The sequence below is a fragment of the Arcobacter caeni genome (assembly GCF_003063245.1).
Lineage (GTDB): Bacteria > Campylobacterota > Campylobacteria > Campylobacterales > Arcobacteraceae > Aliarcobacter > Aliarcobacter caeni.
Genome location: NZ_MUXE01000016.1, coordinates 1 through 43,949, shown reverse-complemented (window position 1 = coordinate 43,949; position 43,949 = coordinate 1). Strand labels below are relative to the sequence as shown.

Below are 43,949 nucleotides of genomic sequence, written 5' to 3'. Positions count from 1 at the left end.
AGTTTGTATAACTTCTTTGAGTATATTTTTAAACTCATTTGTTATCTCATCTAGAGAAGTTAATTCTCCAGATTTTAATTGTCTTATTAGCTCTTCGTGGTTTATTAAACTCATGTAAATCCTTTACAATTATTTACTTGATTATATATCAAATAAATCTATTTTTTTAGGTTTACACAGTTATTTTTACACTCTCATATATAAGAATATTTTAGGGCTTTAAATAAAAATTTAAAGCCCTATTCTGATTGTTAAAAGATTTTCTAGTTCAATTGATATTGAACAATATAATCTCTCATTAAAGGTGGTGTATCAAAATAATTTTCACTATCAGCTAAAATAGTATTATTTTGATTACTATTTTCTTCATTTCCTTCTGAAATTTCTTCCAGTTCATCATTTTTTGATTCAAATCCAGTTGCAACAATAGTGATTTTTACTTCATCTTTTTCTAAAGTACTATCAGATGTAGTTCCAAAGATAATCTCAGCATTAGAATCCATTCTATCATTAATAGTTCCCATTACATCATTAATTGCAAATAACGAAACTTGTGGATGAATATTAAAGTGAATCAAAATACCTTTTGCACCATTTAATGAAACTTTATCAAGTAATGGAGAATCAATAGCATCTTCTAAGGCTCTTTGTGCTGCATTTTCACCTTTTGCCCGACCAATTCCCATTAATGCCATACCTTTATGTTGCATAATTGTTTTAACATCTGCAAAGTCTGTATTAATATCTGAATTTCCTGGATTTAAAATAACTTCACTCATACCATTTACAGCTTGGTATAAAATATTGTCAATTATTTTAAATGCATCTTTCATACCAACATTTTCATCTATTATTTCTAATAATCTATCATTTGGAACGATGATAATTGAATCACTTACTTTTTTAAGTTCTTCAAGTCCAAGATTTGCTAATCCTGCTCTTTTTTTACCTTCCCAAGTAAATGGTTTTGTAACAACAGAAACTGTTAAAGCTCCTATTTCTTTTGCAGCTTTTGCTATTATTGCAGCGGCTCCCGTTCCAGTTCCACCACCCAAACCAGCAGCAATAAATATAATATCAGCACCTTTTAAAGTAGCTTTTATCTCTTCATAACTTTCAACCGCTGAATCTCGTCCAACTTCTGGTTTCATACCAGCACCTAAACCTTTTGTAAGTTTAAGTCCTAGTTGTATCTTTTTTGGAGCTTTTGAGATATGTAATACTTGTAAATCTGTATTAGCTGCAATTAAATCAATTTTATGAGAACCTTCATTTATCATGTGATTGATCATATTACAACCACCACCACCAACTCCAATAACAGCAATTTTTGCTACATTATCAGATAAAACTTTGCTTGGCATATCCACTTTTATATCGTCTACTCTAAATAAATTTTCCATTAAAACCACTCCGATACTTTATTCCAGAATTTTGACACACCTTTTTTCTTATCTCTTATTAGTGGTGTTAAAATTGTAGAGTTATCTTTTATTTGAACTTCTTCTTTTCTATTTTGCATAACTTGTTTTTCAGAAGTATTTTCAACAACTGAAATTTTTGGTTCCATTATTCTATCTTTCTTTAATGGTTTAACAAGTTTTTTACTTGAATCTAATTGATAACTTTTATTTGCACCCAAAGAGTAAAATAATAATCCAACTATTGTAGCCATATTAGCTTCATCAAAACTCATAAAACCATTTTTAATATTCTTTGGATTAGAAACACTAATTGGAATACCTTCATAAATTTTTTCAGCAAGTTTTTTAATACCATCAAGATAACTCATTCCACCTGTAATTACAATACCTGAACCTGTATTATCTAAATGACCACTTTTTTTAAGTTTATTTTTTACTAAACCTAAAACTTCTTCAACTCTTGCATGAATTATAGTTTGGATATAATCAAGAGCAACTTCTGAAATACTTTCCTCATCACCAATTCTAGGAATTTTAACTTTTGTAACACCTAATTCATTGTTTGGAGAGTAATTTCTTAAAAGTGAACCATATTCTAGTTTTATTTTTTCAGCAGCAGTTGGAGGAGTGTGTAGCATTACAGATAAATCATTTGTTATATGATTAGAACCCACAGGAATAAAACCATTAAAAATAATAGAATTTCCTTTAAAATACACAAACTCCGTAGTTGTTGAACCTAAATTTATAACAACTGCACCAAATTTCTTTTGTTGATCATCTAATACAGCTAAAGCAGATGCATAAGAATCTAAAACAAATTTAACAACTTCTATTCCTGATGTTTTAAGAGCTGATTTTATATTTGTTAAAGCTGTTCTTTTTGCAGTTACTATATAAACAGAAACTTCAAGTCTTGAACCATTCATATTTAAAGGATTATCAACTTCAACTGAATCATCAACTTTAAAAAATATTGGCACGACATGTACAACTTCATATTCTGGAACAATAGTCGCATTATATAAAGCCATTTGCATAACTTGATTTATTTCTGTTTCTGTAATAAGTCCATTTGGAACATTTACAGAACCTGAACTTCTAATGCTTTTAGAATAACTTCCAGAAATAGATACAACAGTTGTATCTATAAGCTCTGTTGTTGTTCTTTTTGCCACTGAAACTGCATCTTTTATAGCTTTTGATGCCTCTTCGATATTTATTATAAGTCCCTTATTAATACCACTACTTCTTTGAATACCTGTACCTAAAATATTTATATTATTTTCTAAATCATGTTTTGCAATAACTGCCGTAATGTTAGATGAACCAATATCAATTGCTAAAAAAGTATTATTCAATTATTACTCCTTTTCTTTAATTAAAGATTTTATTTCAAAACTATTTTCTAATTTTTTCATTAAATTTGTCATTAACTCTTCCTCTTGAAGTTGAACTAAAGTTCCTTTTACCAATTCATCTTTCGTTTTATTATAATCACTAAATTTTGAATCTTTTATTCTAAATAATACAACTTTATCTTCTAATTTAACTATTCCTTCTTTTGAAGTTGCTGCAAATAACTCATTTAAAAATTTACCAGCTTCTTTTTGTTCTAAACCTACAATTTTATTTGCTGATTCTCTTGTAACATTTGAAATATCAACACCTTTAAAATCTTTTAGTTGTGAAGTTGCAAGTTCATTAAGTTTTTTACTTTTCATAACTTTTTCATAATCTTTTGTAACCAAAGAAGATGCAAGTTCAAAACTTAAAGCTTGTGATATATTCTTTTTATTTAGTTTTACAATAAAATATTTATCTTTTTCAAAGAATGGTTTTACAATTTCACCCTCTTTTGATTCTAATATTTTTGTATTATTTTCTTCTATGAAAGGTAATGTTGATTCAGTGTAAGTAACTTTATTTTCAAACTTATCTTCATCTTTTTTAATTTTTAAATATATTTTTAAAGCTTCTGTTTTAGTGAATTTCTCATCTAAATCTTTTACTATTTGACTTTTTGCTTCATCAATAGATTTAATTTTTCCATCTTCATGTTTATAATCAATTTTAAATTTTTCATAATGGGCTTTAATATCTTCATCAGTTGAATTTGCTGTTAATAAAGGAATTTCTTTTACTTCTAAATCATAAGAAACTTCTGACATATAAGTATTTTTATTCTCTTCCCAATATTTTTTTAATTCATCTTCTTTAATATCAACTTTAACATCATTCGAACTTAAGATTTTAATTGAGATATCATCTTCAATAAAAAGTAATTTACTTAAGTTTTCGATTTCTACACCACTTGGATTTAAATCAAAAAACATTTGAACTTTTTGTAATAATAAGTTTCTTTTTAAAGACTCTTCAAAATTCTTTGGAGTCATTCTATTTTGAGCTAAAATTTTTACATAAGTTTCTTTATCAAATTTTCCATCTTTTAAGAAAGCATTATATTTTACTAACTCTTTTGCGATATCTTCATTTGTAATATCAAGTCCTAAAGAATCAGCGTATGATAAAATTAGGTTTTTTTGTAAAACTTGTCTGTAAGCAACATCTTTTAATTTTAATTGTTCAGCTAATTCTTTACTAAACATAGCACCAAACATTTTAGAATATTGTTCATAAAGATTCGAATACTCTAGGTTGTATTCTTCAACTGATACTTCTCTATCGCCTACTACTGCTACAACTCCACCTTGTTTTCCATATTCATAAGAACCCCAACCAACAAAGCCAGCGCCGACAAATGCAATCGTACTAATCCAAATAGTAATCACTAGCCATCTTTTATGTCTTTGCATCCATGTTATCATAAAATATTATCCTCTTAAAAATTTTCTATATAATACAAAAGAGTTGCTTTTATGTTCGTTAAACTATGATTATTTCTCTATCTTGAACTATTTTTTTACTAAGTAAATCATTTATTACAGATTCTCGAATTGTTATTTCTAGCTTTTTACAAGCACTTTTAAAAGCTTCTTCCTCTCCAACAATAAAACACATACTTTTTGCTCTTGTAATTGCTGTGTATAAAAGTTTGGTATTGTGCATAATATAATGTGAAAAACTCATAGGAATTAAGGCATTTTCATACTCCATTCCTTGGGTTTTATGAATAGTTAAACAATATGCTAAACTAAGTAATGTATACACATTTTCAAAGTCATAAAATACAACCATATCATCATTTGGATATAAAACTATACATTTTTCTTCTTCAAAATCAAGTTTTATAATAAGTCCTAATTGGCCATTATAAACTCTTCTTTCAAGAAAATCTGATGAGCCACTTTTGTACATACTCATAGTTTGAGCTTTCATATTTTCATTTTTAATATGAATTACTTTATCAGTTAATTTGTATTCATAAACTTTTGAAACAAAAGCTTTTCCTTTTGAATGATTAAAAAGTTTTTGTAATTGAATATTTAGGTTATCAACTCCTAAAATTCCAGCTTTCATAGGCGTAATCACTTGAAAAAGTGTTAAAGCTTTTGAAATCTTTTTTTTCTTTATAAAATCATAATATTGTTCTATATAACCTGCTGAAATGTTTAAAATATTATTCAGAATATACTCAGAATTTTCACCTCTTAAATCAGCAAAATCATTTGAAGAAACAGAGTTTTTTTGTGAATAATAGTTTGAAATAGAAACATCAACAAATTTGAAATCTTCATATTCTTCTTTGTAAGCTGGAACTTCGCCTTTTCTAATATCATTTGCAATTACTGCAATTGCTTGATTTTCATTTTGTCTATAAATTTTTGTAAGTTTACAAATTGGTGCAAGTTCATATTTTATAGCATCTGCAAGTACATTTCCAGCTCCAATAGCTGGTAATTGCCCATCATCTCCCACAATTATAAAAATAGTATCATCATCTATTTTTGAAACTATTTGATTAAAAGTAACAGAGTTTACCATTGAAGCTTCATCTAAAAGAATGGCTTTATAGGGGAAAAAATCTTTTTCTTTATGTTTCATAAGAAGTGATTGAATTGTTGAAGAGTTATAACCTGTTGTATCTGAAATTCTCTGTGAAGCAATTCCACTTAAAGCAATTGTCATAATATCATCATAAGACATTGTCTCCTCAAGAAGCTCCAAAATTGCCCTACTTGAAGTAGATTTTCCTGTTCCTGCATAACCTATTAAAAATAGAGTTTTATCTCCATTATTTATAAGTTCAACCGCTTTTTTTTGCTCAATACTTAATTCAAAACCTAAAGTTTCTTGTTTTTTTATCAAATATTCATCAAAAGAAGCAATAATCTTTCGGTTTTTTTCATTTTTTCTTCTTGTGAAAAACTCCAAAATTCTTTTTTCTGCATAATAAAGCATTGACAAAGCATATCTATTTTCACTTGTTACAAAAATATCTTCATCAACCAACATTTTAGAAATTGCTGATTCATATAAAATCTCTTCATTAAAAAATCTTAAACTATCATCTAAAAGTTTATATAAATGAAACTTTTCTATGGAAGAATTTCCATTATTATCGCAATATTCTCTTAATGTATAATTTAAACAAGCCATAATTCTAAACTCTGATTTTGGGTCAATTCCTAAAGACTTAGCTATTTCGTCGGCTCTTTTAAAACCAATTCCTTTTATATTTATTAAAATATATGGATTCTCTTTGATTTTTTCTATTAGATTCTCAACTTCACCTAAACTTGAATATATTTTTGTAATAAGATTTGAAGTAACACCAAATTTTGCCAAAAAAGAACCGAGTTCTCTTAAGTGCTGAAATTTTTGCCAAGAACTTACAATCATTTGAAGTTTTTTCTCTTTTATTCCTTTAAAATCCAATAACTCTTGTGGTCGATTGTTTAATATTTCAATTAACTCTAGTTCATCATATTTTTCTAATAATTCATGGGCAAATTTTTTACCAACACCTTTTACTATTTTTGTAAGAAAAAAGAATATTTCTGCTTCTTTTAGCTGCAAAGTATCAAATTCAAATTGAACACCATATTTTTTATGGGTTATCCAATTTCCTTTTAAAATTACTTCTTCTCCAACTATTTTTTCAATATCTGTATCAAAGTATGCGCCACAAATTTTTTGGTTGTTTTCTAAAACTGCAATTATGTATTTAGTTTCTTCATTTTTGTATAAAACTTTTTTTATAACTCCTGATAATTTGAAACTTTTATACTCTTCTTGACTCATTAATATCCATCATTGAATTTTTCATTTTTGTGTTTATCTTTTTTATAATTACTACTATTTTTTTCTTTTTGAATAAGGTTTGCTTCTTTTAAAAGATTTGCTCGTTCTTCTTCAAAAGATTTAGAATGTTCTTGTAAATAGAACATTGTTTTATTTATAAAAACTTTTAAACTCTCGTAATAATCTGAATATAATTCAATTTCTTTAGTTTTTATCATCTCTTCATAATTTTTTTTAGTTCTTTGTTTGAATAAATCTTTATCAAAATTATCAAGTTTTAATAAAGATATTGTTCTTGTAAAGAATTTTTCTAAAACTCTTATGTATCTGATTCGAAGCTGTTTTTCATTTAATTCAAAAATCATTTAAGTAATTCTTCAAGATTTTCAATAGGTCTTGCAATCACAGCAATATCGCCTTTTATAATAATTGGACGCTCGATTAAAATTGGATTTTCTACCATAATCTCTATTAATTTATCTTCATCATTTATTTGTTCTAAATTTAACTCTTTATATATTTCTTCACCTGTTCTTAAAATCTCTGATGCTTTCATATTTAGTTTTTTCAAAACATCTTTTATTTGCTCTTTGGTAGGAGTATTTTCCAGATATTTAACTACATTTGCATTTATACCTTTTGCATCTAGTAATTCCATAGCATTTCTTGATTTTGAACATTGTGGGTTGTGCCAAATTTCTATATTTTGCATAAATAAACCTTGTGTAATGTATTGTTAATTTATTATATCTAAAACTTTTTTATAGAAAATAAAATATTACAAAATGTAATATTTTATTTATACTATTAAATCTTCCCAATTATTTTTAATATAATCAGCCACTCTAAAAGAATTTGCATAAATTGTCCAAGTATATGGAACACTTCCACCTGTTGGCATAAAACTGCCATCTGTTACAAAAAGATTTGAAACTTCGTGGGCTTGACAATACTTATTTAAAACTGATGTTTTAGGATCATTCCCAAATCTGCAACCACCTGCTTGTAAATTTGATGATGGAAGTACTGAAATATCTGATATTATATTTTTTCCACCCATTTTTTCAAATAATTTTATAGCTTTTTCTTCCAAAAATATTGAAGCTTTTTTATCTTGTTCATGGCTACCAATTCTAATATTTGCAACTGGAATTCCATATTTATCTTTGTATTTTTCATCAACACTTATAAAAGAGTCATCATTTGGTGTCCAATCTACAAAAATCTCCATATTTAAAGTTCTAGTTTTTGTAAAAGTTTCAAAAATTTTATTTTGTAAATTTTCACCTATTAAAAGTTCATCTTCATTCCATCTCAAAATTGAAGCTCTTCTTATTGGATTTGCATGTTCAAAAAGAATATCAATAGTTCCTGTTTTAAACTCTTTTGTAAAATACCAATCCATTAAAGACCTATTTACAAAAAGTCCAGGTTCTTGTAAATCTTTTAAATTTATATTTGTTTCATCAAAAGTTGCACTTACGATTCCTCCACTACTTGAAAGGAAATTTTTCCCAACATTAAGACTATTATTTGCAACACCAAAAGGAAAATTTTCATCTTTTGAGTTTAATAAAAGCCTTGAAGTCTCAACAGCTTGAGCAGCAAGAATAAAAAGTTTTGCTTTTATTTCTTTTTTTACACCCTCTTTTGTCAAATAAGTGGCACTTTTTATTTTTTTATCTTTTGAAGTATTTAGTTTAACCACAAAGGCATTTGCAATTATTGTTACATTATTTGTAAGAATTGCATCTTTTATTAAACTAGCCCTTGAACTTCCTTTTGCTCCACTTGAACAAGCGTATGAACCACAATAATTTGAATAATAACAAGGATTTCTATGATCTTTTTGTTTTGAGATTATTGCCCTTGGTGTTTTTATGGATTTAAAACCTAATTCTTTACAAGATTTATCTATTAAATCCACTATTTTATTTTCTGCTAATGCAGAATATGGAAAATCTTTTGTACTTCGTGGCTCTAAAAATTCATATTCTTGAACTTCTCCTGAAACGCCTACAAGCTCTTCAACTTTTGTATAATACGGTTCTAGTTCTTCGTAACTTATAACCCAATCAACAATATTTGATTTTTTTGCAACTCCATAAATCGAAGCTAACTTAAAATCATTTGGTTTAAGTCTGTGAAAATATCCACTCATAAAGTTCGAAGAACCACCCAAAAGTGAACCATTCCAAAAGTTCCAGCCAGTTTCATAAGTGGGAAATTTTTGCCAAGAATTATCCATAAGCTCTTCAATCGTATGATATTCATCTTTTAAATTTGGAGTATAAATAGCTTTTCTTACCACTATTTCATCTTTTGAGAAATCTTTTTCATTATAAATATCGCCTTTTTCCAAAACACAAACTTTTAAGCCTTTTTTGCTTAATTCATAAATAATAGGACCAGCTCCAGCTCCACTTCCAATAACACAAACATCGTAAATCATATTTTTTGTCCATAAGTTTTTAAAGGTCTTGGAATTCCAATTGAATGATTAACACTTTTCCAAGCTATTTGATTGAAATTTCCACCATAAATTGGGTCACTAAACATTGCTTCAATTCCATAATATGTGAGTTTTGAAACCCAAGACTTTGCATAAGTGCTAGTTTTTATAATCTCAAAAATAAGTTCTTTTTTCTTATTTTGATTTAAAGTTAAAAATTCTGGAAAACTTTTATTAAAATCTTTTGTTCCATCAAGAATTAAGACTTTATCTTCATTTTCAAAGGTTTTGTGAGAAATATTTTTTATCAAATATTCTAAAGCTTTAAACTCTTTTGCATTTGGCATTGTGGAAGTTTTTGGAAATATAATATTTAAAATCTCATCCAAAATCAATAGAGTTTTTTGTGGAATTGTTCTAGCAATCGTGATATTTGTTGAAAACAAAATAACACCAATTGTTGTAAATTTTATAAAGTTTCTTCTTTTCATAAAAAAAGTATAACCAAAAAAGTGTGTAGAAAATATTTAGATATGTTATACTTTTGTATGTTAGTATCAAATAATCCACTATTAAATATACTTTTACCAAATGATAATAAGGTTTTAAAAGAAGTCTTAAAAGAGGCAGATTCAAAAACATTAGAACAATTAGTTAAAAATAATACAGGTTCTGTAAATGATGTTTTAAAAGAATTATTTGATGGTTTAAAAAATGGTACAAAATCAAATAATACAATAGAAAATATGCTCAAAAATTCAAGTATTTTTAAAGATTTAGGTTCTGTTTCAAACAATTTATCTTCGCTTCTTGAAAATATTTCAGAAGATGAAAGTTTGCAAAAATTCAAACCTTTAATTGAAAACTTTTTAAAAAACATAAAAGATATGGATGCAAATACACTAAAAGAACAAGTGAAAAACTCAGGTATTTTTTTGGAATCAAAATTAGCAACTCCAACAAATGCAAAATTAGAAAATGTGTTAACTCAAATACAAAATTTGGTAAAAGATATTAATACACCACAAGCAAAACAGGTGAATGAATTAGTTAATAAACTTCTACAAAGCCCACAAAATCAAACAACAAATGCAAATACAGAATTTACAAGTAATTTAAAATCATTAACAACAGCTTTACAAAATTTAAATTCTTCTTTGACTCCCACTCAAACACAAAATTTATCAAATCTTACAAATGAGTTAAAAACTATTGTAAATAATGGAACTTTAGTTGAATCAAAAATAGAAAATAGTCTTCCTTTGAATAAAAATATTCAAACTCCTGAACAAAATTTAAAAGAAAATTTAAATGTTCAAACAAAAGATTTATTAGTTCAAATAAGAAATGACATTTTACAAAATCCTACTTTGCAAAATAAAAATATTTTACCAATGATTGATAATCTTTTAAAAATGCCTGATTTGTTTTCAAAAGGTGAAAATTTACAAAATTTAATGTCAACAAATAATTTAAGTACTTTTTCAAATAATTTCACATCAAATTTAACTCCACTTTTAAATACATTAAAAGAAAATTTAGAAACATTAAATCCAACTAATACAAATCTTCAAAATCATTTAACAAAATTAGTAGATAAGGTTGAACATTTAATCCAAGATATGGTTGATAATCCAAAAGGTGAAACAAAAATTACAGAAGATGTAAAAACAGTTTTACTTAAAATGCAAGAAGAATTAAGCTCAAAAACCGACCCAAAATCACAAGAATTAGCAAAACAAGTTGATAAATTATTAACGCAAATTGATTATCAACAACTTCTGTCACTTAGTTCTAACTCAAATAATGTTTATCTTCCTTTTCTTTGGGATATGCTTGAAGATGGAAATATTTTCATGAAAAAAGCTGATGAAGATAAGTTTTATTGTCAAATTAATCTTACTTTAAAAGATTTTGGAAAAGTTGATTTAATGTTGGCTTTATATGATAAAAACAAACTTGATTTAACTGTTTATGCCCAAAGAGAGCATTTTAAAACAGCGTTAAGAGATAATATGCAACAACTAAAAATTGCTTTAAATAATGTACATTTAATTCCCGTAAATATAAAACTTTTAGATTTAAAAGATGAAAAAGAATCAAAAGATAAACCAGTTCAAACTTATATAAATAATGGTTACAATCAAAATTCAAATCTTAGTTCTGGTATTGATATAAGGGCATAAAATGCAAGAAAATATAAATAAAAATATTGTTCAAAAAGCTGTTGCATTAAAATATGATATAGATAAAGATAATGCTCCAAAAATAACAGCAAAAGGAAAAGGTGAAACTGCCTCAAATATTATTAAAATTGCAAAAGAAAATAATATTCCAATCAAAAAAGATGAAGATTTAATTGAGCTTTTGTCACAAATTGACATAGACAAAGAGATTCCAGATTCTATGTATAAAGCTGTTGCAGAAATATTTTCTTTTATTTATGATTTATCAAAGAAAAAACCTTAAATTGACTTTGATATTGCTATAAGATTTTTTATACTATAATCATAAATAATCAAAAGTAAAGCATCAAATTTATATGACAAAAAGCAATTTACATAATCCAATTTTCCTATTTATAGTACTAGCTCTAGCCGTTATGGTTAATACAATTTCTTCTATACATTTTTTATTAGTTATGTTTGCGGGTATTTTATTTACAATTTTTTATAGATGTCTTAAAGAAAGATATTTATATTCATTAGCTTTTGTTGTAATTGCATTTCTATTTATTGAAATAAATAGCGGTTTAAAGCCTTTTACTTTAAGTTTATTATCACTTTTTTTATATATATTTATTTTGCCAAAAGATGAAAATTATTCTTATGACAATTTATCTAGTAGTTATATCTATATAATAATTTTTTATATTGGTTTATTAATTATTTGGTCTGTAATTTTTGGACTAAATGAAACGATGATAATTACAATATTTGCAAATATACTTATTGATTTAATATTTTTTGGAGTATTTCTTTGAATATAAGACTAACACTTATTTTTTTAATAATATTAGGTATTTTTATAACTTTACTATCAAGAGTCTATTTTTTAACTATTAAATCAAATACTTATTATGAAGAGTTATCAAAAAATAATTACATAAAAAGAGTTGATAAAATACCAATTAGAGGAATGATTGAAGATAGAAATGGTGAAAAATTAGCAATTAACGAAATGGGATTTGCAGTTTTAGTAAAACCTCATTTAAGTTCTTATAAAAATAAAGAAAAATTAGAACAAATAATTGATTCAATAATAAAACATTTTCCCCAATATGAAAGAGATAAATTAATAAGAGAATATAAAAGAGCTGATTCTGCATATAATCATGAATTTATAAAAGTTATTGATTATATTTCTTATCAAGAATTTTTCCCAAAATATACAATTTTATCTTCTAAAGAAGATGTAAAAGTTGAATCAACTACAAAAAGAGCTTATCCTCAAAAAGAAATAGCTTCTCATATCATAGGTTATGTGGGAAAAGCTTCAAAACTTGATATTTTAAATAATGCATTATCTTCATACAATGGAATCATTGGGAAAAATGGTTTAGAAAAATTTTATAACACAAAACTTCAAGGAGAAATGGGTTATAAAGATGTAAAAGTAAATGCTTTAAATAAAGAAATAGAAGTTTTAAATGAAAAAGCGGCTTCAATAGACAATAATATTCAAATATCTTTAGATGTAAATTTACAAAGATATATTCAAGATATTTTTACAGGTAAAAGTGGAGCTGTTGTTGTTATGGATGTAAATAATGGAGAATTATTAGCATCTGCTTCATTTCCTGAATTTGATAATAATATTTTTGCAAGAGGTATTTCTGTAAAAGAATGGAATGAAATGAGAAATGATTTTAACCATCCATTTACAAATAAAATTATAAATGGTTTATATCCTCCTGGTTCTGTAATTAAAATGGGAGTTGCTTTATCATTTTTAGACAATGGAATAGGTGATAATTTTAGTGTTAATTGTTCTGGCTCTTTAACTATTGGAAATAGAAATTTTAGATGTTGGAAATCAACTGGTCATGGAAATGTAAATTTTAGAAGAGCAATTGCTGAAAGTTGTGACGACTTTTTTTATAAAGGAAGTTTAAAAATAGGAATAAATAAAATTTCTCACACTTTAGATAAATTAGGCTTTGGAGAACAAACAGGAATTGATCAAATTAACGAATTTTCAGGAGTAAATCCAAATAAAGAGTGGAAAGAAAAAAAATATAAAGAACCTTGGTATGTTGGAGAAACCGTAATTACTTCAATTGGACAAGGAAATATGTTAGTAACTCCGCTTCAAATTGCAAGATATACAAGTTATATAGCAACAGGAAAATTACCAAAACCACACTTTTATAAAGCAAATTATGAAGAACCAAAAGATATTGGAATTCCTACAAAATATTTGGATGTTATTAGAAAAGGAATGTATGATGTTTCTTATGCACAAAAAGGAACAGCAAGTAGACATATAAATTCTAAAATAACAATAGCATCAAAAACAGGAACTGCACAAGTTGTTTCTATTCCTCAATCTGAAAAAGTAAGAATGAAAGAGAGTGAACTACAATATTATGAAAGATCTCATGCTTGGATTACAACTTATGGCCCATTTGAAAACCCTCAATATGCAGTAACAGTAATTGAAGAACATGGTGGACACGGTGGAGAAGCAGCAGGAGATATTACTAGTAAAATCTATGATAAACTTCTAGAACTAGGTTATATCAAACAAAAAGAATAGATGATTTTGGATATATCGTTTTAATCATTTTTTAGATATTATATTTTATTTTAATAGGATTTTTTTTGAAATTTATACTTACTCTTTTACTATTTTCTATTTTTGCTTTTGCAGCAGATTCTGCTCCTATGATTAATCTTTCAGTTTCAGGAGTTACTGAACCTGCCCAATTTGTAAAAACAATTAATATAGCAATTATTTTAACTTTAATGGCTTTAGCGCCTACATTGTTATTAATGGTTACTTCTTTTACTAGAATTATTATTGTATTTTCTCTTTTAAAACAAGCAATGGGTTTACAACAAACTCCTCCAGCTCAAATTATAGTTTCATTATCACTTATTTTAACAATGTTTATTATGGAACCTTATGGTAAAAAATCATGGGAAGAAGGTATCAAACCTTATATGGATGAAAAAATTGGTTATGAAATTGCTATAGAAAAAGGATTAAAACCTTTTAAAGAGTTTATGATAAAAAATACCAGGGAATCTGATTTAGCTCTATTTTATAGAATAAAAAAAGAACCAAATCCTAAAAATATAGATGATGTTCCTTTGACACTTTTAATGCCATCATTTATTGTTAGTGAACTTAGAACTGCTTTTGAAATAGGGTTTCTAATATTTCTACCATTTTTAGTAATTGATATTATTGTAGCTTCTATTCTAATGAGTTTAGGAATGATGATGTTACCTCCTGTTATGATTTCCTTACCCATTAAGATTATCTTTTTTATTATAATTGACGGCTGGCAGTTAATTATTGGGAATCTTGCACAATCCTTCAAATAACTTAGAATTATAATTAAAATAAATGAAAGCTATATAACTTTTTTTTATAATTTTTTATCAAAAATACCCATTTTTTAGTGTATAATTAAAACTATTAAATAAAAATGGGATTTCTATATGCATAAGATTTATTTATCATTATTAGTAACTTCTTTAACTTTTGCTCAAAGTGTCAACTTTGAAGAGGTTCTAAGTTTAAGCCTACAAAATAATAAAGATTTACAACAACAAAAATTAAATATTCAATCATCAAACCTAGATATAAAAACTATTGATTCTATAAATTATGGAAAACTCTCAATCACTGAAGAGTTAAGTAGAACAAATCATTCTGGATATGTTTTTAATTCAAAATTATCTTCAAGAGAAGCTACTTTTCGAGATTTTGGTTTTGCACAGCAAAATGAGGGAATTGATGTTCAACCAACAGATTTGAATTACCCAGATGCTAGAAATAATTTTAATACAAAACTAATTTATGAAGTTCCTTTATTTACAGGATTTAAACTTTCAAATCAAAAAGATATTTTAAAACTCCAAGAAAAAGCCAATGAAATAAAATATAATCTTGATAAAAAAGAGTTGGGCTTTGAAGTTCTAAAAGCTTACAATAGTGCTGTTGTTGCAAAAGATTTTACACAAGCATTACAAAAAGCAAAAGTTGCAATAAATCAAATCTCTAAATCAGCAGATGCTTTTCATAAAGAAGGTTTAATTACAAAAATAGATGTTAATGAAGCTAAAGTTTATGAATTAAATATAAATTCTCAACTAATTGAAGCTTCTAATAATTTTGAATTAGCACTATCATATTTAAGATTTTTATCATCAAATGATTCAATTAATGATGTTCAGACTTTAGAAAATATAACTTTTGAAATACCAGAAGAGAATCTACTTTATAATCAAGCTTTAGAAAATAGAGATGAAGTAAAAATACAAAATATTCAAGTTAATGCCTCTAAAAAGAATATAGATATAGCAAACTCATCATATTATCCATCTATTTATTCCCATTTAGAATATGGTTTTAATGATGATAAATTAACTTTAGATGATGAAAAAGATTATTATATGGCACTTATTGGAATTAATCTTACTTTATTTGACAATACAAGAGATATTGAAAAACAAAAAAGTAAAATTGAATATGCAAAAGCTTCATTAAATAATGAAAAATTAAAAGATGCTATAAAACTTGAGCTTCAAAAAACTATTTTAAATCTACAAACAAAAGAAAAAATCTTAATTGAAAAAATAGAAGCTAAAAATCTAGCAGCTGATGTACTTGAACAATCAAAACTTTTATATCAAAATCACTTGATTTCAATGACGACCCTACTTCAACAAGAAGCAAATTTTAGAAAAAATGAAGCTTTACTTATTCAAGCTAGATATGAAAAATCTTTAGCTTTTGCAAAAATAAATCTTGCTTTAGGAAAAAATATAAAAGAGGAAAAAAACTAATGATAAAAATACTTTTAACAACTATAATTTTTTGTTTAAATTTACTTGCAAATCAAATAGAGCTATCAGGAACAGTAATTTCTGATAATGAAAAAATAATTACAAGTAGAAATATGGGTTATATAAAAGAAGTTTATGTAAGTGAAGGTTCTAGCGTAAAAAAAGGTGATATTTTATATGAAATTGACTCATCAAATATGGATTCAAATAAAAAAGAGATTCTTTTAAATCTTGAAATTTTACAAAATCAGACAAAAAATATAGAATTAAATTTAGGAAGATATAAAAGATTAGAAGCCCAAGATTTGGTTTCAAAATATGAAGTTGAACAACTAGAATTAAATTTATTAAATAGTAAAAATATGGTAAATATTGCAAATACTAAATTAAAAGAGATAAATTTACAATATGATTATTTAAAAATAAAAGCTCCAAATGATGGATTAATTATAAAAAAATCAATCAAAGTAGGAGAAATGGCAATGCCTAGCATTCCAGCTTTGATTTTGACCGATTTATCAACTCTATTAATCAAAACTGATATTTCAGAATCCAACATAAATGATATAAAAATTGGACAAAAAGTAAATATAGAAATATCTTCACAAAACTTCAAAACGCAGGGAAAAATAGAAGCAATAATTCCAAATACAAATGGTTTAACTCACTCATTTGTACTAAAAATCTCTTTTGATAAAAAAGATTTTAATATTTATCCAGGAATGTACTCAAAAGTTTTTCTTGATTTAGATATTAAAGATTAGGAATAAATAAAATGAATAAAGAGCTAAATATAGCAGGGAAACTATCACTATTATTTATAAATCATCCACTAACTTTTATCTTTGGTGTATTTATTTTAATTTTAGGATATATCTCACTTTTAATAATGCCAAGAGAAGAAAATCCACAAATAAAAGTAAGTGGAGGAGTTGTAATTGTAGCACTTCCAGGAGCACTCCCAAGTGAAATACAAAAAGTAATTATTGAACCTCTTGAAAAAAAAATTAAAGAGATAAAAGGTGTTGAGAATATTTATTCATTTGCAAAAGATTCAGTTGCTATTGTTCAAGTTCAATATTTTATAGGTGAAGATAAAGAAAAATCTAATCTAAAACTTTATGACCAAGTTATGAGAAATATGGATTTAATGCCTCAAGGAGCATTACAACCTATGATAAAAACTATGGATATTGATACAGATATTCCAATAGCTACAATTGCCTTTTATTCACAAAAAGAACAAAAAAAAGATTTAGTTTCGCAAAGCCAACTTTTTAATGAAGTAAGTAAAATCACAAAAGAAATTAATAAAATAGAAGATGTTGCTTTGGTTGATTTAAAAGGTGAGAAAAAAGAACAGTTCAATATCTTAGTTGATGCAAATAAACTTTCATCTTATAACTTATCTTTAGGACAAGTTATGAAACAAATCCAAGCTCTTTCATATAAAACTCCAAATATTACAACAAATACACAAAACTCTGAACTTGTTATTTTTGGAATAAAAGAAGCAATACAAAATGAAAAAGATTTAGAAAATCTTATAATTTCTTATAATTTTCAAACTCCAATTTATTTAAAAGATATTGCATTTGTTGAAAAATCTTATGATATTCAAAATAAAAAAGAAGCTTTTATTTATTTAAGAGATGAGATAGATGATTTTGAAGAATTTAATCAAATAACTCTTAGTGCATCAAAACTAAAAGGTGCAAATTCTGTAACAATTAACGAAGAAATTTTTGCATACATGGACTCTATAAAAGAAGAATTATTAGCAAAAAACATAAAATATACTATTACAAGAGATGATGGTTATATGGCAAATAATGCTGTAAATAAATTGGTTTTAGACCTTTTAATATCTATTGTAATTATTGCTATTTTACTTATTTTTACTTTAGGATTAAAAGAAGCAATGATTGTATCTTTAATGGTTCCTATGATTTTATCTCTTACTTTGTTTATAGGACTGATTTTGGGAGAAACAATCAATAGAATAACTTTATTTGCTCTTATTGTTTCTCTAGGAATGCTAGTTGATGCTGCAATTATCGTAATTGAAAATATTCATAGACATAAACAAGAATCTCCCCATATGGATATAGTTCCATTGGCAATAAATGCAACAAATGAAATAGGAAATGCTACAAATATTGCAACAATTGCAATTATCATGACATTTATCCCTATGTTTTTTGTTGGAGGAATGATGGGACAATTTATGCACCCTCTTCCTGTTTTTGTGCCTATTTCTTTGGCAATGTCATTATTTGTGGCATACGCGTTTACTCCGTATTTAGTTAAAAAAATTTTATAGGATTTTGGATGAAATTAGAAAAATTTATATTTGATATTTTAGAAAGTCGAAAAAAATCTTTTTTGGTTTATTTTATTGCTTTTATTCTATTTGTTTTAAGTATTATGACCTTTCCAACACAAATTATAAAAGCAAAAATGCTTCCAAGTAAAAACTCTGATACTTTTTCTATTTATGTTGATTTAAAGGATGGTTCAAGTACTTTTCAAACAAAAGAAGTAACCCAATGTATAGTAAAAACTCTTCAAAAAGAAGAAAATATTATTAATATTTCTACTTTTATAAAAGAAGGTCAACCTCTTGATTTTGCTGCATTGGTAAAACAAAGTGCTTTAAAAGACAAAGAATCTCAAGCAGAAATTATAGTAAATATTAAAAAACAAAAAGAAAGAACAATTACAAGTTACAATTTAGTTAGTCAATTAAGAACTAAAGTACAAACAAACTGCTCTTTATATGAAGCAAATATCAAGTTTATTGAACTTCCAGCTGGTCCTCCAGTTCTTGCTTCCATTGTTGCTGAAATTTATGGTGGGAATAGTTTTGAAAGTAGAAAAAACTTTGCACAAGAAATTGCAAAAATACTAAAAAATCAAACAACATTAGTAGACATTGATATTTTAGCAGATAAAGATTTTATTATGTACGAGTTAGAACTTGATAATAGTAAAGCAATTATTAGTTTAGTTGATTTAGAACAATTAAAAAATACTCTATTTTTAGCCTTTGAGGGTATGAATATTGCTGTTGTAAATGATAAAAATGCCCAAAGTCAAATACCAATATTTTTAAGACTAAATGATTCAAGAATTCTTAAAAATTCTTCAAAAGAAGAGTTGAAAATAAAACTTCAGAATTTAAAAATAGTAAATAATCAAGGAACTATGATAAATATTTCTGAATTTGTAAAAATAAAAGAGATAATAAAAGAACCAACAATTACTTCAAAAAATTTAAATTTATTAATAAATGTAATAGCAGAAACTTCTAAAGATAGTCAAATTTATCCTCTTTTAAATGCAAGAAAAGAGATGTTAAATACATTAAATAACTTTGAAATAACAAAAACAAATATGCTAAATCTATCTTTTATAGATAAAAAAACAAAAGAAAAATTTGATTTAGTATTTGATGGAGAATTAAAAGTAACTATTGATACATTCATAGATTTAGGTGGCGCTTTTATTATCGCACTTGTTTTAATTTTTTTCTTAATGGTTATCTATTATAAAAATTTTGCAATATCAGGAGGAATAGTTCTTTCGAGTTTTATATCAATTATTGGAGTTGTATTTGCCCATGTAATCATGGATTTATTTACAACTGATACTTTTTATTTAACAGCAACTTCACTTATAGGATTTATTGGACTTATTGGAATAAACTCTAGAAATTCAACTTTAATTATAGATTTTTCAAAACAACTTGTACTTGAAAAAAATCTTAGTATTAATGAAGCTATCGCAAAAGCAACTGCAACGCGTTCTAAGCCTATAATCCTTACAGTTCTCACAATGGTATTCGCAAGTGCTTTAATAGCAAATGATGCAGTATTTGGAGGTCTAGGAGTAGCACTTATTGGTGGGACTTTAATCTCTTATGTAGTTTCTATGTTTTTTGTGCCAGTTATTATCAAAAACCAGTTAAAAAAGATTTTATAATCTTTTTTAACTATGTAGTTTTATCTGTTTTATAGTCTCTTCATCTATTTTTGAATCTCTAGATTTTAATTTTCCTATCAATTTATTTTTTTTCTCTTCATCTAAATTTTGCCCTACTTTTATTTTACAACTAATATTTTGAGGTTTTAGCTCTAAAATAGCTGTTTTATCTAGCATCTTTTTGTACATTGCCTTTTCATAGGCAATTTCTTCAAAACTATCTTCACTTTGAAATTTTTTCATCAAAACATTCAAAACTTTTGCTTTAATATTTCCATCTTCAATAAAATTAATAGTTCCCTCAAATAACACAGAAGCAAAAAATTGAGTTGCAGGACATGCAGCCATAGTATCACTAAAAAAAGATGGAATAAAAGAATAAGGTTTTACCACTAAAAAAGAAGCATTTGGATTTGATTTTATAGCCTCAATTTTTCTTCCTTCTTTTGCACCATGAAAAAAGATTGAGCCATCAAAAAATACAAAATTTAAGGCAACGACATATGGTTTTTCTTCGCTTATTAAACTTAAACTTCCATATTCACAGACTTTTAATATTTCATTTATACTATTTTCATCTTTAATATCAAATTCAGCTCTTCTCATTTTATTTTCCTTATGTAGTTTGATATGATTCTAAAATCTCTATTTTCATAACAGCTCTTGCCCATTCAAACTTAGCTTTTAAATCTTCATACTCTTTTATATCATTTAAAATTGAAGCATTACCTATTATTTTAACTCCCATTCCCATTCCATAAAGTCCCATAAGTTCTTTTGTTCCAATAACAACAATAACTTTATTTTCTTTTTTAAGAAACTCTTCCATTTTATTCATTCCCGCAACAGGAATAAAAAATTCATCATTTTTAAAAATTACATAAGAATTCCAAGTATTTACAATATGAGGAAAATCATCACCTTTTGCCACAATACTAAAAATACCTTCATACTTTAATATATTTTCTATTTTTTCATTCATTCTTTTTCCTTATATTAAGTTTTTCACTCGTATAATATCAGAAATCTGTACTTAATAAAAGATACATTTTTTATTTTTCTAACAAGGACACTTTTGTATAAATTTGAACAAAATTCAATACCACTTTATATTCAGTTATATGAACAAATAAAAGATGAAATAAAAACAAAACTAAAAGCTGGAACAAAACTTTCTTCAATTAGAAAATTATCAAATGAGTATAATCTTAGTAAAACAACCGTACAAACAGCATATAATCAACTATGTACAGAGGGTTATATCCAAAGTAAAAAAAATAGTGGATATTTTGTATGCGAAGATATTTTTCAAAATTTTAAAACAAATTTAGATACTCAAATAGAAGATAAAAAACAAGAAGTTGATTATAAAATAGATTTTTTTCCTGCACATTTAGCAAAAAGTTCTTTTCCAAAACAAACTTGGTTAAAGCTTTATAACAAAGTTGTAAAAAATGATATTAATTATGGTGTTTATTACGATAAACAAGGTGAATTAGAGTTAAGAGAAGAAATTTCAAAATATCTTTTATCATCAAGAGCTGTAAAATGTAATAGTGATCAAATTATTATCACAAGTGGATTTAGTGATAGTTTATTTTTGGTATCAAGTATCTTAAAAGAAATTTCAAATAAAATGGCTATTGAATCTCCTTGTTATAATACTGCAAAAAAAGTTTTTGAAATATCTTCTTTTGAAATAGAAAATATTCCTATAAATTCTGATGGATTAAACTTAACTTTATTGGAAGAAACAAATTGTAAAGCTTTGTATGTAACGCCATCTCATCAGTTTCCAACAGGTGTTACAATGCCAATTTCAAATAGATTAAAACTTATAAATTGGGCAAAAAATAATAACGCTTTTATAATTGAAGATGATTACGATAGTGAATTAAGTTACTATAATCGACCTATTCCATCTATGCAAGGCTTAGAAAGCAATAATCAAAGGATTATCTATCTGGGAACTTTGTCTAAAGCTTTATCTCCTGCTTTGCGAATTTCTTATATTGTTTTACCAGCTTCTTTACTAAATATTTACCATCAAACTTTTGATTTTAGATTTTCAGGTATTTCAATAGATACTCAAAAAACATTAACTCTATTTTTAAAAGAGGGATATTTTGAAAAACACTTAAGAAAAATAAGAAATATAAATAAAAAAAAACATGATTTAATGAAAGAAGCTTTAAAAGAGTTTTTAAAAGATGAAATAAAAATTTTAAGAGAAGGAAGTGGATTAAATCTTTTGATAAAACCTTTTATAAATATAGATTTAGACAAACTTGATGAATTATGTAAACAAAATAAAATAAAGATTTATTTCAAAGAGTTTTTTGATTTAGAAAAAGTTATTGCTTTAGGATTTGGTGGATTTGAAGAATTTGAGATAAAAAATGCTATAAAAAATTTTAGTGAAGTGTGGTTTAAAACTAAATCTTTTTAAATCTTTGTAACCCAAACTCCAACACTTAGTGTTGAATCTGCAATTCCTGAAAATGAACCTGCAATTGGTGGAACATTATCAGGTAATCTTGACACAGCAACTGAAATATGATCTTTCCCTACAATATTTCCTGTCGTTGGATCAAAACCTTTCCATCCACCACCTGGAAGATAAACTTCAGCCCAAGCATGAGTTGAACCAACTTGCTCAGACATCAAAGGTGCATATAAGTAACCACTTACGAATCGTGTTGCCAAACCTAAACATTTAACTGCTTCCATAAACAAAAAAGCAAAATCTCTACATGAACCTGAACAATAAGCTAAAGTCTGTTTTGCCGTTTGAACTCCCTCTTCTTCTCTTACTTTATATGTAAAATTCTTAAAGATATAAGTTGTTAGTTTTTGCAAAAGTGTATAAGTTTGAATTTTTTCACTATATTTATAAACATTATATATCCAATTATTTAAAAGTATTCTACTTTCTTCATTTGGTAAAACCATGTAAGATGAAAGAATGAAATTATCATTTGTAAGGTATTTAAAGGGATAATTTATAGCATAATCAGCCACAATAAAATCAAGTGGTGACTCATTATATTGTTGAATTATTACTTCACTTTCAATAAAAAGTTGTTGAGTTGCAGTATTAAAAGTAGCAATTGCCACTGAATTATCCTCAACATCCAAATGCCATAAGATTTTGGCTTTTGGAGTAATATTTAATGTAAATGATTCTATTCTAAGCTCGTGATTTTCCCTTGGTCGTAAAAGTAAATTATGAGTTCCTAAATCTACATTATTGGAATAATTATAATAAGTTCGATGAATTATTTTAAAGCGTTCCATAATAAATCCTTGATTTATATTTCATTTATTTTTTTAACTTTTACTTTTTGTGATTTAGGAAATAAAGTTAAACCAAATTGATTATAAACAGCAACATCAGCAGCATCTCTACCATATGCCACAACAATATAACCCTCTTTATTTGGCTCTTGTGTTGCATCGAATCTATACCAATCATCACCTATATAAACTTCAAACCACGCGTGTAAATCCATAGGTTCTAATTTATATAAATATCCTACAACAATACGAGATGGAATACTAATACTTCTGCATAAAGCAATTGCCAAATGGGCGAAATCTCGACATACTCCATATTTTCTATTATTTATTTCAATAGCTGTTACTTGCGTATCACTGCTATTATTTTCAAAACTAATATTATTTCGTATCCAATTTGTAATTGCAAATACCTGTTCATATCCCAAAGAAAAACCTTGAGTAATTTGTATAGCCATTTGATTAAAACAATCAGATTCACAATAACGACTTGGAAGTAAATACAAAAGAACTTCATTGGGTAAATTATCTATTTCAACAAATCCTTTACCAATAGCATTATTAGAATTATTTTTAATTTTAACTTTTGTTTCACATTTAATTTTAAATTTTCCAGGAGGAGCTATTAATCTTTGATAGAAATTACCATAAATATCTTGAAATTGATTAACTTCAAGATTTGGTTTTATTTGTAATTTTTCTAATGATATAAATTGACTTGAGTTATTTTGAGGTCTTAACATAAATAAAAATGGAGTAAATTCAGAAATATCAAATTTGAAAGTGCAACTTGTGTACAACCACATGAATTAATCCTTTGAGATAATATTCATACATTGTACACTAAATAACTACAATAGTAAAAAGTAATTAGTTATAAATCATACACCATTGCTATTTCATCACAAATAGGAAAATGTTTACATCTAATACAATCAGCCCAGATTTTATGTTCTGGTATCTCTTCTTTTGAGATTACTCTAAATCCACAACTTTCAAAAAATCCTTGTTCATAAGTTAAAGATAAAAGCTGTTGTATTCCATACTCTTTTGCTTCTTTTATACAGGCATCAACTAGTTTCTTTCCTAATTTTAAACCTCTGAACTCTTTTGCTATTACTAAACTTCGCACTTCTGCAAGTCTTGGAGAATGAATATGAGTTGCAGTAAATCCAGCCATTTTTCCATTCACTTCTACAACAGTATAAGAACGGATTGTTGTTGCCATTTCATCTTCTGTTCTTAAAAGAATTTTTCCACTTTGCACTTCTTCTTTAACAATATCTTGCATTTTTGTAATATCAGCCACGGTTGGCTTATAAAATCTAATGTCCAAATAAGTATCCTGTAATTTTATTTTGTAAATCAATCATACCTTTTTTTTTCAAGTTTGATATAAAAATTCCATCTGGATATTCTCTTTTTAATTTAGCTAAATCATTCATTTTTAGTTTATCTATTTTTGTAAAAGCTTGAATAATAATTTGATCGCCTCTTTTTATAGTTCTCAAAAACTCATCCACATTTTTATCAATATCAAGCAAAGGATGTCTTGAATCAATTAAATGTACAAATATTTGCAAACATTGTCTTTGTTCCAAATAAGCTGTTAGATTTCTATTCCATTCAGCTTTAATACTTTTTGCAACTTTTGCATAACCAAATCCAGGTAAATCTACAAATCTTGCATATAAATATGGTAACTCTTCATTATCAGTTTTAAAGTTAATCTCAAAATAGTTTATAAGCTGTGTTTTACCAGGCGTTGATGAAGATTTTGCTAAACCTTTTCTATTTGTTAATGTATTTAGTAATGATGATTTTCCAACATTTGATCTTCCTAGAAATGCTACTTCAGCTCTATTGGGACTTGGAGAATCTGCAATTCCTTGTGCAGATTGTAAAAATTTTGCTTCAGTTATTCTCATTGATTTTTTCCTTTATCTTCACCACGCTCAACATTTATAATAAATCGAACAGGTTTTTGTTCGCTTCCTTTTACTCTTGCTTCTCCTGTTAATTGATTAACAAAAATAGTATCTCCATAGACTTTTCTATCATCATTCTTTTCTTGTAAGTAACCATTACCCAAAATAGTATATTCTTCTTTTTGTGGCGAATAAATTACTTTATCTCCATTCCCAATATAATGTTTTTCTTTTGTAATAATTTCAAAATCAGCTTTTCCAGTAGCTTCATATTTTAAAGGAACTTTAGCATTATTTTTATCTGTTGTAAAATAAACTTCTACTCTTTGTGCATTTAATTTATCTTCACCCATTTTCATTTTTACATTTCCAGTAAAAATAGAAACTCCTTTTTTATCATCTGCTTCAAAATTTTGTGCATCTATGGTTAAAGTTTCGCTTTGAGCAAATAAATATATAGAACAAAGTATTGAACCTATTAAATATCTCATTTTTTTCCTTTTTTAGTTTTTCTTAATAACATCTATTTCAAAATGTGTATTATTCGCTTTTACAAAATCATTATTTACATCTAAATAAATAGTATCACCCTTTAAAAAATGTTTATTATACACAGCATCAAATGGTTTAGTATTTGTTGCGATTTTTGTAATATCATTATAAAAAAGTTCATTTGTGTTTAACTTCATAAAATCATCTCTTGTATATTTTACATTATCTATTAAAGTATACTCATTACCATTTTTTATTATTAGCTTTGCTTTTAATTTTTCACTTTTAAAATCTTTTGTTTCATCTGTATTTTTTAAAATAATATCAGCATTATACATTTCATCTCTATCTTTGTATTTTATAGCATGTGTTGCATAAACAATTCTATTTATACTTTCTTCATTAATTGTGTACATAAATGATGATTCAAATATAACCAATGGCATATCTTTATCAAGTTCATCTTTTTTAATATTTTCAACTGGAACAAAATAATATCCTACAGATAAAATTAAAAGTAAAAAAGTAAATATTTTTATAGCCATGCTTTTAAAAATTCCTCTTCAAGTCCATCTTCTTTGAAAATGTATTCTAACATTTCTCGCACAGCTCCATCTCCACCTTTATTTTGACACACAACATTTACAAATTCTTTTAAATAATGTGTTCCATTTGCAGGTGTGAATGAAAGACCAACTTTTTTTAGCATATTATAATCATTTAAATCATCACCAATAGCAGCCACTTGACTCCAAGATAAACCCTCTTTTTTTAAAATTTCTTCTAAAACTTCTTGTTTATTTTTTATTCCTTGATGAAGATGAGTAATATTTAACTCTTTTGCTCTTTTTTCAACAACAAAAGAACTTCGCCCCGTTATAATTGCAGCTTTTTTACCAAATTTTTTTGTCCAAACAGCAATTGCTAAGCCATCAGCAACATCAAAAGATTTTGTTTCTTCTCCACTATTTGAATAAGTTATTTTCCCATCTGTTAAAGTACCATCAACATCTAAAACAATTAATTCAATCATAAAATACCTTTTGTACTAGGAATTCCTAATCTTTCATTTTTAACTAATGCTCGTCTTAGTGCCACAGCAAATGCTTTGAAACTAGCTTCTAAAATATGATGTTTATTTCTTCCTCTATCACAAATAATATGTAAAGTAATTCCTGCATTTCCAGATACTGCGTGAAAAAACTCTTCAACTAATTCAACATCAAAATCTCCAACTTTACCACTAATATTTACTTCATAAACTAAAAAAGGTCTATTTGATAAATCTAAAGCACAAGTACTTGCAGCTTCATCCATCACAACCGTTGCATTTCCGTATCTCTCAACTGCTTGAATTGGAAAAATTGCTTTTTTCAAAGCTTGTCCTAAAACTATTCCACAATCTTCAACCGTATGGTGAGCATCAATGTGTAAATCTCCATTGCAAGATAAATCTATATCTATTCCACTATGTTTTGATAAAGCTTCTAACATATGGTCAAAAAATCCAACGCCTGTATTTATGTTTGATTTTCCAGAACCATTTATATCGATTTTACATTTGATATCTGTTTCTTTTGTTTTTCTATTTATTTCTACCATTTTTTTTTCCTAATTACCAGTAATAAGAGAACTTCCTAAACCATTTGCATTTTTAAAGCTTTGAGCTTTCTCATAAGTGTCAAATCCATTAATAAATACTTTAAAGAAAGTTTTTCCATTTGAAAGAACTTTTTTTGTATCTACTTGATTACTATTAAACTTCTTTTGATATTCATTTTTAGTTTTTATAGCTCCCGATTCTTGACTAAATGCACCAATTTGAATACTATATTTCCCAGTTGATAAAACTTTTTTATTGTTATTATTACTTATTGTAGGAGTACCTATAGGAGCAATAACTGGTCTTACTATTTTTGTTGTATTATTATTTTTATTAGTATTAACGACAGGTACAACTGGTACTTTCGTAGATACAATACGATCTTCTTTAATTTCTAAAGGATCAATAACATCAATTTTTTCATTTTTTACACTATTTGTTGTATTTTCAACATAAGGTGCATTTTTATTTTCAATCTCACCATTATATCCTAAAACAGTAATTTTTACTTGTGCTGTACCTTTTCTATACATATCGATTTCATGAGCAGCTTTGTTTGATAAATCAATAATTCTTCCTCTAACAAATGGACCTCTATCATTTATTCTTACTATTATAGATTTACCATTATCTAAATTATCTACTTTTACAACTGTATTCATTGGTAGGGTTTTATGAGCAGCTGTCATATCATACATATTATAAACTTCTCCATTTGAAGTCTTTTTTTCATGAAAATCAGGTCCATACCAAGAAGCAATTCCTTCAAATTGGTCTCCCATATTTGCCACAAATGGATAATATTTTATACCAAATACACTATATGGTCGCATAGTATATTTATGCATCTCTTTTGAGTTATTTATTTTAGAGTTTTTTGTATCTTTATAAAATTTATCATAATCTACATCATAAGATTTTTGAGAACAACCAGTAAAAAGAAAAACACTTAATAAACATAAGAACAAACTATATTTTAAATAACTACTTATAAATCTCAATTTTATCTCCTATTTTTATTAAATTTGACTTTTTATTATTGTCATTTTTTAATTTTTTTAAATCTACTTTATATTTTTTTGATATTGATTCAAAAGAATCACCTTTTTTAATAATATAAATAATTGGTTTATTAGTTTTTTTAATTTCTGTTATTTTATTTTGTTTTATATTTTCATTTTTTGTTTTCTTATTTTCTACTACTTTTGTATCAATTATATTTTCTTTGATAGGTTTGATAGTTACTATTCTTTGATTATAAAGTTCTAATTTATTTTGAGGAATATAAATATTATAAGATTTTGAATCAATTGGCAAAGTCTCTTTTTTAATATGTTTATTAAGATTTCTAAATTCATTATAATCCATATTTACAGCATTAGCTAAAGATCTAAGTTGTATACCTTTTGGTGCTTTTACTTTTTCTAATGTATATTTAGCTTTTTTATCTATACTTTTAAATAAATCTCTATTTGCAATCATAGAAAAAGCTATTAATTTTCTCATATATGTAATACTTGATTCTGCTAAATATTTATTTTCTTTATTATTTTTAACTAAATACTCTAAACTATAAGATGATTCAAATCTACTATAAACATCATATAAATTACTAAACCCTGTTTTAGTAATTCTATAATCACTAAGCATCTTTTTATAATTTCTAATGCTTGGAGTATCATTCATATTAGGATTAAGTTCTAAATATCTATCAAGTGAGGCTCTAGCAACTCCCTCAGCAACATTTCCTTCACCTGAATTATAAGCCAAAATAGCTAAATACCATTTATCTAATTTTTTATAATATTTTTTTAAATAAGAACTTGCAGCATCTGTAGATTTAATTAAATCAAGTCGTTCATCAATACTCTCATCATTTCTTAATCTTAAATTTTTTGCAGTAAGTGGCATTATTTGCCATAATCCAGCTGGGCTATTTTTCCCTCGTTCTTGATTCACAAAACTAGCTTCTAATAAAGGAATAAAAAATACGGCATCAGGAAGATTTTCATTTTGAATTTCATTTTTAACTATTTGGACATTTAAAGAAGATTTTTTCAAGAGATTATTGTAATAATTTATATTGTAACTAGAAGAGTATTCATCAAAAGTAGCTAATAAACTTTTTTCAGTAATAAAAGAACTCTCTATTCCCAAATCTTTTAAGATTTTTAAATCATCTTCAGATACATTTGCGAAAAGAGTATTTACTAAAAAAAGTAATAATATAAAAAATTTATGCAAATAATCTCCATCTTCTTGATATATCTTAAATTATATCTAAGAAAAACTAGAAAACTCTTTAAATAATTTCTTAGCATTTTTCGTTGTTAAATTTTGAACTTCTAGATCACTAATTTCGAGTATTTCAGCTATTTTGCTAGAAACAAACACCGTATAATACGGTTCATTTCTTTCACCTCGATGAGGATGTGGAGTAAGATAAGGAGCATCTGTTTCAATTAATAACTTATCTTTTGGAATTTTTGGAAGAATTTCTACTAATTTTTTTGCATTTTTAAAAGTAAGAACTCCACCTATTCCAAAATAAAAATTATGTTCAGCCAAAAGAAGTAAATGTTCACTTGCATTAAAACAGTGTAAAACTCCACCTACTTCTTTTGCATTATAATCAATCAAAATTTGTCGTGAATCATTTGAAGCTTCTCTTATATGAATAATCAAAGGTTTTTTTACTTTTTTTGCAAACTCTATTTGAGCTATAAAAACCTCTTTTTGTTTTTTTATATTTTCAGCTTTTTGAATTTCATCCTCAGGAAGTCTAAAATAATCCAAACCACATTCACCAATGGCAATACATTTTGGATGATTTACATACTTTTCCATAATAACTTCATCAAACTTATCTATATCATAAGGATGAATTCCAACTGCAAAATAAACTTCATTATATTTTTCAGCTAATGCAACAGCTTGTGGTAAATCATCAAAATCAGCACCAGGAATTAAAAAACCTTTTACATTATGATTTAAAGCATTTTGAATAACTTTATCAATATCTTCGTAATATTGTTTGTTGTCTAAATGACAATGTGTATCAATAATTATGATAAAAGCCTTTTGTTTACTAAATTAATAATATTGTTTATTTGTGAAATATCTGAATGTTTTATCCAAGCATCAATTCCAAAATTTTTAAAAGCTTCATAATCACCTTCATCATCAATAATAGCTATTGAGACAAACTTATCTTTACAAATTTTTGTTTTATTTTCTTCAAACTCAAAAATAGAATCAATATCAATGATTACAATATCAGCATCGCTTGCTGTCCCTGTTGAATGAAAATATTCAACATTAAACTCTGGATTAAATAAAGACTCATCTACTTGACAAAATGTTACAATATTCATATTACTACTCCGTGTTTTTTAATAAAAATTATTCTAGCTAAAAAGTTATTAATATATATAACTTATAAAATATATCTTGCTGTATCGATATTATCAACAATATCATCTAACTTACTAGCAACTAATTCTTTTGTTACTATTACTTTTTCGCCTTTTTTCTCATCTGCATCAAAAGATATATCTTCAATTACTTTTTCAATAACAGTATGAAGTCTTCTTGCACCTATGTCTTCAGTTTTTTCATTTGCAGTAACTGCATATTTTGCAAATGCTCTTATTGCTTCATCATCAAATTCTAATTCTACTTCTTCAACGGCTAATAGTGCTTTATATTGTTGTAAAAGAGAGTTTTTTGTATTTGTTAAAATTTTGTATAAAGCCTCTTCATCAAGAGATTCTAATTCAACTCTTAAAGGAAATCTTCCTTGAAGTTCGGGTATTAAATCACTTGGTTTTGAAACATGAAATGCACCAGCTGCTATAAATAAAATATGGTCCGTTTTTATTTGTCCAAATTTTGTTTGAACACTACTTCCCTCAACTATTGGAAGTAAATCTCTTTGAACACCCTCTTTTGATGGGTCTTGACCTTGAACTTTTTTGCTAGATGCAATTTTATCTATTTCATCTAAAAAGATAATTCCACCATTTTCACATCTTTTAAGTGCTTCTATTTTTATAGCTTCCAAATCAAGTAAAGATTCACTTGCCAATCCTCTTAATAAAATTTTTGCATCTTTTATAAATACTTCTTTTTTAATTGTTTCTTTATTTAATCCGCCTAACATTTTATTTAGACTTTCTTGCATAGAACTCATATCAAAAGGCATTGAAGAATCTAAAATCTCAATATGAGCTTTTTTAGGAATTTCAATCTCTATTTTTTTATCATCCAAAGAACCATTAAGAAGTTTTTTCTCCATAGTATTATAAGTTTTAATAAAAGACTCTTTTGCACTTTCACTAGCAGTTTCAGGAAGTGGAGGTACTAATTTTTCAATAATTTTTTTATTCACTTCATCATCAATTTTATCTTTGATTTTTTCTTCAAACTCACGAGTTACTAAATTTATTCCCTCATAAACTAAATCTCTAATCATAGATTCAACATCTCGACCTACAAATCCAACTTCTGTATATTTACTAGCTTCAACTTTTACAAAAGGTAATCCCATCATTTTTGCCATTCTTCTAGCAATTTCAGTTTTACCAACTCCTGTATTTCCAATCATCAAAATATTTTTAGGCATTATTTCTTCTTGAAGTTTTGGTTCAACTCTCATTCTTCTATATCTATTTCTTAGTGCTAGTGCAATAGTTTTTTTTGCATTATTTTGCCCAATAATATAATCATCTAAATATGCAACTATTTGTTTTGGTGTCATATCCATAATTGATTAGTCCTCTATTTTTAATATTTTAATATTTTGATTTGTATAAATGCAAAGTTCACCTGCAATCATTAAAGATTCTAGTACAACTTCTTCTTCATCTAAAGTTGAGTGTTTTACCAAAGCTCGTGCAGCTGAAATAGCAAAATTTCCACCACTTCCAATAGATGCAATCGCACCATCTTCAGGTTCAACAACATCTCCTGTTCCACTTAATATAAAAATTTTTTCTTTATTTAAAACTATCATCATAGCTTCAAGTCTTCTTAAAACTTTATCTTTTCTCCACTCTTTAGAAAAGGCTATTACAGATTTTAGTAAATCACCTTTACAAGAATTTAAATGTTCTTCAAACATATCAAAAAGATTAAAAGCATCAGCTGTACTTCCTGCAAATCCTGCAAGTATTTGGTCTTTATAAAGTGTTCTAATTTTTGTGGCATTGCCTTTTAAAATAGTATTTCCAAAAGTAACTTGACCGTCACCTCCAATTACTGCTTTATTAGCGCCTCTATATGCAAGTATCGTTGTAGCATCAAACATCTTATTACTCTGCTATTATGTCAACTTTTAAAGTTGCATGAATTGAATGTCCTAGTTTACAATCTAACTCGTAAATTCCAATAGATTTGATTTTTTTATCTAATGATATATTTTTTTTATCAAGCATAATAGAAAATTGGTCTTCTAATGTTTCTGATACTTCTTTATTTGTAACTGAACCAATTAATTGTCCATTTGCACCAACTTTATGTTTTATTGTAAGTTTAGTTGCATTTAATTTTTCAGCTAATTCTTTTGCAGCTGCTATTTCTTTTGCTTCATTTTCAGCAGCTTTTTTTTGTTCTGCTTTATATCTATTTAATACTTCAGTTGTTGCGTGTAATGCTAAACCTTTTCCAATTAAAAAGTTTTTCCCATATCCATCGGCTACTTCTTTTAATTCACCTGCTTTTCCTAAAGTTTTTACATCTTTGATTAATAATACTTTCACAATAACTCCATTCAATTTTAATTAATTTTATTTTACTATATTTTTTTTAAACCATTATAAAGATGTTCTTATCAAATAGATTGAGTGCTCTTTAGATTTATTTTTATATTTCTTTTTTTAACATAATTATTAAGTCCAATGTGATTGTTATATCCTAAAAGTTTTGATATTTTTCGCACACTTAAACCAACAGCTAAAAGTTCTTCAATTTTTCCTCTTTGTAAATCAAACTTAGATTTTTGAATAGTACCTTTTGGTTTTCCCAAAGCAATACCATTTAATTTTTTTGCTGTAAGTGCCTCTTTTGTTCTTAAGCTCATTAGCTCCTTTTCTAAACCTATAGTCATAGAAATAACACCTAAAATCATTTGAGTTAACATATCTTGATCATCTATTAAATCCAGATTTTGTTCAACAATAATAATTCTAATTTTATTTGTTAGTAAGAATCTTACTATTTCTAAAATAGTCTCAATTGTCCTTCCAAAAACATTTAAACTTGAAACTATAATAGTTGAATTCATTTCACAATTTTTCAGAAGATCCAAGATGTTTTTTTCTTCAACTGGAGTGCTTATATTTATTTCAATATTTTTAAAATCTGTAATATTATTTTTGGCTAAATAATTCTCAACTAAAGCTCTTTGTTCAAGTGTATATTTCTGATTATTTTCATTATTTCTGATGTAAGTAAAAATTTTTGACATATTTAAATCCTTTTACATTAAGTATATTAAATATTCTTAAAATTAACATAATGTTAAATTTAGTAGATATAATATTTATACAAAATGTTATCATTTTAAATATTAATCTAAACTTATAAATCCTAATAAAAAGCCCTGTTTTCAAGGTAATTGAATTAAAAGTCTTTTTTTGCTATTATCATTTTACATATACTAAAACTAAAGGTTTTTCTTGAAAATAACTGTTGCAATTTCAGGGGCAAGTGGCTCAAATCTTGGTGTTAATTTTGTAAAAAAATTACCAAAAGAGATTGAAGTTTTTGTTATATTCTCAAAAAGTGCAAAAATTGCTTTAAAACTTGAAAATCAACTCTCTACAAAAGAAATATTCACCGATTATCCAAATGTAACCATTTTTAAAGACTCAAACATAGGTGCAAGTATTGCATCTGGTTCATTTAAGGTCGATAAAATGATTATTCTTCCTTGTTCAATGAATACTTTAGCAAAATGTGCTGTAGGAATTTCAGATTCTTTAATAACAAGAGCTTTTACAGTGATGTTAAAAGAAAAAAGAGAAATTATATTAGCACCTAGAGAAATGCCTTTAAATAGTATTACTTTAGAAAATATGCTTAAATTATCCAACTTAGGAGTTGTAATTGCACCTCCAATTTTAGGGTTTTATAGTGCGCAACAAAGTTTAGAAGATATGGAAAACTTTTTAATAGGTAAATGGTTAGATTTACTTAAAATTGATAATAATTTATATAAAAGATGGGAATAAATATGCCAAATAATGATATTAATTCATATAGAAAAGCCATTTATAGTGGGACTTTTGACCCAATTACAAATGGTCATTTAGATATTATAAAACGAGCAGCAAATATTTTTGATGAAGTTATAATTGCTGTTGCAAAAAGTGAATTAAAAAAACCAATGTTCACTCATGAACAAAGAGTTGACTTCGCAAAAGCAGCAACTGATGGTATTGAGGGTGTTACTGTTTTAGGATTTGATACTTTACTTGTTGATTTAGCAGTTGATTTAAAAATTAATACAATTATTAGAGGGTTAAGAGCAGTATCTGATTTTGAATTTGAACTACAAATGGGATATGCCAACTCTTCAATAAATAAAAAAATAGAGACTTTATATCTTATGCCAACTTTAGAAAATGCCTTTGTAAGTTCTACAATTGTAAGGGAAATCATAAGATTTAATGGAAAATTTCAACATTTAATTCCTGAAAAAGTTTTAAAATGTATGTAGTAATTGAAGGAATTGATACAGCTGGCAAATCAACTCAATTAGAACTTCTAAAAGAAAAATTACCTTATGCAATTTTTACAAAAGAACCAGGTGGAACACCACTTGGTATAAAGTTAAGAACTATGGCACTTAATGGTGAAGCTAAATCAAAAATAGCAGAAATGTTTCTTTTTATGGCCGATAGAGCTGAACATATTGAAGAAGTTATAAAGAAGTATAAGAACGATACAATTATCTCTGATAGGTCTATGATTTCAGGTATTGCTTATGCTTCTGCTTTAAGTATTGATGAACTAATTAATTTAAATCTAATTGCAACTAATAATACTTTACCAAGTCATGTAATTTTACTTGAATTAACTCCAAATGAATTAAAATTTAGATTATCTCAAAAAGAGAATGATTCAATAGAATTAAGAGGAATTGATTATCTAATAAATATTCAAAATAGAATGAAAGAAACAATTAAAAGATTAAATATAAATCATATTATCATTGATGCTAGTTTAAAAATAGAAGAAATAGAAAAGAAAATTGAGGATTTTATAAATGGCGAATAATGAAACTAAAAATGTTAAGACAATACAAAGCTTAAGAGGAATGAAAGATATTGTAAATGAAGAGAGTTCTTTATTTACCTATTTTATTGAAAATGCATCAAAAATTGCTAAGAATTATGGGTTTTCGTACATTGAAACACCCCTATTAGAAGAAACAGCTTTATTTAAAAGAAGTGTTGGAGAAAGTTCTGATATTGTAAATAAAGAGATGTATCAATTTATTGACAAAGGTGAAAATGATGTTTGTTTAAGACCTGAGGGAACAGCTGGAGTTGTAAGACATTTTGTTGAAAAAAAACTTGACCGTGCTGGTGGAAACTATAAATGGTATTATTATGGTCCTATGTTCAGATATGAAAGACCTCAAAAAGGAAGACTTAGAGAATTTCACCAATTTGGTTGTGAAGTATTTGGTATAGATTCAGTTTTTGAAGATGCAAATATAATTATTATGATAAAAGAAATTCTTGATTTTTTTGGAATTGGATTTACTTTAAAACTAAATTCTTTAGGTTGTAATATTTGTATGCCTCCGTACAAAGAAAATCTAGTTAAGCATTTAACAAATTTTAAAGAAAAACTTTGTGAAGATTGCAATAGAAGGATTTTAACTAATCCAATAAGAGTTTTAGATTGTAAAAATGAAAACTGTCAATTATTATTATACAATGCTCCAAAAATCACAACAAGTTTATGTGATTCATGTGATACAGATTTTGAAAAATTAAAAGAAATTTTAAATTTTAATAACATCAAATATGAAGTAGATTCAAACTTAGTTAGAGGATTAGATTATTATAACAAAACTGCATTTGAATTTGTGAGTAATGAAATTGGCGCACAAAGTGCAATTGCAGGTGGTGGAAGATATGATAGGTTAGTTGAATTTTTAGGTGGAAAACCAACTAGTGGTATTGGATTTGCAATAGGAATTGAAAGATTATTAGAACTTGTAAAAATGCCACAATGTAATCAAGATATTGTATATGTAGGAGCTTTAGACGAAAATTCTTTAAATACTATGTTAAAAGTTGCAAATCAAAAGAGAAAAACAACTAAAACTTTTGTAGAATACGCACCTAGAAGTTTCGGAAAACACTTTGGAATAGCTGAAAAATTGGGAGCAACTATTGTTGCACTAATTGGTGAAAATGAATTAAAAAATGGAACTATTTATATTAAAGATTTAAAAACAAAAGAAGAAAAAAATTTAAAATTAGAGGATTTTTAAAAGTGGGTAATTACGGTATTGACATCTGGAGTGATGATAATTTTATAATTGAAGATGGACTTGCAAAAATAAACTTTAACTGCAAACCATCACTGATTTCTATAGTTAAAGATATAAGAAAACAAGATTTTAAAGGTCCTTTACTTTTAAGATTCCCCCATATAACAAAAAAGCAGATAAATACCTTATACAATACTTTTAATGCAAGTATCAAAGAGTATGATTATAAGGGAACTTTTAATGCTGTTTTCCCTTTAAAAGTAAATCAACTTCCTAACTTTATCCATCCACTTATTACAGAGGGTAAAAAGTTTAACTATGGACTTGAAGCTGGAAGTAAAGCAGAACTTGTAATTGCTATGACTTATAACAATGTAGGTTCTCCAATAACGGTAAATGGATTTAAAGATAAAGAGATGATTCACTTAGGTTTTATTGCAAAAAGTATGGGTCATAATATAACAATAATTATTGAGGGTTTAAACGAACTGGAAATAATTATAGAGGTTTTAAATGAAACCAAAATGGAGTGTCCTAATATAGGGTTAAGAGTTAGACTTCATAGTGGTGGAAGTGGCTTATGGGCAAAAAGTGGAGGTATAAATTCTAAATTTGGTTTAACATCAACAGAGATTCTTGAAGCTTATGAATTAATGGAAGATAATAATCTGGTTAAGCATTTAACAATGATTCATTTCCATATTGGTTCTGCTATGAACTCAATCAAACCTTTGAAAAAAGCATTAAGGGAAGCTGGTCATATTTATGCTGAACTTAAAAATCTAGGTGCAACAAATCTTGACTCTATAAATATTGGTGGTGGATTAGCTGTTGAATACAATGCTTATGAAAGAACAAGATTTTATTCTTTAACAGAATTTGCAAATGATGTTATATTTACACTAAAAGATATTGCACGACAAAAAGGTGTTGATGAACCAAATATTTTTACAGAATCAGGAAGATTTATTAGTGCAGCGTCAACTGTTTTAATAGCACCTGTTCTTGAATTATTTTCAGCAGAATATGATTTTGACCATCTAAAACTTAAACCTATAAACCCTCCTTTAATTCAAGAATTAAATGATTTACATAGAGATATGTCAAAAAGAACTGCTTATGAATATATGCACGATAGTATTGATCATATGGAATCTTTATTAACACTATTTGATTTAGGATATATTGATTTACAAGATAGATCAAATGCTGAAATTTTAACTCACCAAGTTATAAAAAAAGCTATTTCTTTACTTGAAATAGATGATTATGAAGAGTTAAAAAAACTTGATGAAAATATTCAAGAAAAATATTTATTAAATTTTTCTTTATTTCAATCACTTCCTGATTATTGGGGGATTGATCAAGAATTTCCAATTATGCCAATAACTCATCTTGATAAAAAACCTACAAGAAGTGCATCTTTATGGGATATTACTTGTGATAGTGATGGAGAATTACCATTTGATTTGAAAAAACCACTTTATTTACATGATGTAAATTTAAATAAAGAAGATTATTTTATTGGATTCTTTAATGTTGGTGCTTATCAAGATACTTTAGGAATGAAACATAATCTATTTTCACATCCAACAGAGGTAAATATTGTATTTAAAAACGGTGAAGTTGTATTAGAAAAAATTTTAGAATCACAAAAAATCATAGATATATTAGAAGATATTGACTACGATACAAATGATATAAGAGCAAGATTAAGAAAAAATTTAAATGACCATAACTACAAAGATATGGAGAAATATCTAAATGAAAACAGTTATTTAAAAACTATTTGGAGTTATCATGAGTAATGAAGAAGTACCAGAAGAAAAAATATCATTTTGGGCACAATTAAAAGAAGATTTTAATGTACCAAAAAATAATGACCCTGCACTTGATAATAACTTAGAATTATTTTTTAATTATCCTGGTGTTTGGGCAATTATTAACTATAGGTTTGCAAATAAACTTTATTATAAAGGTTGGAAAAAATTATCTAGAGTTATTAATGGAATATCTAGTTTTTTAACAAAAACAGATATTCATCCAGCTTGTACAATAGGAAGAAGAGTTTTTATAGATCATGCTATTGGTGTGGTTATTGGTGCAACGGCAATCGTTGAAGATGATGTTTTGATTTATCAAGGTGTAACTCTTGGTGGAGTTAGTTTAAATAAAGGAAAAAGACATCCAACTGTTAGATCAAATACTGTTATTGGAAGTGGAGCAAAAATTTTAGGGAATATAACTATTGGTAAAAACTCTAAAATAGGAGCAAATTCTGTTGTTGTTTGCGATGTTCCTGATAATTCAACTGCTGTTGGAGTTCCTGCAAAAATCATAAAAAGAGATAATAAAAATTGTAAAATGGCACATGGCGATTTACCTGATATTAATAAAGAAATGTTCAAATATTTGCTAGAAAGAATTCATGTTGTTGAAGTTGCGTTAAAAGAAGAAGATGGTATTGATGTAAGTATAAAAGACAAAAAACTTGAAGAGGAATATAACAATTTTATAGAAGCTATGAATTCTATAAATAGGAAAGATTCATGAGTTTAGAACTAGCACTTTTTGGAATAATTACAGGTTTTAGTTCTGGTTTTTTTGGAATTGGTGGAGGAACAATATTAGTTCCTTTACTTTTAGCAACTGGTTTTGTAATGAAAGAAGCGGTTGCAATATCAATCATGCAAATGGTTTTCTCTTCAGTTTATGGTTCTTTTTTAAATGCAAAAAGAGCTAAAGATGTTATTAAAGATGGAGTTATTTTAGGAATTGGTGGTTCAATTGGTGGATTACTAAGTGGATATTTTGTACCAAATGTTTCAAATGAATTTTTACAATATCTTTTTATAGCTATTCTTATATTTACAATAATCAGAATTTTTTATTCACCTGCTATTCAAACTGAAAATGTTCAAATAAGAAATACATATATTTTAATATTAATAGGTGCTGTTATTGGTGTTTTAGCTATGAGTATTGGTGTTGGTGGTTCTATTTTATTAACGCCTATCTTAGTTGGTTATTTAAGATATGACTTAAAAGCTGCAACTGCTTTGGGACTATTTTTTGTAATTTTTTCTTCAGTTGCTGGATTTATATCAACTTCATATCAAGGTCAAATGTTATTTGTTGAGGGTGCAACAGTAGGTATTGGTTCACTTATTGGAGTATATTTTGGAATAAAAGTTAAAGATATGGTAAAAGCAACTTCTTACAAAAATTATATTCTACTTTTAAATGTAGTTGTTTTAGCTATCATGCTTTATAAGACTATCTAGTCTTTTAAAGCATTTTCCCTTAATTTATCTTTTTTACTTTTTCTTACACCTTTTACAGGTTCATTTCCTTTTTCTTTTTTTATTGGTATTCCTGTGAGTTCAAAACCAATTATTTGCTCTTTTTCTAGTTTAATATCGCATCTTTTTTCTATTAATGAAAAATGTTCAAAATCTTCTAAACCTATAAAAGAAATAGCATCTCCACTTTTACCAGCTCTTCCAGTTCTTCCTATTCTATGAATATAATCAGCTGCTGCTCTTGGTAAATCAAAATTTATTACACATGAAATATCATCTATATGAAGTCCTCGTGCTGCAATATCTGTTGCAAATAAAATCTTTATTTTTTTATTTTTAAAATCTTCTAAAGTATCATTTCTTTCTTCTTGAAGTAAATCACCATGAAAAGATTCTGCATTTAATCCATATTTTCTAAACTTAGAAGCGATATTGTCACAAGAGCGTTTATTAGCCATAAAAACAAGTATTTGTTCCCAAGAGTTGTTTTGTATTAGATTTCGTAAAAGTGCGCTTCTATTCTCTTTATTTACTTCTATTACCCTTTGATTTATAGTTTGAACTATTTGCGTTTCATCTTCTATAAAAATCTCCAAAGCTGTTATTGTAATTTTTGCAGCAATATTTAACATTTTTTGTGGATAAGTAGCTGAAAATAGTAAATTTTGTCTTTTTAAAGGAAGAGCTTTTAAAAGTAATTCTAGTTCTTCTTCAAATCCTAAATCAAGCATTTTATCTGCTTCATCCAAAACAAAAAATTCAAGATTTGATAAATTCATCTGTTTTTTATCAAGTATATCAAGTAATCTTCCCGTAGTTGCAACAACAATATCACAACCTTTTTGAATATCTAAAAGCTGTTGAGTAAGACTTTCTCCACCTATTACACTTACAATTTTAGGTTTATTTTCAAAATATTTAGAAAAATCACTAAAAGCCTTTGATACTTGAAGAGCTAATTCTCTCGTTGGTGTTAAAACCAAAGTTGATATTTTTGCTTTTCCTTTATGTTCTTTATCTTCTTCTTTATTTAATAATAGTTGTAAAATTGGTAAAACAAAACTTGCTGTTTTTCCACTACCAGTTTGGGCTTTTGCCATAATATCTTTATTTTCAAGAACCAAGGGAATTACTCTTTCTTGGATAATTGTTGGATTTTTATAAGCATTCTCATCAAGTGCTTTATATATTTTTTGACTAAGACCTAAATTCGAAAATGGCATAAATATCCTTTAATTGCTTGTTTGATTGGGGTATTTTATGATTATTTGCCTTTATTAAGCCCCATAATTACAAATAAATTATAAAAATATGTAATTAATACTATTTACGCTAACCTCAAACAACTCTAGATAGTTTTTTTAAGTAAAATAAACTATCTAATAATACGAAAACCGTAAAAAAAGGATAAGTCATCTCACTTATAAAAATAAATAAATCAATAGAAATTGTTATAGAACCCTCACTTGCTGACTCAAAAAATATTGGAATAAAACTAGATGAAAATCTAATTTTAGAAATCTTGTCAAAAAGCTATGAAAAAGTTATTGTAACTATTATAAAAAATGAAGATGATTTAAAATCTTTAGTAAAAAGAAAACCTGATTTAGTATTTTCAGATATAAAATATTTTAATTTTTCAAACCAAGAAATCTGGCTTTCAGACTATTTAGAAAAAAACAAAATCCACTATATTACTTCAAATAAAGAAGCATTAAATAATGAATATGATAAAAATAATGCAAAACTTCTTGTAAAAAAAGAAAACATAAATACAGCAAAATTTTTCACTACTCAACCAGATGAACATGAAATAGAAAGTTCACTTCCTGTAACTTTCCCTTTATTTCTTAAACCAGTATCGGGAGAAGATAGTCAAGGTATAACTCCTGAATCTGTTGTTTTTGACTTCAAAAAATATCAAGCAAAAGTTTTGGATATTTATAACACTCAAAAATCTCGTACTTTAGTAGAAAATTATCTATCAGGAAAAGAATATAGTGTAAGTATTTTAGAAAATAAATCAAAAAATATTTTAATGATTCTACCTATTGAAATTGTTGCTGCAAAAAATAGAAATGGACATCGTGTTTTAGATTGTGAAAATAAACAAAATATTTTAGAAGAAATAAATATTGTAAGTGATAAAAAAATCTATAAAGAACTTTGTAATATCGCAATAAACTCATTTAGAGCTTTAGGTGGGAAAACTATGGGAAAAATTGATATAAAAACAAGCTTCAATGGAATCTTACATTTTGTGGAAGCAAATTTAGTGCCCGAACTAAATGAAGGATATTTTTATAAATCTTTTTTACTCAATGAAAATATGGATTATGAACAAATGATTTTAAGAATTGTTGATGCAGGGATTATTTTGCCTGAGGAAGTTGAGAGTTAAGTATATTAAAGTATCTTTATAGTTAAACCAAAAATTCATACAGTTTATAAATACAAAAATTTTAATTTTAGTCTGCATACTATATAATCCAAAAAAATTTAATCTATAAAAAAGGTATTCAAATAGAAAATTCAAAAGTAAAAATAAGCATTTTAGTGATTGCATCACTTATTATAGGAATTATTATTTTATTCTTTATTCCACAAACCCACGATTATGTTGTAAGTTCATTTTTTCAAATATTATTTGGCTCAATTTGGACTTATGAAGCTTTATTAACTTCGTATAATATTCCATTATGGGTATTATTAGTTATTTCAATTTTAGCACTTATTACGATAATTAGGTTTCTTATTAGTTTCCAAAATAATGAAAAACCTGCTTATCTTTCATATAAAGAAGATTTTATCTATGAAGCAAAATGGAGATGGAAATGGACAAAAGATCAAATAACAAATGTTCAATGTTACTGCCCTACTTGCGATTCAGTATTGGTTTATGATGACAGTTCTTGTAGTACAAGATATACGGATGTTGCAAAAACAGATTTTATTTGTGAAAATTGTAAATCGCAAATCATAACAAGTATTCACGGTGGAAATAACACTTATGCAATAAATGCAGTAAAACGAGAAATTCAAAGACGAATTAGAACAAATGAATACAAAACGAGTCTAAATAAAGAGACTTTATGACTTCAGTACCTCAAAATAAACAAGAATTACTTCAATCTATACAAAAAGCATATAAAAATATCTTAGCTGATTATTCAACTCTTTCGGAAGAATCTTCTAGAGTATTAAACATTGAAGGAAATATAAAAGGAACAATGATTAGTGTATGTGATACTTTGGCTTATCTTATTGGTTGGGGGAAACTTGTTCTAAAATGGTATGATAGAAAATCTGCTGGATTGGAAGTAATATTTCCAGAAAATAACTATAAATGGAATGAATTAGGGAAATTAGCCCAAAACTTCCATTTTGAATATGCTAGTTGGTCTTACTCAAATTTAATTAATGAATTCAAAGAAATTATCAATAAAATTATAACATTGATAGAAAATTTATCTAATTCTGAACTTTATGAAAAAGATTGGTATGAAAAATATACTTTAGGTCGAATGATTCAATTTAATACATCCTCTCCAATGAAAAATATGCGTACAAAAATAAGAAAATTTAAAAAAGCTAAACTCTAAATTGAGACTGTAAAATAAACTGTGTAAACCCACCAGTTACCCTTTAATTACTTAGTATATTTTGACACAATTTCACTGAAAAATATACTAAGTTGAGGGTAAATTTCAAACCAATTTCTAACACTAGACA

At 26.4% G+C, this 43,949-nt stretch carries 47 protein-coding genes; 20 read left to right on the top strand and 27 right to left on the bottom strand.

Annotation, left to right across the window (positions count from 1 at the left end; genetic code table 11):
- Window positions 1-263: 263 nt before the first annotated feature.
- The 8 genes from ftsZ to B0174_RS10185 form a co-directional block, all read right to left on the bottom strand.
- Window positions 264-1,403, bottom strand: coding sequence for a cell division protein FtsZ (ftsZ, locus tag B0174_RS10220; protein WP_108560391.1), 1,140 nt, complete (start codon window positions 1,401-1,403; stop codon window positions 264-266).
- Entirely contained in the window at window positions 1,403-2,785 is a 1,383-nt protein-coding gene (ftsA, locus tag B0174_RS10215) for a cell division protein FtsA (protein WP_108560388.1), read from the bottom strand. The genes ftsZ and ftsA overlap by 1 nt, the downstream gene beginning before the upstream one ends.
- Before the next feature lie 3 nt (window positions 2,786-2,788).
- On the bottom strand, window positions 2,789-4,252 hold the full coding sequence (locus tag B0174_RS10210) for a peptidylprolyl isomerase (RefSeq protein ID WP_108560385.1): 1,464 nt from the start codon (window positions 4,250-4,252) through the stop codon (window positions 2,789-2,791).
- 58 nt (window positions 4,253-4,310) lie between these two features.
- Window positions 4,311-6,629, bottom strand: coding sequence for an AAA family ATPase (locus B0174_RS10205; RefSeq protein WP_108560382.1), 2,319 nt, complete (start codon window positions 6,627-6,629; stop codon window positions 4,311-4,313).
- A complete protein-coding gene (locus tag B0174_RS10200; RefSeq protein WP_108560379.1) occupies window positions 6,629-6,994 on the bottom strand; it encodes a hypothetical protein in 366 nt (121 codons plus the stop codon). Before B0174_RS10200 ends, B0174_RS10205 begins: the two co-directional genes overlap by 1 nt.
- Window positions 6,991-7,341 carry an arsenate reductase (glutaredoxin) gene (arsC, locus tag B0174_RS10195; protein WP_108560376.1) on the bottom strand — a complete coding sequence of 117 codons (351 nt, stop codon included), beginning with the start codon at window positions 7,339-7,341 and terminating at the stop codon, window positions 6,991-6,993. The genes B0174_RS10200 and arsC overlap by 4 nt, the downstream gene beginning before the upstream one ends.
- Before the next feature lie 87 nt (window positions 7,342-7,428).
- Window positions 7,429-9,081 (bottom strand): GMC family oxidoreductase, encoded by a 1,653-nt coding sequence (locus B0174_RS10190; protein WP_108560373.1) that lies wholly within the window; start codon window positions 9,079-9,081, stop codon window positions 7,429-7,431.
- Window positions 9,078-9,572: a gluconate 2-dehydrogenase subunit 3 family protein gene (locus tag B0174_RS10185; RefSeq protein ID WP_108560370.1), complete on the bottom strand. Its 495-nt coding sequence runs from the start codon at window positions 9,570-9,572 to the stop codon at window positions 9,078-9,080. Before B0174_RS10185 ends, B0174_RS10190 begins: the two co-directional genes overlap by 4 nt.
- A gap of 42 nt (window positions 9,573-9,614) precedes the next feature.
- On the opposite strand from B0174_RS10185, the gene fliK reads away from it, so the two are divergent.
- The 9 genes from fliK (at window position 9,615) to B0174_RS12420 (ending at window position 20,084) form a co-directional block, all read left to right on the top strand.
- On the top strand, window positions 9,615-11,267 hold the full coding sequence (gene fliK, locus B0174_RS10180) for a flagellar hook-length control protein FliK (protein WP_205663523.1): 1,653 nt from the start codon (window positions 9,615-9,617) through the stop codon (window positions 11,265-11,267).
- Window position 11,268: 1 nt separating this feature from the next.
- Window positions 11,269-11,550 carry an EscU/YscU/HrcU family type III secretion system export apparatus switch protein gene (locus tag B0174_RS10175; protein WP_108560364.1) on the top strand — a complete coding sequence of 94 codons (282 nt, stop codon included), beginning with the start codon at window positions 11,269-11,271 and terminating at the stop codon, window positions 11,548-11,550.
- A 73-nt stretch (window positions 11,551-11,623) separates the two neighbouring features.
- Complete coding sequence (locus B0174_RS10170) at window positions 11,624-12,064, top strand: hypothetical protein (RefSeq protein WP_108560361.1); 441 nt, start codon at window positions 11,624-11,626, stop codon at window positions 12,062-12,064.
- Complete coding sequence (mrdA, locus tag B0174_RS10165; RefSeq protein ID WP_108560358.1) at window positions 12,061-13,839, top strand: penicillin-binding protein 2; 1,779 nt, start codon at window positions 12,061-12,063, stop codon at window positions 13,837-13,839. The genes B0174_RS10170 and mrdA overlap by 4 nt, the downstream gene beginning before the upstream one ends.
- Window positions 13,840-13,904: 65 nt before the next feature.
- Entirely contained in the window at window positions 13,905-14,633 is a 729-nt protein-coding gene (gene fliP / locus B0174_RS10160) for a flagellar type III secretion system pore protein FliP (protein WP_108560355.1), read from the top strand.
- 117 nt (window positions 14,634-14,750) lie between these two features.
- A complete protein-coding gene (locus B0174_RS10155) occupies window positions 14,751-16,100 on the top strand; it encodes a TolC family protein (protein WP_108560352.1) in 1,350 nt (449 codons plus the stop codon).
- Complete coding sequence (locus B0174_RS10150; RefSeq protein ID WP_108560349.1) at window positions 16,100-16,864, top strand: efflux RND transporter periplasmic adaptor subunit; 765 nt, start codon at window positions 16,100-16,102, stop codon at window positions 16,862-16,864. Before B0174_RS10155 ends, B0174_RS10150 begins: the two co-directional genes overlap by 1 nt.
- 11 nt (window positions 16,865-16,875) lie before the next feature.
- Complete coding sequence (locus tag B0174_RS12425; RefSeq protein WP_108560346.1) at window positions 16,876-18,423, top strand: efflux RND transporter permease subunit; 1,548 nt, start codon at window positions 16,876-16,878, stop codon at window positions 18,421-18,423.
- An 8-nt stretch (window positions 18,424-18,431) separates the two neighbouring features.
- Window positions 18,432-20,084, top strand: coding sequence for an efflux RND transporter permease subunit (locus B0174_RS12420; RefSeq protein WP_108560343.1), 1,653 nt, complete (start codon window positions 18,432-18,434; stop codon window positions 20,082-20,084).
- Between the two features lie 6 nt (window positions 20,085-20,090).
- Here B0174_RS12420 and B0174_RS10135 read toward each other — a convergent pair whose 3' ends face one another.
- Together B0174_RS10135 and B0174_RS10130 are read right to left on the bottom strand one after the other, a co-directional pair.
- Entirely contained in the window at window positions 20,091-20,690 is a 600-nt protein-coding gene (locus B0174_RS10135) for a pyridoxamine 5'-phosphate oxidase family protein (RefSeq protein ID WP_108560340.1), read from the bottom strand.
- Between the two features lie 10 nt (window positions 20,691-20,700).
- Window positions 20,701-21,066: an FMN-binding protein gene (locus B0174_RS10130; RefSeq protein ID WP_108560338.1), complete on the bottom strand. Its 366-nt coding sequence runs from the start codon at window positions 21,064-21,066 to the stop codon at window positions 20,701-20,703.
- A 93-nt stretch (window positions 21,067-21,159) separates the two neighbouring features.
- Here B0174_RS10130 and pdxR point away from each other — a divergent pair, with 93 nt between their 5' ends.
- Window positions 21,160-22,533, top strand: a complete 1,374-nt coding sequence (gene pdxR, locus B0174_RS10125; protein WP_108560335.1) for a MocR-like pyridoxine biosynthesis transcription factor PdxR — start codon at window positions 21,160-21,162, stop codon at window positions 22,531-22,533.
- Here the strand turns inward: pdxR and B0174_RS10120 are convergent.
- The 16 genes from B0174_RS10120 to B0174_RS10045 all read right to left on the bottom strand — a co-directional run bounded on the left by B0174_RS10120 (window position 22,530) and on the right by B0174_RS10045 (window position 33,870).
- A complete protein-coding gene (locus B0174_RS10120; protein ID WP_108560332.1) occupies window positions 22,530-23,381 on the bottom strand; it encodes a transglutaminase family protein in 852 nt (283 codons plus the stop codon). The genes pdxR and B0174_RS10120 overlap by 4 nt on opposite strands.
- A gap of 14 nt (window positions 23,382-23,395) precedes the next feature.
- Complete coding sequence (locus tag B0174_RS10115) at window positions 23,396-24,181, bottom strand: transglutaminase-like domain-containing protein (RefSeq protein ID WP_205663522.1); 786 nt, start codon at window positions 24,179-24,181, stop codon at window positions 23,396-23,398.
- A 74-nt stretch (window positions 24,182-24,255) separates the two neighbouring features.
- Window positions 24,256-24,717 carry an N-acetyltransferase gene (locus tag B0174_RS10110; protein ID WP_108560325.1) on the bottom strand — a complete coding sequence of 154 codons (462 nt, stop codon included), beginning with the start codon at window positions 24,715-24,717 and terminating at the stop codon, window positions 24,256-24,258.
- A complete protein-coding gene (gene yihA / locus B0174_RS10105; RefSeq protein ID WP_108560322.1) occupies window positions 24,707-25,309 on the bottom strand; it encodes a ribosome biogenesis GTP-binding protein YihA/YsxC in 603 nt (200 codons plus the stop codon). Before yihA ends, B0174_RS10110 begins: the two co-directional genes overlap by 11 nt.
- Window positions 25,306-25,800, bottom strand: a complete 495-nt coding sequence (gene lptA, locus B0174_RS10100) for a lipopolysaccharide transport periplasmic protein LptA (RefSeq protein WP_108560319.1) — start codon at window positions 25,798-25,800, stop codon at window positions 25,306-25,308. The genes yihA and lptA overlap by 4 nt, the downstream gene beginning before the upstream one ends.
- 12 nt (window positions 25,801-25,812) lie before the next feature.
- Entirely contained in the window at window positions 25,813-26,346 is a 534-nt protein-coding gene (lptC, locus tag B0174_RS10095) for an LPS export ABC transporter periplasmic protein LptC (RefSeq protein ID WP_108560316.1), read from the bottom strand.
- The gene (locus B0174_RS10090; protein ID WP_108560313.1) at window positions 26,337-26,834 is read right to left on the bottom strand and encodes a KdsC family phosphatase; all 498 of its coding nucleotides are present in this window, start codon (window positions 26,832-26,834) and stop codon (window positions 26,337-26,339) included. Before B0174_RS10090 ends, lptC begins: the two co-directional genes overlap by 10 nt.
- Window positions 26,831-27,403, bottom strand: coding sequence for an imidazoleglycerol-phosphate dehydratase HisB (hisB, locus tag B0174_RS10085; RefSeq protein WP_108560309.1), 573 nt, complete (start codon window positions 27,401-27,403; stop codon window positions 26,831-26,833). Before hisB ends, B0174_RS10090 begins: the two co-directional genes overlap by 4 nt.
- Before the next feature lie 9 nt (window positions 27,404-27,412).
- Window positions 27,413-28,405 (bottom strand): septal ring lytic transglycosylase RlpA family protein, encoded by a 993-nt coding sequence (locus B0174_RS10080; protein WP_108560306.1) that lies wholly within the window; start codon window positions 28,403-28,405, stop codon window positions 27,413-27,415.
- A complete protein-coding gene (locus B0174_RS10075) occupies window positions 28,389-29,648 on the bottom strand; it encodes a transglycosylase SLT domain-containing protein (protein WP_108560303.1) in 1,260 nt (419 codons plus the stop codon). Before B0174_RS10075 ends, B0174_RS10080 begins: the two co-directional genes overlap by 17 nt.
- Window positions 29,649-29,684: 36 nt before the next feature.
- On the bottom strand, window positions 29,685-30,473 hold the full coding sequence (locus B0174_RS10070) for a TatD family hydrolase (protein WP_108560300.1): 789 nt from the start codon (window positions 30,471-30,473) through the stop codon (window positions 29,685-29,687).
- Window positions 30,470-30,778, bottom strand: a complete 309-nt coding sequence (locus B0174_RS10065) for a hypothetical protein (protein WP_108560297.1) — start codon at window positions 30,776-30,778, stop codon at window positions 30,470-30,472. The genes B0174_RS10070 and B0174_RS10065 overlap by 4 nt, the downstream gene beginning before the upstream one ends.
- A gap of 62 nt (window positions 30,779-30,840) precedes the next feature.
- Window positions 30,841-32,169: an ATP-dependent protease ATPase subunit HslU gene (hslU, locus tag B0174_RS10060; protein WP_108560294.1), complete on the bottom strand. Its 1,329-nt coding sequence runs from the start codon at window positions 32,167-32,169 to the stop codon at window positions 30,841-30,843.
- A 6-nt stretch (window positions 32,170-32,175) separates the two neighbouring features.
- Window positions 32,176-32,712, bottom strand: a complete 537-nt coding sequence (hslV, locus tag B0174_RS10055) for an ATP-dependent protease subunit HslV (protein ID WP_108560290.1) — start codon at window positions 32,710-32,712, stop codon at window positions 32,176-32,178.
- 4 nt (window positions 32,713-32,716) lie between these two features.
- A complete protein-coding gene (gene rplI, locus B0174_RS10050) occupies window positions 32,717-33,163 on the bottom strand; it encodes a 50S ribosomal protein L9 (protein ID WP_108560286.1) in 447 nt (148 codons plus the stop codon).
- A gap of 71 nt (window positions 33,164-33,234) precedes the next feature.
- Window positions 33,235-33,870: a recombinase family protein gene (locus tag B0174_RS10045; protein WP_108560283.1), complete on the bottom strand. Its 636-nt coding sequence runs from the start codon at window positions 33,868-33,870 to the stop codon at window positions 33,235-33,237.
- Between the two features lie 211 nt (window positions 33,871-34,081).
- Between B0174_RS10045 and B0174_RS10040 the strand changes: the two genes are divergently transcribed.
- The 7 genes from B0174_RS10040 to B0174_RS10010 are packed head-to-tail and all read left to right on the top strand — an operon-like array spanning window position 34,082 to window position 40,199.
- Window positions 34,082-34,636 (top strand): UbiX family flavin prenyltransferase, encoded by a 555-nt coding sequence (locus B0174_RS10040; protein ID WP_108560281.1) that lies wholly within the window; start codon window positions 34,082-34,084, stop codon window positions 34,634-34,636.
- A 2-nt stretch (window positions 34,637-34,638) separates the two neighbouring features.
- A complete protein-coding gene (coaD, locus tag B0174_RS10035; protein WP_108560278.1) occupies window positions 34,639-35,124 on the top strand; it encodes a pantetheine-phosphate adenylyltransferase in 486 nt (161 codons plus the stop codon).
- The gene (gene tmk, locus B0174_RS10030) at window positions 35,115-35,684 is read left to right on the top strand and encodes a dTMP kinase (RefSeq protein ID WP_108560275.1); all 570 of its coding nucleotides are present in this window, start codon (window positions 35,115-35,117) and stop codon (window positions 35,682-35,684) included. The genes coaD and tmk overlap by 10 nt, the downstream gene beginning before the upstream one ends.
- Window positions 35,674-36,915 (top strand): histidine--tRNA ligase, encoded by a 1,242-nt coding sequence (gene hisS, locus B0174_RS10025; protein WP_108560273.1) that lies wholly within the window; start codon window positions 35,674-35,676, stop codon window positions 36,913-36,915. The genes tmk and hisS overlap by 11 nt, the downstream gene beginning before the upstream one ends.
- A gap of 2 nt (window positions 36,916-36,917) precedes the next feature.
- Window positions 36,918-38,723, top strand: a complete 1,806-nt coding sequence (gene speA / locus B0174_RS10020; RefSeq protein ID WP_108560271.1) for a biosynthetic arginine decarboxylase — start codon at window positions 36,918-36,920, stop codon at window positions 38,721-38,723.
- Entirely contained in the window at window positions 38,716-39,468 is a 753-nt protein-coding gene (cysE, locus tag B0174_RS10015) for a serine O-acetyltransferase (RefSeq protein ID WP_108560269.1), read from the top strand. Before speA ends, cysE begins: the two co-directional genes overlap by 8 nt.
- Window positions 39,465-40,199 (top strand): sulfite exporter TauE/SafE family protein, encoded by a 735-nt coding sequence (locus B0174_RS10010; protein ID WP_108560267.1) that lies wholly within the window; start codon window positions 39,465-39,467, stop codon window positions 40,197-40,199. The genes cysE and B0174_RS10010 overlap by 4 nt, the downstream gene beginning before the upstream one ends.
- On the opposite strand, the gene B0174_RS10005 is transcribed toward B0174_RS10010, so the two are convergent.
- Window positions 40,196-41,440: a DEAD/DEAH box helicase gene (locus tag B0174_RS10005; protein WP_108560265.1), complete on the bottom strand. Its 1,245-nt coding sequence runs from the start codon at window positions 41,438-41,440 to the stop codon at window positions 40,196-40,198. The two genes, B0174_RS10010 and B0174_RS10005, sit on opposite strands and share 4 nt — an antisense overlap.
- 299 nt (window positions 41,441-41,739) lie before the next feature.
- Here B0174_RS10005 and B0174_RS10000 point away from each other — a divergent pair, with 299 nt between their 5' ends.
- From B0174_RS10000 to B0174_RS09990, 3 genes are all read left to right on the top strand, one after another.
- Window positions 41,740-42,618, top strand: coding sequence for an ATP-grasp domain-containing protein (locus tag B0174_RS10000; protein WP_165790415.1), 879 nt, complete (start codon window positions 41,740-41,742; stop codon window positions 42,616-42,618).
- A 155-nt stretch (window positions 42,619-42,773) separates the two neighbouring features.
- Window positions 42,774-43,313, top strand: coding sequence for a hypothetical protein (locus B0174_RS09995; RefSeq protein WP_228156451.1), 540 nt, complete (start codon window positions 42,774-42,776; stop codon window positions 43,311-43,313).
- A complete protein-coding gene (locus B0174_RS09990; protein WP_108560261.1) occupies window positions 43,310-43,819 on the top strand; it encodes a ClbS/DfsB family four-helix bundle protein in 510 nt (169 codons plus the stop codon). The genes B0174_RS09995 and B0174_RS09990 overlap by 4 nt, the downstream gene beginning before the upstream one ends.
- Window positions 43,820-43,949 lie beyond the last annotated feature (130 nt).

What these genes read in the sequence shown, in the direction of transcription:
- tmk (WP_108560275.1), top strand. Translation starts at nt 35,115, where the DNA reads ATGTATGTAGTAATTGAAGGAATTGATACAGCTGGCAAATCAACTCAA.
- B0174_RS12420 (WP_108560343.1), top strand. Translation starts at nt 18,432, where the DNA reads ATGAAATTAGAAAAATTTATATTTGATATTTTAGAAAGTCGAAAAAAA.
- B0174_RS10005 (WP_108560265.1), bottom strand. Translation starts at nt 41,440, where the DNA reads ATGCCATTTTCGAATTTAGGTCTTAGTCAAAAAATATATAAAGCACTT.
- B0174_RS10045 (WP_108560283.1), bottom strand. Translation starts at nt 33,870, where the DNA reads ATGTCAAAAATTTTTACTTACATCAGAAATAATGAAAATAATCAGAAA.
- B0174_RS10175 (WP_108560364.1), top strand. Translation starts at nt 11,269, where the DNA reads ATGCAAGAAAATATAAATAAAAATATTGTTCAAAAAGCTGTTGCATTA.
- hisB (WP_108560309.1), bottom strand. Translation starts at nt 27,403, where the DNA reads ATGGTAGAAATAAATAGAAAAACAAAAGAAACAGATATCAAATGTAAA.
- B0174_RS10120 (WP_108560332.1), bottom strand. Translation starts at nt 23,381, where the DNA reads ATGGAACGCTTTAAAATAATTCATCGAACTTATTATAATTATTCCAAT.
- B0174_RS10130 (WP_108560338.1), bottom strand. Translation starts at nt 21,066, where the DNA reads ATGAATGAAAAAATAGAAAATATATTAAAGTATGAAGGTATTTTTAGT.
- B0174_RS12425 (WP_108560346.1), top strand. Translation starts at nt 16,876, where the DNA reads ATGAATAAAGAGCTAAATATAGCAGGGAAACTATCACTATTATTTATA.
- B0174_RS10155 (WP_108560352.1), top strand. Translation starts at nt 14,751, where the DNA reads ATGCATAAGATTTATTTATCATTATTAGTAACTTCTTTAACTTTTGCT.
- yihA (WP_108560322.1), bottom strand. Translation starts at nt 25,309, where the DNA reads ATGAGAATAACTGAAGCAAAATTTTTACAATCTGCACAAGGAATTGCA.
- fliK (WP_205663523.1), top strand. Translation starts at nt 9,615, where the DNA reads ATGTTATACTTTTGTATGTTAGTATCAAATAATCCACTATTAAATATA.
- B0174_RS10010 (WP_108560267.1), top strand. Translation starts at nt 39,465, where the DNA reads ATGAGTTTAGAACTAGCACTTTTTGGAATAATTACAGGTTTTAGTTCT.
- coaD (WP_108560278.1), top strand. Translation starts at nt 34,639, where the DNA reads ATGCCAAATAATGATATTAATTCATATAGAAAAGCCATTTATAGTGGG.
- B0174_RS10190 (WP_108560373.1), bottom strand. Translation starts at nt 9,081, where the DNA reads ATGATTTACGATGTTTGTGTTATTGGAAGTGGAGCTGGAGCTGGTCCT.
- B0174_RS10210 (WP_108560385.1), bottom strand. Translation starts at nt 4,252, where the DNA reads ATGATAACATGGATGCAAAGACATAAAAGATGGCTAGTGATTACTATT.
- ftsZ (WP_108560391.1), bottom strand. Translation starts at nt 1,403, where the DNA reads ATGGAAAATTTATTTAGAGTAGACGATATAAAAGTGGATATGCCAAGC.
- B0174_RS09990 (WP_108560261.1), top strand. Translation starts at nt 43,310, where the DNA reads ATGACTTCAGTACCTCAAAATAAACAAGAATTACTTCAATCTATACAA.
- B0174_RS10200 (WP_108560379.1), bottom strand. Translation starts at nt 6,994, where the DNA reads ATGATTTTTGAATTAAATGAAAAACAGCTTCGAATCAGATACATAAGA.
- lptA (WP_108560319.1), bottom strand. Translation starts at nt 25,800, where the DNA reads ATGAGATATTTAATAGGTTCAATACTTTGTTCTATATATTTATTTGCT.
- B0174_RS10170 (WP_108560361.1), top strand. Translation starts at nt 11,624, where the DNA reads ATGACAAAAAGCAATTTACATAATCCAATTTTCCTATTTATAGTACTA.
- hisS (WP_108560273.1), top strand. Translation starts at nt 35,674, where the DNA reads ATGGCGAATAATGAAACTAAAAATGTTAAGACAATACAAAGCTTAAGA.
- hslU (WP_108560294.1), bottom strand. Translation starts at nt 32,169, where the DNA reads ATGGATATGACACCAAAACAAATAGTTGCATATTTAGATGATTATATT.
- lptC (WP_108560316.1), bottom strand. Translation starts at nt 26,346, where the DNA reads ATGGCTATAAAAATATTTACTTTTTTACTTTTAATTTTATCTGTAGGA.
- hslV (WP_108560290.1), bottom strand. Translation starts at nt 32,712, where the DNA reads ATGTTTGATGCTACAACGATACTTGCATATAGAGGCGCTAATAAAGCA.
- B0174_RS10135 (WP_108560340.1), bottom strand. Translation starts at nt 20,690, where the DNA reads ATGAGAAGAGCTGAATTTGATATTAAAGATGAAAATAGTATAAATGAA.
- B0174_RS10150 (WP_108560349.1), top strand. Translation starts at nt 16,100, where the DNA reads ATGATAAAAATACTTTTAACAACTATAATTTTTTGTTTAAATTTACTT.
- B0174_RS10205 (WP_108560382.1), bottom strand. Translation starts at nt 6,629, where the DNA reads ATGAGTCAAGAAGAGTATAAAAGTTTCAAATTATCAGGAGTTATAAAA.
- B0174_RS10065 (WP_108560297.1), bottom strand. Translation starts at nt 30,778, where the DNA reads ATGAATATTGTAACATTTTGTCAAGTAGATGAGTCTTTATTTAATCCA.
- B0174_RS10185 (WP_108560370.1), bottom strand. Translation starts at nt 9,572, where the DNA reads ATGAAAAGAAGAAACTTTATAAAATTTACAACAATTGGTGTTATTTTG.
- B0174_RS10090 (WP_108560313.1), bottom strand. Translation starts at nt 26,834, where the DNA reads ATGATTGAATTAATTGTTTTAGATGTTGATGGTACTTTAACAGATGGG.
- cysE (WP_108560269.1), top strand. Translation starts at nt 38,716, where the DNA reads ATGAGTAATGAAGAAGTACCAGAAGAAAAAATATCATTTTGGGCACAA.
- arsC (WP_108560376.1), bottom strand. Translation starts at nt 7,341, where the DNA reads ATGCAAAATATAGAAATTTGGCACAACCCACAATGTTCAAAATCAAGA.